Origin of the sequence: Gilliamella sp. Nev5-1 (genome assembly GCF_001690895.1) — a bacterium.
In the GTDB taxonomy this organism is placed as follows: Bacteria; Pseudomonadota; Gammaproteobacteria; order Enterobacterales; family Orbaceae; genus Gilliamella; species Gilliamella apicola_C.
The window spans coordinates 1-42,261 of record NZ_LZHO01000083.1 but is presented as its reverse complement, the minus strand read 5'-3'; the positions used below and the strand labels follow the sequence as shown (position 1 = coordinate 42,261).

At 36.4% G+C, this 42,261-nt stretch carries 50 protein-coding genes and 1 CRISPR repeat array; of the genes, 12 read left to right on the top strand and 38 right to left on the bottom strand.

Features of this window, described 5'->3' with window-relative positions; all coding sequences use genetic code 11:
* Positions 1 to 776 precede the first annotated feature (776 nt).
* From plsY to uvrA, 9 genes are all read left to right on the top strand, one after another.
* Complete coding sequence (gene plsY / locus A9G41_RS11610) at positions 777 to 1,361, top strand: glycerol-3-phosphate 1-O-acyltransferase PlsY (protein WP_065581769.1); 585 nt, start codon at positions 777 to 779, stop codon at positions 1,359 to 1,361.
* A 203-nt stretch (positions 1,362 to 1,564) separates the two neighbouring features.
* A complete protein-coding gene (recR, locus tag A9G41_RS11605) occupies positions 1,565 to 2,170 on the top strand; it encodes a recombination mediator RecR (protein ID WP_065581768.1) in 606 nt (201 codons plus the stop codon).
* 123 nt (positions 2,171 to 2,293) lie between these two features.
* Positions 2,294 to 3,112, top strand: coding sequence for a pyridoxal phosphatase (locus A9G41_RS11600; protein ID WP_065580303.1), 819 nt, complete (start codon positions 2,294 to 2,296; stop codon positions 3,110 to 3,112).
* A gap of 24 nt (positions 3,113 to 3,136) precedes the next feature.
* Entirely contained in the window at positions 3,137 to 3,844 is a 708-nt protein-coding gene (gene truC, locus A9G41_RS11595) for a tRNA pseudouridine(65) synthase TruC (RefSeq protein ID WP_065581767.1), read from the top strand.
* A 156-nt stretch (positions 3,845 to 4,000) separates the two neighbouring features.
* The gene (locus A9G41_RS11590) at positions 4,001 to 4,417 is read left to right on the top strand and encodes a DUF4878 domain-containing protein (protein WP_065581766.1); all 417 of its coding nucleotides are present in this window, start codon (positions 4,001 to 4,003) and stop codon (positions 4,415 to 4,417) included.
* 115 nt (positions 4,418 to 4,532) lie between these two features.
* Entirely contained in the window at positions 4,533 to 5,099 is a 567-nt protein-coding gene (locus A9G41_RS11585) for a hypothetical protein (protein ID WP_141675170.1), read from the top strand.
* A 463-nt stretch (positions 5,100 to 5,562) separates the two neighbouring features.
* Positions 5,563 to 6,042, top strand: a complete 480-nt coding sequence (locus A9G41_RS11580) for a YhcH/YjgK/YiaL family protein (RefSeq protein WP_065581764.1) — start codon at positions 5,563 to 5,565, stop codon at positions 6,040 to 6,042.
* 15 nt (positions 6,043 to 6,057) lie between these two features.
* Entirely contained in the window at positions 6,058 to 6,996 is a 939-nt protein-coding gene (locus A9G41_RS11575; RefSeq protein ID WP_442902702.1) for a sugar kinase, read from the top strand.
* Positions 6,997 to 7,224: 228 nt separating this feature from the next.
* Positions 7,225 to 10,065: an excinuclease ABC subunit UvrA gene (gene uvrA / locus A9G41_RS11570; protein ID WP_141675174.1), complete on the top strand. Its 2,841-nt coding sequence runs from the start codon at positions 7,225 to 7,227 to the stop codon at positions 10,063 to 10,065.
* Positions 10,066 to 10,129: 64 nt separating this feature from the next.
* Here uvrA and A9G41_RS11565 read toward each other — a convergent pair whose 3' ends face one another.
* The 8 genes from A9G41_RS11565 to A9G41_RS11530 all read right to left on the bottom strand — a co-directional run bounded on the left by A9G41_RS11565 (position 10,130) and on the right by A9G41_RS11530 (position 18,646).
* Positions 10,130 to 10,324 carry a thermostable hemolysin delta-VPH gene (locus A9G41_RS11565; protein WP_065581761.1) on the bottom strand — a complete coding sequence of 65 codons (195 nt, stop codon included), beginning with the start codon at positions 10,322 to 10,324 and terminating at the stop codon, positions 10,130 to 10,132.
* A 548-nt stretch (positions 10,325 to 10,872) separates the two neighbouring features.
* Complete coding sequence (locus tag A9G41_RS11560) at positions 10,873 to 12,261, bottom strand: phage tail fiber protein (RefSeq protein ID WP_065582256.1); 1,389 nt, start codon at positions 12,259 to 12,261, stop codon at positions 10,873 to 10,875.
* Positions 12,262 to 12,490: 229 nt separating this feature from the next.
* On the bottom strand, positions 12,491 to 13,540 hold the full coding sequence (locus A9G41_RS11555) for a hypothetical protein (RefSeq protein ID WP_065582255.1): 1,050 nt from the start codon (positions 13,538 to 13,540) through the stop codon (positions 12,491 to 12,493).
* On the bottom strand, positions 13,540 to 16,380 hold the full coding sequence (locus A9G41_RS11550) for a host specificity protein J (RefSeq protein ID WP_065582254.1): 2,841 nt from the start codon (positions 16,378 to 16,380) through the stop codon (positions 13,540 to 13,542). Before A9G41_RS11550 ends, A9G41_RS11555 begins: the two co-directional genes overlap by 1 nt.
* A complete protein-coding gene (locus A9G41_RS11545; RefSeq protein ID WP_065582253.1) occupies positions 16,381 to 16,935 on the bottom strand; it encodes a tail assembly protein in 555 nt (184 codons plus the stop codon). It abuts the gene before it with no gap.
* Positions 16,878 to 17,597, bottom strand: a complete 720-nt coding sequence (locus tag A9G41_RS11540) for a C40 family peptidase (RefSeq protein WP_065582252.1) — start codon at positions 17,595 to 17,597, stop codon at positions 16,878 to 16,880. The genes A9G41_RS11545 and A9G41_RS11540 overlap by 58 nt, the downstream gene beginning before the upstream one ends.
* A gap of 6 nt (positions 17,598 to 17,603) precedes the next feature.
* Positions 17,604 to 18,320 carry a phage minor tail protein L gene (locus tag A9G41_RS11535; RefSeq protein ID WP_065582251.1) on the bottom strand — a complete coding sequence of 239 codons (717 nt, stop codon included), beginning with the start codon at positions 18,318 to 18,320 and terminating at the stop codon, positions 17,604 to 17,606.
* Entirely contained in the window at positions 18,317 to 18,646 is a 330-nt protein-coding gene (locus tag A9G41_RS11530) for a phage tail protein (RefSeq protein WP_065582250.1), read from the bottom strand. Before A9G41_RS11530 ends, A9G41_RS11535 begins: the two co-directional genes overlap by 4 nt.
* A gap of 111 nt (positions 18,647 to 18,757) precedes the next feature.
* Between A9G41_RS11530 and A9G41_RS11525 the strand changes: the two genes are divergently transcribed.
* On the top strand, positions 18,758 to 19,006 hold the full coding sequence (locus A9G41_RS11525) for a type II toxin-antitoxin system RelE family toxin (RefSeq protein ID WP_065568161.1): 249 nt from the start codon (positions 18,758 to 18,760) through the stop codon (positions 19,004 to 19,006).
* Positions 18,990 to 19,331 (top strand): helix-turn-helix domain-containing protein, encoded by a 342-nt coding sequence (locus A9G41_RS11520; protein WP_065582249.1) that lies wholly within the window; start codon positions 18,990 to 18,992, stop codon positions 19,329 to 19,331. The genes A9G41_RS11525 and A9G41_RS11520 overlap by 17 nt, the downstream gene beginning before the upstream one ends.
* 315 nt (positions 19,332 to 19,646) lie before the next feature.
* Here the strand turns inward: A9G41_RS11520 and A9G41_RS11510 are convergent, their stop codons facing one another.
* From A9G41_RS11510 to A9G41_RS14085, 4 genes are all read right to left on the bottom strand, one after another.
* On the bottom strand, positions 19,647 to 20,663 hold the full coding sequence (locus tag A9G41_RS11510; protein ID WP_065582247.1) for a hypothetical protein: 1,017 nt from the start codon (positions 20,661 to 20,663) through the stop codon (positions 19,647 to 19,649).
* Between the two features lie 26 nt (positions 20,664 to 20,689).
* A CRISPR array of direct repeats spans positions 20,690 to 21,317; the repeat unit is 28 nt; unit sequence TTTCTAAACCGCCTACTCGGCGGTGAAC.
* Positions 21,318 to 21,461: 144 nt separating this feature from the next.
* A complete protein-coding gene (locus A9G41_RS11505) occupies positions 21,462 to 22,025 on the bottom strand; it encodes a BRO family protein (protein WP_075539707.1) in 564 nt (187 codons plus the stop codon).
* A 57-nt stretch (positions 22,026 to 22,082) separates the two neighbouring features.
* Positions 22,083 to 22,883 carry a phage antirepressor N-terminal domain-containing protein gene (locus A9G41_RS11500; protein ID WP_075539706.1) on the bottom strand — a complete coding sequence of 267 codons (801 nt, stop codon included), beginning with the start codon at positions 22,881 to 22,883 and terminating at the stop codon, positions 22,083 to 22,085.
* A 75-nt stretch (positions 22,884 to 22,958) separates the two neighbouring features.
* A complete protein-coding gene (locus A9G41_RS14085; protein ID WP_141675202.1) occupies positions 22,959 to 23,120 on the bottom strand; it encodes an Arc family DNA-binding protein in 162 nt (53 codons plus the stop codon).
* Positions 23,121 to 23,220: 100 nt separating this feature from the next.
* On the opposite strand from A9G41_RS14085, the gene A9G41_RS11495 reads away from it, so the two are divergent.
* On the top strand, positions 23,221 to 23,628 hold the full coding sequence (locus tag A9G41_RS11495) for a helix-turn-helix domain-containing protein (protein ID WP_065582244.1): 408 nt from the start codon (positions 23,221 to 23,223) through the stop codon (positions 23,626 to 23,628).
* A 29-nt stretch (positions 23,629 to 23,657) separates the two neighbouring features.
* Here A9G41_RS11495 and A9G41_RS11490 read toward each other — a convergent pair whose 3' ends face one another.
* The 26 genes from A9G41_RS11490 to A9G41_RS11375 all read right to left on the bottom strand — a co-directional run bounded on the left by A9G41_RS11490 (position 23,658) and on the right by A9G41_RS11375 (position 42,174).
* On the bottom strand, positions 23,658 to 24,227 hold the full coding sequence (locus A9G41_RS11490; RefSeq protein ID WP_065582243.1) for a hypothetical protein: 570 nt from the start codon (positions 24,225 to 24,227) through the stop codon (positions 23,658 to 23,660).
* Positions 24,228 to 24,255: 28 nt separating this feature from the next.
* The gene (locus tag A9G41_RS11485) at positions 24,256 to 24,672 is read right to left on the bottom strand and encodes a hypothetical protein (RefSeq protein ID WP_065582242.1); all 417 of its coding nucleotides are present in this window, start codon (positions 24,670 to 24,672) and stop codon (positions 24,256 to 24,258) included.
* Positions 24,673 to 24,727: 55 nt separating this feature from the next.
* Positions 24,728 to 27,730: a tape measure protein gene (locus A9G41_RS11480; protein ID WP_075539705.1), complete on the bottom strand. Its 3,003-nt coding sequence runs from the start codon at positions 27,728 to 27,730 to the stop codon at positions 24,728 to 24,730.
* A 78-nt stretch (positions 27,731 to 27,808) separates the two neighbouring features.
* Positions 27,809 to 28,534: a hypothetical protein gene (locus A9G41_RS11475; RefSeq protein WP_065582240.1), complete on the bottom strand. Its 726-nt coding sequence runs from the start codon at positions 28,532 to 28,534 to the stop codon at positions 27,809 to 27,811.
* A 3-nt stretch (positions 28,535 to 28,537) separates the two neighbouring features.
* Positions 28,538 to 29,698, bottom strand: a complete 1,161-nt coding sequence (locus A9G41_RS11470) for an AAA family ATPase (protein ID WP_075539708.1) — start codon at positions 29,696 to 29,698, stop codon at positions 28,538 to 28,540.
* 119 nt (positions 29,699 to 29,817) lie between these two features.
* Entirely contained in the window at positions 29,818 to 30,399 is a 582-nt protein-coding gene (locus A9G41_RS11465) for a DUF6246 family protein (RefSeq protein ID WP_065582239.1), read from the bottom strand.
* 1 nt (position 30,400) lies between these two features.
* The gene (locus tag A9G41_RS11460; protein WP_065582238.1) at positions 30,401 to 30,880 is read right to left on the bottom strand and encodes a phage tail tube protein; all 480 of its coding nucleotides are present in this window, start codon (positions 30,878 to 30,880) and stop codon (positions 30,401 to 30,403) included.
* Between the two features lie 10 nt (positions 30,881 to 30,890).
* Positions 30,891 to 31,274, bottom strand: coding sequence for a phage tail termination protein (locus A9G41_RS11455; protein WP_065582237.1), 384 nt, complete (start codon positions 31,272 to 31,274; stop codon positions 30,891 to 30,893).
* Positions 31,271 to 31,669 (bottom strand): hypothetical protein, encoded by a 399-nt coding sequence (locus A9G41_RS11450; RefSeq protein WP_065582236.1) that lies wholly within the window; start codon positions 31,667 to 31,669, stop codon positions 31,271 to 31,273. Before A9G41_RS11450 ends, A9G41_RS11455 begins: the two co-directional genes overlap by 4 nt.
* A complete protein-coding gene (locus A9G41_RS11445) occupies positions 31,669 to 32,022 on the bottom strand; it encodes a hypothetical protein (protein ID WP_065588980.1) in 354 nt (117 codons plus the stop codon). The genes A9G41_RS11450 and A9G41_RS11445 overlap by 1 nt, the downstream gene beginning before the upstream one ends.
* Positions 32,015 to 32,398 (bottom strand): DUF7370 family protein, encoded by a 384-nt coding sequence (locus A9G41_RS11440; RefSeq protein ID WP_065582234.1) that lies wholly within the window; start codon positions 32,396 to 32,398, stop codon positions 32,015 to 32,017. Before A9G41_RS11440 ends, A9G41_RS11445 begins: the two co-directional genes overlap by 8 nt.
* Before the next feature lie 2 nt (positions 32,399 to 32,400).
* Positions 32,401 to 32,733, bottom strand: coding sequence for a hypothetical protein (locus tag A9G41_RS11435; RefSeq protein WP_065582233.1), 333 nt, complete (start codon positions 32,731 to 32,733; stop codon positions 32,401 to 32,403).
* A gap of 3 nt (positions 32,734 to 32,736) precedes the next feature.
* Positions 32,737 to 33,807: a major capsid protein gene (locus A9G41_RS11430; RefSeq protein WP_065582232.1), complete on the bottom strand. Its 1,071-nt coding sequence runs from the start codon at positions 33,805 to 33,807 to the stop codon at positions 32,737 to 32,739.
* 9 nt (positions 33,808 to 33,816) lie between these two features.
* A complete protein-coding gene (locus A9G41_RS11425) occupies positions 33,817 to 34,245 on the bottom strand; it encodes a hypothetical protein (protein ID WP_065582231.1) in 429 nt (142 codons plus the stop codon).
* Positions 34,245 to 35,414 carry a DUF2213 domain-containing protein gene (locus A9G41_RS11420; RefSeq protein WP_065582230.1) on the bottom strand — a complete coding sequence of 390 codons (1,170 nt, stop codon included), beginning with the start codon at positions 35,412 to 35,414 and terminating at the stop codon, positions 34,245 to 34,247. The genes A9G41_RS11425 and A9G41_RS11420 overlap by 1 nt, the downstream gene beginning before the upstream one ends.
* A gap of 61 nt (positions 35,415 to 35,475) precedes the next feature.
* On the bottom strand, positions 35,476 to 35,649 hold the full coding sequence (locus A9G41_RS14345; RefSeq protein ID WP_174798208.1) for a hypothetical protein: 174 nt from the start codon (positions 35,647 to 35,649) through the stop codon (positions 35,476 to 35,478).
* On the bottom strand, positions 35,646 to 37,292 hold the full coding sequence (locus A9G41_RS11415) for a phage minor head protein (RefSeq protein ID WP_143425469.1): 1,647 nt from the start codon (positions 37,290 to 37,292) through the stop codon (positions 35,646 to 35,648). Before A9G41_RS11415 ends, A9G41_RS14345 begins: the two co-directional genes overlap by 4 nt.
* Complete coding sequence (locus A9G41_RS11410) at positions 37,234 to 38,682, bottom strand: anti-CBASS protein Acb1 family protein (RefSeq protein ID WP_081302163.1); 1,449 nt, start codon at positions 38,680 to 38,682, stop codon at positions 37,234 to 37,236. The genes A9G41_RS11415 and A9G41_RS11410 overlap by 59 nt, the downstream gene beginning before the upstream one ends.
* A gap of 2 nt (positions 38,683 to 38,684) precedes the next feature.
* Positions 38,685 to 39,914 (bottom strand): PBSX family phage terminase large subunit, encoded by a 1,230-nt coding sequence (locus A9G41_RS11405; RefSeq protein ID WP_065582228.1) that lies wholly within the window; start codon positions 39,912 to 39,914, stop codon positions 38,685 to 38,687.
* Positions 39,915 to 39,919: 5 nt separating this feature from the next.
* A complete protein-coding gene (locus A9G41_RS11400; protein ID WP_065582227.1) occupies positions 39,920 to 40,315 on the bottom strand; it encodes a DNA-packaging protein in 396 nt (131 codons plus the stop codon).
* Positions 40,316 to 40,324: 9 nt separating this feature from the next.
* Positions 40,325 to 40,522, bottom strand: a complete 198-nt coding sequence (locus tag A9G41_RS11395; RefSeq protein ID WP_065582226.1) for a hypothetical protein — start codon at positions 40,520 to 40,522, stop codon at positions 40,325 to 40,327.
* Positions 40,523 to 40,555: 33 nt separating this feature from the next.
* The gene (locus tag A9G41_RS11390; RefSeq protein WP_065582225.1) at positions 40,556 to 40,891 is read right to left on the bottom strand and encodes a hypothetical protein; all 336 of its coding nucleotides are present in this window, start codon (positions 40,889 to 40,891) and stop codon (positions 40,556 to 40,558) included.
* A 58-nt stretch (positions 40,892 to 40,949) separates the two neighbouring features.
* Positions 40,950 to 41,180 carry an Rz1-like lysis system protein LysC gene (lysC, locus tag A9G41_RS15125; protein ID WP_143425468.1) on the bottom strand — a complete coding sequence of 77 codons (231 nt, stop codon included), beginning with the start codon at positions 41,178 to 41,180 and terminating at the stop codon, positions 40,950 to 40,952.
* Positions 41,089 to 41,436, bottom strand: coding sequence for a DUF2570 domain-containing protein (locus A9G41_RS11385; RefSeq protein WP_075539704.1), 348 nt, complete (start codon positions 41,434 to 41,436; stop codon positions 41,089 to 41,091). Before A9G41_RS11385 ends, lysC begins: the two co-directional genes overlap by 92 nt.
* Positions 41,433 to 41,876: a D-Ala-D-Ala carboxypeptidase family metallohydrolase gene (locus tag A9G41_RS11380; RefSeq protein WP_065582152.1), complete on the bottom strand. Its 444-nt coding sequence runs from the start codon at positions 41,874 to 41,876 to the stop codon at positions 41,433 to 41,435. Before A9G41_RS11380 ends, A9G41_RS11385 begins: the two co-directional genes overlap by 4 nt.
* The gene (locus A9G41_RS11375) at positions 41,869 to 42,174 is read right to left on the bottom strand and encodes a phage holin, lambda family (RefSeq protein ID WP_081302152.1); all 306 of its coding nucleotides are present in this window, start codon (positions 42,172 to 42,174) and stop codon (positions 41,869 to 41,871) included. Before A9G41_RS11375 ends, A9G41_RS11380 begins: the two co-directional genes overlap by 8 nt.
* Positions 42,175 to 42,261: the final 87 nt, after the last annotated feature.

Here is a 42,261-nt window from a genome sequence, read left to right as displayed (position 1 = left end):
CCTTTCGGCTAGCTGTCCTAAAAACCCATAAAACCATTACAAATAGGCCTTATATTGATAAATAATTTATATTAGTTCATTAAAAAACAAGGAATAAGCAAAAATAAAAAATGAGTGTTAAAGTATAGTAAAAATTAATATTGCGCTAAAAATTACCTAAATGCTGTTTTCTATAATGCGTTATTCGTTATAAAAAAACACACCTATCATAGTTAATAATTTGATTTAATTTATTTATATAGAATTGTTGCTGTAAAGCTTTATTGTTGATATTTATATAATGACAATGAACAAAGAAACAATATAAGGTAAATTTTGTTTCGAAAAAATCAATTAATGACTAACATAATGTAAATCATTTGTTCGCTATTGTAAAATGAGTAATGCTATTTTGCGCTAATCTTAAATCAAAAATGCCCTTGACAAACTATAAAAAACGTTTATTTATTTGCCTATATATTTACCAATTTTTGAATTAAGCTATTTACTAAACTATAAGAAGATCATTTTTTCGACGAATAAGATCACAACCTTGCTCATACAGTTTTTTGAAGCGATAATCGCTATCATAGGAATACCCCATTGCTTTATAGACATGTTAAACTGTTTTTTTATTGTTTAGCTAGCTGTAAAAGCTTTAATTTGGGGTTGATGATTTGTAGTTTAATTTGTTTCTGACTCCTGTATTTAGGTTATAAAACAACTTAAATGCTAGATTAAATAAAGACTATTATAAGAAGTAAAGGAGTTGTATTTTGATATTACAAATTATATTGATGATTATCATTGCCTATCTTGAGGGATCACTTTCTGGTGCCATGATTATCAGCCGAATCATGCATTTGCCTGATCCTTCTGAACATGGCTCACATAACCCCGGTGCGACCAATATTTTACGATTAAATGGCAAATTACCCGCTATTTTTGTTTTAATTTTTGATATGTTAAAAGGTGCTATTCCCGTTTATATAGCTTATCGGCTTGGAGTGACACCTTTCTTTTTAGGGATTATTGGTATTTTTGCTTGTTTAGGACATATCTTTCCCTGTTTTTTTCATTTTCGTGGTGGCAAAGGAGTTGCAACTGCCTTAGGTATGATGATTCCAATAGGTTTTGATTTTACAGGTTGTTTTATTCTGACTTGGCTACTGGCGCTATTCATTACTGGTTATTCATCCGTGGCTGCGATTGTTGGCTTTCTTATGGCGCCTTTTTATGTTTGGCTATTTAAACCTGAGCTCACTTTACCTGTTTCTATGCTTTCATGTTTGATTATTATTCGCCACAATAGTAACATTGCACGCCTTTTGAAAGGTGATGAATTAAAAAGTTACCATCGTACAAAAATAAAAAATGACTAAAATCTATCAATAATAAGTATAGATTTAACAATTTATTATGTAAATTGTTGTCTGCTAAGTACTATTGTGCCTACGAATTTGCCTACAATTTTTCAATTTTCATCAACATTAAATAAACCTTTAAAATAATTCTTATTTAATAGATTATTGAAAAAAGGTATTATTAACCTAATAATTTAAAACTGCGAGAAATAAATTAATTCATGCAAATAAGTCCATTACTAGAATCTCTTATGGAAGCACTGCGTTGTTTACCTGGTGTTGGTCCAAAATCGGCACAACGAATGGCCTTTCATTTATTACAACGAAATCGACAAGGTGGTATTAAATTGGCTCATGAATTGCATGAGGCAATGATAAATATAGGCCATTGTAAAGAGTGTCGAACATTCACCGAGCAAAATATTTGTTCTATTTGTAAAAATGCTCGCCGTCAAAGTAGCGGACAGCTTTGTGTGGTCGAAACACCAGCTGATATCGTTGCCATTGAACAAACTGGGCAGTATAGTGGTCGTTATTTTGTATTATTAGGTCACTTATCGCCATTAGATGGTATCGGCCCTAGCGACATTGGTCTTGATTTATTAAAAATCAAACTAGCATCAGAACCAATCAATGAAGTTATTTTAGCCACTAATCCAACCGTTGAAGGCGATGCGACAGCTAATTACATTGCGCAAATGTGCGCAGAGTTTAATGTAACAGCAACTCGAATTGCTCATGGTGTACCAGTTGGTGGTGAACTTGAAATGGTTGATGGTACAACACTTTCTCATTCATTTATTGGTCGTCAAAAAATAGAGTTTTAGTGTGACTTGATCTCGTGGTCTAGTTTATCATATAGCATATTAGTTATGTGATTAGTTAGTTATATGATTAGTTAGTTATGCGATGGTTAGCTAGACCATAATAATTACGCAAAGAGGATAAATATGAAATATAAAGCCGTTGCCTTTGATATGGATGGTACATTACTTACCAGTAATCGTTTAGTTCTGCCAGAAACAGCCAATATGATCAAAAAAATAAGCGATCAAGGTGTAAAAGTGATTTTAGTTTCAGGGCGCCATCATTCTGTAATTTACCCTTATTATTACCAACTTAACTTATCAACGCCAGCAATTTGCTGTAATGGCTCTTATCTTTACAATTTTGAAAATGAGCAATTGTTTGCGGGAAAACCAATGACAAAAGATCAAGCAAAAACATTATTGGAGTTAGTTAATCAGTATAAGATACATACTTTAATTTATACTGATCAATCGATGACTTATGAAGTTCTTGATGATCATCTTGAAAGTTTTTTTAAGTGGGTTAATACACTACCCACCTTTTTACAACCAGAAATCAAAAAAGTGAATAGCTTTGAAAAACTGATAGATGAATCTGCCTCAATTTTCAAATTTGCCACAAGTAGCCATAATATATCTGCATTGCAACAGTTTTCAAATGCAGTAGAGGCATTAGATATGTTTTCATGTGAATGGTCTTGGTCAAATAGAGCGGATGTTGCAGTGAAAGGCAATACCAAGGGCAATGGTTTAACTCATTGGGCAGAACACGAAAATATTGATCTAAGTGAAATAATTGCTTTTGGCGATAGTTATAATGACATCAGTATGCTATCTGTTGCTGGATTAGGAATTGCAATGGGGAATGCTGATGATGAAGTGAAAGCTAAAGCAAGTTATGCCATTGGCGATAATAATAGCCCAAGCATCGCAATAGAACTAGAAAAACTCTTTTTATAATTGATTAGTTAGTAATAATAAAATATGTTTGAAATTATTTACCAAGATGACAATCTAATCGCTATTAACAAGCCATCTGGTTGGCTTGTACATCGCAGTTGGCTAGATAAACATGAAACGGTTGTTGTTATGCAAACTTTGCGAGATCAGATAGGTCAACATGTGTTTCCCGTTCATCGGCTTGATCGACCAACATCAGGAGTACTATTATTTGCGCTCTCTAGTGATATAGCACGAATAATGTCTGAACAATTTGCAACGAAGCAAATTGAAAAAACTTATTATGCCATTGTGCGAGGTTACGTGGAAGGTGAAGCTATAATCGATTATCCTTTAGTTGAGGAATTAGATAAAATCGCCGATAAATTTTCTGATAAAAACAAGCCAGCACAAAATGCAGTGACTTTTTACCGAGGTATTAGCAAAATTGAAATACCCATTAAAGTGAGGAAATTTGATAGCGTAAGATACAGTTTTGTCGAATTAAAACCACAAACAGGCCGTAAACATCAATTAAGACGCCATATGAAACATATTTTTCACCCTATTTTAGGGGACAGTAAACACGGCGACCTTCATCAAAACCGAGCATTTGCTGATTATTTCGGTATTAAACGATTAATGCTTCATGCCCATACACTGAAAATCACACACCCTATTGAACAAAAGCAAATAATATTAAAAGCTGCGCTCGATCCTAATTGGCAAAATATCTTATTAAATTTCAAATAACCATTTTTGTGCTTTAATGAAATTGCTTTTTTTTTAGATAATTACATAGTATCATTTTTGGCGCTTTCCTTGGATGCCATTTTTTATTTTATCTACATTTTTTATTTATCTAAGAAAGCGCTTATAAATTTGAATAAATCTATAATAGGAATGAAAATGAAAACAATTATCAAATTTTTTAGTGTGTTTTTACTAGCCCTGATGGTGACAGCTTGTTCATCAGAAAAAACACCAGAACAAGTAGCAGAAAAATTTATCACAGCAATCTACAAAGGTGATTCAGATACCGTTATGGATCTGATCTATTTTCCTAAAGAAGATAGCAAAGATATCGATATGACAACGTTTATGAAAAGTAAAATGCAAGAAGCGCTTAAAAGAGGGAAAGCGTTTGCCGATAAACATGGTGGTTTTGATAAAGTCGAAGCAGCACCTGCAGAATATACCAATGATGAAAAAACAATGGCTAAAGTGCAAGTTAGCGCTTCTTTCAAAGATAATACTAAAAAAGATGAAAAAAACATCTCATTAATCAAAGTTGATGGTAAATGGTTAATTCGTATGAAAATATAAATTATAGCTAATGTTAATTGTTATATTAGAAATGATAAAAGGGTAAAATTTTACCCTTTTTAATTGCGAAACAATTTTGATGAAACATTACCGTTTTTTTCCTATTATTTTTCTCATGCTGATAAATTTTGCATTTGCTAATCAGCTTGCTTCTTCTTCCAATCAAACCATTGAATTGCCTTATTCTATAAAGGTAGGAGACTGGGTTTTTAGGAAAGGTATACAAACCGATAGTTTTATTGTCAATCAGTTAGGTGGCGGTGATTTCTCACATATTGGTATGATTATATCAATTCAACCAGAGATTAAAATTATCCACGCTACAACAAGTGATGATAATAATCGCCTCAATCAAGTAATTGTGTCAACCTTAAACGAATTTATTACTCCTAAATTAGCTGAAAAATATGCTATAGCAAGACCTAATTTTTTGTCTGATGTGCAGCGATCGCAAATTGTCAATGACCTTTTAATCAAACAAGGTGAAGCTTTTATATTAGCACCAAGAGAACAACCCCATCTTTATTGCACAACATTACTTTTTGATTCTATTATTAAATTCCAACCTGATTTTAATGTTGAATGGAAGTATACTCATTTTCCAACATTAAGTGGTTTTTATCTCTTTCCCCAAGCATTTGCAAATTATCCCAATATTACTTGGATCTATAAATATCCATAAAACGCATGGTGGTTTATGGCTCTCTGCGCCAGAGTTTGCGCATTTACCCGTTAAAAGCGGCAAGAAATACTATCGCCACACTCTACAATAAACTAGTTCGTTATTATCTTTTCCAATTTAGAATTGGCGTAACCCATTTTTCAATGGTTAAACAACTAATGTTAACACGTTGATAATGGTGGTGATTTTCTTTATGGTGTAGCCGCTATATTTCTTGACCGCAATAAAGTATTCGTTTTGTTTTTTGTAGATTACTCTACATTAGTATCTCATATAACCGTAAACAAGTGATGGCTAAACTATAAAAGGCTATAAAAACTTATTAGCAATATGATCTACAAAAACAGGCGACTTAAGTATATACTCTTTATTAATTTAATTAGCTTTATCATAGTGTAAGTTAGTTGCAATTAATGCCATTATCAGTATTAATCTTCATCAATATTTTTAAGGATCATTTAGCATGATTATAGGTAATATCAATCATTTAAGGTTAGTCCCTTACCTTCCAGAAAAAATAAAACAGTCAATTGAATATATTAAAGATAACGTGAATAGGAATACTCCTATAGGGCGTTATGATATTGATGGCGATAAAATGTTTTTTATGGTATCGGATAATTCTCCACGTCACATCAACGAGGCTAATCCAGAATATCATGAAAAATATATTGACGTTCAGATTGTTTTAGAAGGGCAAGAAGGAATGGCAGTGTGCACGTTACCGCCTCACACAACAATTTTGGATGATAAATTAACAGAAAATGATATTGCTTTCATTGAAACACCGAGAGAAGAAACCATATTAGTTTTACAACCAAACGATTTTATTGTATTTTTTCCTCATGAAGTGCATAAACCACTTTGCGCAATTGATGGCAAAATGGTGGCTGTTCGTAAAGTTGTGGTAAAAATTGCATTTGATTATTTAAATTTAGAATAAGGATCTTAGGTAAATATTATGGCAACAAAAATTGCGGTTATTGGCGAATGCATGATCGAACTTTCAATGAGACAAGATTCGACTACACGAGGCTTTGGTGGTGATACACTTAATACATCTGTTTATTTGTCACGTTTATTAAAAGATAATGTTTTTTCAATTTATTATGTCACAGCGCTTGGCACTGATCCTTTTAGTCAAGAGATGTTAAATTGTTGGCAAAAAGAAAATATTCAAACGGAATTAGTACAAAAAATGCCTAACAAACTGCCTGGGCTTTATTCTATTGTTACTGATGAACAGGGCGAAAGATCATTTTATTACTGGCGCAATGATGCTGCCGCTAAATTTTGGTTAAAATCATCTAAGGCAGATAAAATCATTCAACAAATTGCTCTGTGTGATTATGTCTATTTGAGTGGTATTAGTATTGCCATTTTAGATGCTGAAAGTATTGTTAAATTATTAGCACTTTTAAAACGTGTTAAATCTCATGGCGGTAAAGTCATCTTTGATAATAATTTCCGTCCACATTTATGGAGTAGCCTTGAATTAGCTCGTAGTGTTTATGCCGATATTTTATCCTATACAGATATTGCATTTTTAACGTTAGATGATGAAGATTTGTTATGGGGCAAGTTGCCTTATGAGCAAGTCATTGAACGTACAAAGCAGTTTGGCGTTACTGAAATTGTAATCAAACGTGGCAGTGATAGTTGTATTATTGATTCTGCTGAAGGTCGTTTCGAAGTTCCAGCTAATAAAATAGCAAAGGAAAATGTAATTGATACCACAGCAGCTGGTGATTCGTTTAGTGCTGGTTATCTTGCTGCCCGTTTAAACGGAAAGAATCCAACACAATCAGCATTGCAAGGTCATTTAGTTGCTGGTACAGTTATACAATATCGAGGGGCAATTATTCCCGTTGATGCCACACCTAAATTAATCAATTAAATTTGCAAAAAAGCGGTCATTAATGACCGTTTTTATTCATGTTATAACAAATAAGTGCAACAAATATTTTATTAAAATTTTCAGAAAAATTAGTGTTTGAGTATAAAAACACTTAATTAATGCATTTCTCTATATAGTAGTATATTTAATTAAATGCCACTGGTATAATATACAGTTGGTTTTCTATTCATTTAGTTTAAAAACACATATAAGAAGAGATCTATGTCAATCAAAGATATCGATATTCGTGGTGCGCGAACGCATAATTTAAAAAACATTAATGTAACCATTCCAAGAGATAAGCTAGTTGTAATTACTGGTCTTTCGGGATCGGGCAAATCTTCGTTAGCATTTGATACTCTATATGCGGAAGGTCAACGACGTTATGTTGAATCTTTATCGGCATATGCTCGTCAGTTTTTGTCACTAATGGAAAAACCTGATGTAGATCATATTGAAGGCTTATCCCCTGCTATTTCAATAGAACAAAAATCAACTTCGCATAATCCCCGTTCGACAGTTGGAACTATCACTGAAATTTATGATTATTTACGATTGCTTTTTGCCAGAATTGGGGAGCCTCGTTGTCCAAATCATCACTTGCCATTAGCGGCTCAAACAGTATCACAGATGGTTGATAGTATTATGGCGTTGCCTGCTGAAAATCGTTATATGTTACTTGCACCCGTTGTCACAGAGCGCAAAGGTGAGTTTGTTAAATTATTTGAACAACTTGCTGCCAGTGGATATATTCGAGTAAGAGTAGATGGTGATGTCTATGATCTTTCAGATCCCCCTTTACTTGAATTACAAAAGAAACATACCATTGAGGTTGTGGTAGATCGTTTTCGTATTCGTGATGATTTAAAACCTCGCCTTGCTGAGTCAATTGAGACAGTGCTTTCAATCACTAATGGCATTGTTAAAGTAGCAAATTTGGATGATCCGCAAGCCCAAGAACATTTGTTCTCGGCTAATTTTGCTTGCCCTATTTGCGGTTATAGTATTTCGGAGCTAGAGCCACGATTATTTTCATTTAATAACCCCGCGGGTGCATGTCCTGAGTGTGATGGATTGGGTGTGCAACAATATTTTGATTCAAAACGGATTGTGCAGATGCCAGAAGTTTCATTAGCGGCTGGTGCAATTAAAGGTTGGGATCGTCGCAACTTTTATTATTTTCAGATGCTAAAATCATTAGCTGAGCATTATAATTTTGATATTGATAAACCATATGAAAAGCTACCACAAAAAATAAAAGATATCTTATTGAATGGCTCAGGTAGCACTGAAATCCAATTTGTGTATACAAATGACCGTGGTGATGTGGTTAAGCGTAAACACCCGTTTGAAGGTATTCTTAATAATTTGGCACGTCGCTATAAAGAAACAGAATCGCAAACTATCCGCGAAGAGCTAGCAAAATATATTAGTCATCGACCTTGCCCTTGCTGTGATGGTTCAAGATTATGTACAGCAGCAAGAAATGTTTTTATAAATGATACTAATTTACCGACAATTAGCGATTTAAGTACGCAACAAGCTAAAAACTTTTTTGATAAATTGTCATTGACTGGGCAACGAGCACAAATAGCCGAGAAAATATTAAAAGAGATCAACGATCGTTTACAATTCCTGATTAATGTTGGCCTCAACTATTTAACGCTTTCACGTTCAGCAGAAACTTTATCAGGTGGTGAAGCCCAACGTATTCGATTGGCTAGTCAAATTGGAGCTGGGCTTGTTGGGGTGATGTATGTACTTGATGAGCCATCTATCGGTTTGCATCAACGCGATAATACCCGCTTGATTGACACATTAACGCATTTACGTGATTTAGGTAATACGGTTATTGTGGTTGAGCATGATGAAGAAGCTATTATGGCTGCTGATTATGTCATTGATATTGGACCTGGTGCTGGTGTACATGGCGGTGAAGTTGTAGCACAAGGTACGCCAAAACAAATTATGGCATGTAAAACCTCTTTAACAGGACAATATTTATCTGGAAAAGAACAAATTGAAATTCCAGCTGATCGCACTAAAGTTGATAAGAAAAAAATGTTATCGCTTATTGGTGCAACGGGAAATAATCTCAAAGATGTTACATTAAATATTCCTGTTGGATTATTTACCTGTATTACTGGGGTATCAGGATCGGGAAAATCAACTTTAATTAATGACACCTTATATCCATTAGCTCAAAATGAACTTAATGGTGCAGAAAAAAGCGATATAGCACCGTATAAAGCGATTAAAGGGCTTGATTATTTTGATAAAGTCATTGCCATTGATCAAAGCCCAATTGGTCGTACACCTCGTTCTAATCCTGCAACATATACTGGATTTTTTACATCGATCCGTGAACTTTATGCTGGTGTACCAGAATCGCGTGCTAGGGGCTATACACCTGGTCGATTTAGCTTTAATGTTAAAGGTGGACGTTGTGAGGCTTGTCAAGGTGATGGATTAATTAAAGTTGAAATGCACTTTTTACCCGATATTTATGTGCCTTGTGATCAGTGTCATGGTGCCCGTTATAATCGTGAAACCTTAGAAATCAAATATAAAGGTAAGTCGATTAACGAAATTTTAAATATGACCGTCGAAGAAGGTCGTGAATTTTTTGATGCAGTACCGATGGTATCACGCAAGCTACAAACATTGATTGATGTTGGATTGTCTTATATTACTATTGGGCAATCAGCGACCACATTATCGGGCGGTGAAGCACAACGTGTAAAGCTTGCAAAAGAGTTATCTAAACGAGATACAGGTCGAACTTTATATATATTAGACGAGCCAACAACTGGTTTACATTTTGCTGATGTGAAGCAATTGCTAGCACAATTACATTCATTGCGAGATAAAGGAAATACCATTGTTGTTATCGAGCATAACTTGGATGTGGTTAAAACTGCTGATTGGATTGTTGATTTGGGTCCTGAAGGAGGTAATGGTGGCGGTGAAATTATCGCTGAAGGCACACCAGAAGAAGTGGCAAAATCTAAACAGTCCTATACGGGAAAATATTTAAAACCATTGTTAGAAAAACAAAAAGTCAAATAGCCAAGTGCTATTACTTCTACTCAAAACATATAAGATGGGCGAAATATAACGCCCATTCTTTGCATTATTCAAATGAAGAGTTCAACAATGGCAAATATTCATCCCACCGATATTCTCTAATCGGCATAGGATTAGCATTTTTTAAATATAAAACTAACGCAGGTTTAATACCATTCCAATCATCAACAAATTCATACCTAACAAGATCGCCATTCTTGATTAACTTCTTCGCTTTCGCATGATAATTAAAGTAGCTCATAGTTAATATTGATAATATTATGATCGCCAAATTGAAAAATAAATGAAACCCAATAAAATAGAAAAATGATTAATTTAAATGGAGGCGCGTCCCGGAGTCGAACCGAGGTAGACGGATTTGCAATCCGAAAATATATTTTTATAAATCAATCACTTATAAAAATAACTTAGAATATACAGTACTTTTTATCGAGTTTTTCATCGTTAAATATCAATAAGTTATTCAATTATATTCTCACATATTCTAACACTTTTTGCGACCATTTTCTCAAAAGTTCACATCAAAAAGTATTTATCTATAATAAATAAAACTCATCAATTTTTCACAGTATGATAACAATAAACTACACGCTACCAATTTACATACGCATGACGCCCGACGATTACGATTATGAGATCGTCGGCGAGTGCTACATTATCAACAGCTATGACGATCACAATTATGTGTTCTATCAAACACCAAAAACATTATTTGATATAGCTGATTTTGTGATGCTAGATGACGCTGTTGAGTATTGTAAGTTGAAGATTGATAGTGTGTTTTGTTAGTTAGTTTTCATCATTGTTAATAATGACTGGATTTAGTGTGCTCGGTATCGGCTCTTCATTCTCAATTACCTCAACAACTGGCATTTCTAATCGAATGTCTATCCAGCGTCCCTCAGTTATGTCAATTGGCTCACCAGCAACGATTTGACAGCTCTCAAAATCGAATTTTCGTGTGTATGTTTTAACTGTGATGATGTTGTTTTCATCAGTTGAGTACTCAGCAAAAAATTTTTTATTGCCGTTAGCGTCCTCGGGTAGCGTTATATACCACCCCTCTTTTGCAAAACCTAAACTACCGCTGATTTCGTAATGACCAATATCAATTCGTTTAGCTGTCACGCCAGCGGCCAAATCATTCACTAAACTACAGCCCGATTTTTTAAAATCATCAACATCATCAATATTTTCAGTCGCAAACAACCGCAAAATTGGCGACGCTTTTTTCAGAAAACCATTGCTATCTACAGTTGAATTCGCTGTTGTGATCGCTTCGTACCATTTCTGTTTGCCATCTCGCGTATCGCAACGATAATAGATTTTCGGCGTTTTACTACTAACTACTGATAACTGCTCAACTTTCCACGATTTGCTATTGCTCGGATACGTTAATAGTGTCGCTGCACTATCGCCCGCAAATTGCAAATCAGAGAAATCAGATGTGCTACATTGATAAAAACCGCCTGCAAGATGACCATCAAAATTTTCAGCTATCGCACCAACAACAGCCCCAACACCATAATCACCACTTTTTAACACAGACTTATTATTAATTGTGACATCATCAATATTTTCAAATTTCCATGAATTCTCAGGCTCTACGTACCTCAAAAACCTAATCCACTGATTTAAAACAGAATTATATCGCTCAAGACAAAAACTGCCGTCCGCAAATGTGCGCTGTTGCCAGATTTGCCCAGCAGCGTTTTGTAATTGTATTGCTGATTTATCTCCGTCGTTGATTCGCAATGTTCCAGTCATTTCATCGCCTGATTTTTTAACTAATGTTGCGGTATCAATTGTCGATGCGAATTTTTTAGCATCATCTGCTGATTTTTTTGCCGCATTGCGAGCATTAACAACCTGTTGTAGTATCGCTGGTGTAATTTCGCTTTCAACTGGATTTAATAAAAAATCATTTAATGTACCGTCTTTTGAGTCAGAAAATACTTGAATAGTGCCCAGCTTTTTCGGCGGAAACCCATTTATAATTAGTTTTACTTCATAGTCACAAGGTAGCACGTTCATTGTGTAACTACCGTTTTCTGCAACTTCGAATGCCTGTGTTTGAGCCAGAACTTTGTTTGTTGTTCTTTTTGCGTATAACTCGATAGTACAGTTGTTGATAATTTTACCCGCACCATCTGTTAAAATTCCTGATATTTTTGCCATAATTTTCCTTAAATTTTAGACATGAAAAAACCGCTCATGTAGCGGTTTTATTGAATAAATTAAATTATAATTTTAATAATTTTTTTAGCTCATGCTCTTTGTTAATATCCGCGCATTTGACATCAATTAGAGCATCCAATTTTGTAGGGAAGTTATCCAATTTTTGTCGTATGCTGCCAGTGCCTTTCAGTTTTAGGTTGTAATGGTTTTCATGGATACGCTTCTTATATTAGAATTTGAAATAATTTTCAGCGTCTAAAATCATAACCGGTTGCTCAGAAACAAATGACGAGAACGGTAATTCAGATTCTAACCACCACGCTTTAAATGTTTTTTGTACTGTTGTTGATAGTTGATATCCGTTTGATCGTAAACCTATATCGCAAAACCACCCGCCGTTGCTCTGTATAATATATTGAGCACCAACACATACACGTGCAAACATCGGACGCTTAATTCCTTGTATTGATTTCATATGCCCAACTTCATATTGATCAAAGCGAGCAAAAACAGGATTTATTAACACCTCATTGCATGAATCATATACAACACGTTTATTTTTGTATATTCTCAACCCGTATTGAGATGTTTTGATTTGACTAACTCCAAAAACTACGGCTTTAGCTTTTATTGTTTTGTTGCTCACGCCACCATTATGATCATACGGGATGTAAATTATATCGTCCCTATCGCCCAGTTTCCAGCTTCTGCCAATCGAGATTGTTGGATCTTCACAATAAAAAAATATAAACGAATTATGATGAGTTAACGACGGGTTTATATTTTGAATTCGCCAACCCCTATTAGTAATTTCAACATCGCCCTTCCATATCACATTGCTAAAGTTAGTATTTTGATTAATTTGAAAAAAAGAATTAACACCATTAAACAAAATACCATATCCATTTGCGTGTGCAGGCTTGGGCCATGTTAATAAAACAAGTTGTTGTCTGGGGTTAAGATTAACATCAGATGGGAAATGCTCCGTCTGCCCTATTGCATTTTTCCCATTTCTAAAACACAATTGCCGATGTTCATCTAAATATGCTATCGGATCAGCCGATGCGACAATAACATTTGCATCTGTTTCATCAAATTCATCTGCGAAACCGCAGGCGTGCGAAAGATGAGCATAATAATCATAACCCTCGGGCACATACAGACCTGTTTTTGGATAGACATATGAGCCTAACGCCCCAGAAATAAACATAGATGTACAATTTCCATCTAGATTATATGCCGGACCTGTTTTTGTAAAAACCTTAATACCGAATGACATTAAACCTCCAGATTACCGATTTGGACGACTAAAGCGCCTGTTTCATCAAAGATTTTTATTGTTCCATCCTTCATTACTGTACCTGCGTTTCCATTTAGATATTTGATGGTAGCTGAGCCGTCTGGTTCAACAACAAATCGATCATTAATGTTGATGCTGCCACCTCGAATAATAGGCGCTTTGATCTCTGTATATGCAACTAACCTATCGCCACTAATTGTACCCGTCGCAATCAAATTGCCATCCAAAAATAATGCCGGCGATACCCATTTTGCACCATCATACATTTTTGCCTCTGTTTTAGTTACATCCCTGTTGTCGTCCTCGGCATAGACTATTAGCACTGTATCTCGTGATGGCCACATGCCTAGCACGTCATGAAAAAGTTGCGTGGCATTATCATTATTTTCAGGGAAAACCCCATCGGCAGTTTTTATTCTAAAAATACCTCCTGCGGTGCCAACCGTATCATCTGCTGTGGTGGCCGAGCCAGTGCACATTCCCGAGCGCCCAGCGGCATTAACCGCAATTACACCATAATAATAGGTTGTAGATGCTTGGACATCAGCATCAATCAACTTATTTGATGTTCTGCCAAGGTAATTAGCCATAGCCCTCACCTCATCAAGCGTTGCCCCCTTGTAATATTCGAAAACCGTTCCCAAACCAACATTCGATGGCATAATAGGTTTAATAGCCACGGTGTTACTAGATGTTGCAAAAACTAATTGAGTTGGCGTCTCCGGTGGCGCAATAGTAAACGTTACTGTAGATTCATCCCCCAGCCTGCCATCCTCTGTCGATATCCCGCGCACAGATGCCATGTATTTACCATCATCCAGATTGCTCATTGTTACGCTCATGTCCGGCACAGTCTGACGTGATACTAATTTACCATTCCGCAAAATAGTAACCTGAAATTCCAGATGTTTTATTGTTCTTGGGGTTGTCCATGACAGAACGGCTTGATACTCATCACTATCAGGCGTGACTGAAACTGAAAGATCGTCAATTGGCGGGATTCCCCAGCTAATTGATTGCGCGTTGTTAGGGGTAAAAACAGCGCCTTTATCAACAATTGCCTCTTTTTTAGGCTCGTGCTCTATTGCTGTTATAGAATACGTGCCGTCGTCGTTTTCACTGATAGTAATGGCTTTAAATAGTCGCGATGATACATTAACATTCGTTAAAATCCACGTTGACCATTGATCGGCATTTATAGTGTGCTCTAAAATTAGCATGTTCGGAGATTTTTGAGATAACACCTTAACTTTTATCAGTTTTGTATTAACATCTTGATATGTAAAATATGAGTTTTCATCAATTTCCACATTACGATCTAATGTGACGACATTATCAGCCACGGAAACAATTCTACCGCCTGCTTGTGACATAACATATTCATTATCTAAAATCTCAATCACATCACCTGGTAAGTGCCTCAATCCCTCTCGTCCAACAATAAACGTGACTGTTTGACGTTCATATTTTTCTGTAGTTATAATCCATTTTCCTGTACGGTGCGCCTGACCTCGTGATGTGCAACCAAACGCTTCAACGTCTAACACATTTAGTCCAAACCGCTTGATTGCCTCATCATCTGCAACATATTCTGTAACTGGTTCCCATCCGTAATTTGGATCAATATATTTAACTCGAACCGCTGTGTGCCTGTCTTTCATTGCCGATGATGAGTAACTAAATTTGCCCTCAATAACATTTGCATTAGTGTAAATAGCGACGGTATCGCTAGGTCTATCAATAATAGCGGTGAGTTGCGTCCCGTCCCATATCGGCATTGCTCGAAATATTGAAAAGAAATTGTTTAGTAAATCATACGCCTGAGCGCGTTCTGTTATATAACAATTGCACGTAAATCTCGGCTCTTTGCCACCGAAACCATCATCGACTAGCTCATCGCAATATTGCGCAATCGAGTACAGCATAAATTTGTCAATTGCAAATTTTCCGAATCGGTATCCCATTCCATAGCGAGTGTTTGTTATCAGATCGTAAACTATCCACGCGGGATTATTTGTCCATTCGGTTTTAAACTCGCCCAACCAAATGCCGTGATATGTCCTGGATATGGGATCGTAATTGTCGGGAATTTTGCATCTAATGCCTCTAATCCGATATGTTCTAGCTGGTACGCCATTGAATTGAGACGAATCAAATCGTAACCCCACTAGCGCAGTGTTTGGGTATGATAGTTTGGTGTCGTAAATTTCGGTATATGATGACCAAATTGTATTGTTAACCAGCAGATCGGAGCCATCAGGATCTAAACGCATAACGCGAATATTAAACGGCTTCGGCGGTAAATCATCTAAAATTACAGATGTTAAATATTGAGAGCGTGTTTTTTTATTTTTCAATTCAACAATTTTTTTTGTAACCCATCCCGCGCCGGTTCCGATTTGAACTGCCATGCTAACAGAGGCTCTTGTTATATCACCGCTGTTAGTCTGGTTATATAGTGCAGATACACCGACTGTTACTCTCACACGGTCAACATAGGGGTCGGTAATAGTTCTAACTATAGGTGTTTTTTGTTTCACTTCTAAGCTAACTGGAATTTCATTTTGTGTTTCCGCAAATCCAGATAACGGCAATTGCGCCTGCGTCCCTGCGGTCCACTCAACTTCAACGCCGTTAAAATTATATGTCCCATTGTCCGCTTGGATTGGCGTTTTATTTAAAAAAACACCTTTTAGCCCCCCGACAGGGCCCTCAATTTGTCCCTCTCCGATAACATCAATAATAGATAATTGCTGTTTGGATTCTAGATTATCCGCCTCAATCCGCGGCGTTTTTGTTTTCCCAGAACTTTTCCCCATTTATTCCTCCACATCCATCGTTTCAACCCCCTGTGATTCAACCCTAGACCCAACCATTATTTCTCCGTACGGCAATGGAACAGGCGCCCCCTGCGCCGCGGTATTCCCTAGATTTGAAAATGAGGTGCTTTTTTTACCGTCATCATTAGTTGCGTCTGGCATTTTTGGGGTTTTCGTCATCATCATTGCGACGCCACCAACCATCATTCCCACCCCCATTCCAACTAACCAATATTGCCCAGTCCACGCTCCAACGACAACCATAACTGCGCCAGCTATAAAACCAAGGATTCCACCATTTTTCGCGCCAGTAACACGTGGTACAATATGAATTACGGCGTTATGAGAAATTCGATTGTGAAGCCCAAATTGTAGATTGTTCTCATTCATATCTATGCCATTAATTCGTACACGAAAATAACCGTCTAAAATCCGCTTTTTTAAGCCTTTTATTTGAAAATATAGGCAATTCAACGCTTCAGCAGCAGTATCTGCATTTATTTTGTACTTATCGCCATATTGTTTAAGATCGCCGTAAAATTTAACGGTTGCCATTTTTTATGCCTCCAAATTGAATGATAATTTTTGAGCCAATATCCACTAAACAAATCACGTTTTGATAGTCGATTTGGCAAATGATGAATGATTAAGTTGTCGTCAATGTAAATTGCAGCATGATTGACGGCATTACTGTTCAGTGAAAACAGAATAACATCGCCATTTTTCAGGCAAGAAGCACTTACTTGATAGAACCCATTAGATTCCATATTATCCAAATACAAGTTTTGCCCGTTGTGCCACCAATCGTCGTCGCGGTGAAAGTTTGGAAAATCAAAACCACATAGATGGTATGCATCCCGAAATAGCGTATAACAATCCACTGCCCCGTGTTTAAATTCACGCCCAAGAAGTGGCGGTATAAATCTATATTTATGAATTTCGTCATTACAAACCAACCACCAAGGCAAACCCGTCTGCTGTTGATAAAATTGGTCTGCTTCACTCAGAATGGGTAAACCATTAGGGTGTGAATGTACGATTGCTGTTATCTCACCAAGTTGCTCTGCTCTAATCCAGTCGTCAGGCGAAATTTCAAATGTTTCTGCCGTTGTGGATGAGATGTTATTGCACGGTAGATATGTTTTGTTATCAATAACAAATCCGCAGCACTCAGCCTCACCGCATTGTTTAGCGTGATTAAGTATTTTATTTTTCATGATTATTTAAGAAAGTTTTGCAGAGGCTGGAAAACCGCCAAAGGGCAGAATGCCGTTTTTACCAAATCGAAGCTTGCAACCAGTTAACGTTCCAGAGCATTTGTCTTTTGTGATATCGTTTGTTGGAGTATCTCTTTCATCTGCAACCGCGCTGCCCGTATAACTACACTCAGAGCTGCGATATCGCCAACAACATGTATGCGCAATTATTACCCGAGCAGGTAATATCACTCCGTCACTCTCGCATGGCAATGCAAGTTCAAATGTTGCTGATTCTGATGGTATTAAATTTGTTAATCGTTCCACTAAATATTGTGAAACAAGCTCTTGGGTAGGATCTGCTCTACTATTTCCACCCTCAAAGTTTTCCGCATCCAAGAATTCCGCGAGCACTTGACGCCTAGTAACTATCGCTCCAAGCAGATCATCAAAGCTATTCACTAATCCCGTTATTAGACCAAAGGCGTTGGAAACTGTCATTGTTGGACGGTTACTAGTTCCCTGTCCATTTTTTTGAAAGCCCGTTACCTGAATTGGATAGGGCTCATATGTTTTGCCCTGCCAAACAACGGCTTTTCGCAAATGATTTAACCCTGCATGAAATCTAAAAATTAATTTTTCACCAGCAATTTTTGAAAGATCTACATCATACAAGTCAATCATCGCTCCTTGTTCGAATTTTGTTAGCAATTTAAGTGAATCACTAGGTACATGTAAAGTCATGCGACCACCTCTTCAAATGTTGCGGAAATTGTTTTAGCTGCGCCGTTGGGCGTTGATGTCCAAGAACGACAAACAACTTTGATCGTTTTGTGAGTATTAGGCTCTCGCCATAAAAAGGCTTTAATCGCATTATGTCGGCTAAGAAAATCATCAATCAAGCTGATATCTTCTGATAATCCAACAAATGTTACGTTGTATGAGCGCAGATCGTTGTTAATACCGTCCCGAATGCGTTGCTCATAGCCATCACCAAACTTAATTATCTTAACTTTCGGTGATACTGAAATCGTGGAGCTGTTTTGAGGTCTCCAATGAAATGTTTCCATAGTTTTCTCCAGATGATTAAACTAATTTATTTGTGTTTTGCTTATATTTTTATTTACAAAAACTTATATGACTTATATAATACTTATATCAAGATTAGTTAGAACAACAAAATGAATAAAATTATTTATCAAATTAAAGCCTTAAAGCAGTTACGTAAAATTCAAGGCAATGCTTTAATCCGTAATAAAATTGATGAACTGGCTAACATGCCGAATTGTATTAATGTAAAGTCTTTAACTAATCATAAATATCAGTACAGATTACGAGTGGGTAACTATCGAGTGTTTTTTAATTTTGATGGTGCTATTCATATTGTTTCTATTGAAGAGGTGAAAAAACGCGATGAACGCACTTACTAATATACAGTTTATTAATAATGAACAAGGACAGCCACAATTTGTGGTTATGCCTTACAATCAATATTTAGAGCTATCAAACGCAAAAGCAATTGATGTGGAAACAGGTGTACCAAGCGAAGTTGTCAACATGGTTTTTGATAATAATTATTCTCCAGCACAAGCATGGCGTGAATATTTAAAGCTATCTCAAGTTGACGTTGCGAATAAAATAGGTATTAGTCAATCGGCTTATTCTCAATATGAAAAAAGCCAAAAACTAAGAAAAGCAACGCGGATTAAAATTGCCGAAGCGTTGCAAATTAAGCCTGAACAGTTAGATTTTTAATGAAAACCACCTATGCGGCGGTAATCTGTAGACGCCACAAAACACTTGGTATTGAAACTATTAGACTTGGGTCTATCTCGGACTCCTGACGTAATTCGACTAATTTCATCATGCTTCCAGCCTTAATAAATTCATTATGGTCTCTAACCTTGGTTAAGCGACCATAATACTCCCCAAATAACCTTATCCAACAATCTTCATGCCGATCTGTAGCGAGTATTACGCCATTTTTATCATGAAAAACTATTGAAAAAACTTTCATATGGATACCTTATTTTAGATAATAAAAAACCCTCTAAGAGGGTTTGAATTGCTTTAAATGGTGTAATATTTCGTCAACATATCATATAGCGCAATAATTTCTTTTATTTTTTTGATACTTTCTTTATCGATCTGTTTATCTTTATTGTGATTAGAACCATAGAATCTTACAGTCGCCTCTTCATTTTCATCTAACAATCTAATGCTATCCAAATCTTCTTTGGGACATGCGAAGTTATACCATTCAACAACGACTGATCTACTATCTCTTTTAAATTGAACATTATTGCGAGATAGTTTTTTTCCATTTTGAAAAACAACAAAACTATCTGCAAAAACCCAGTTTGAGCCACCATACGTCACCTTAGCAACTGGCATTATTTTTTTTGTGCCAAAAATTTTTAAAAACAGTTCTAGCGGTGAGTTACCACCTACGGAAATTTGATAAAAGTCATCTATATCATCGTAATAGAGATAAATGCCGCCTCCCTTTAATGTGTTTATTAAGAGTTTTACATCAGTTTCATCAGTTATATTTTTAATAAAGTTTTGTAATACTTTAAAATCATTCCATCTTAAAGTTAATCCATTAGATAATGTAACATTATAAATACCGTCTTTGCCTGCTGTTACTGTTTTGATAGAAATATCACTTATATTATAAAGTTTTATTTTTTTTGTTTCTTCAATATTATTTTTTACTTTTTCATATTCCCCCATACTAATTAAATATTCTTCTGATTCATACTTTGGTTCAGATGTTCCGAATGAAGTTTTATCTAAATAAAAAACATCTCCATTTTTCAAAACAATCTTTTTATAAGAATCGTAATTAGTTTTAATTATTTTATCAACATACCCAACCATGCCTTTATATTTTTCGATGGGTAAAAATTTGGATGTTCCAACCTCTGGGGCTGTATGTACTTGTATACGAGCTACTGGAGCATATTCGTTAATAATAAATAATTCTTTCCCATCGGGCTTAAATTTTTCTTTTTTCCCAGCAGCCTCTGAGATAAATGAAATAAAACACAGAAAAAAAATTAAATAACATAAAATCTTTTTCATACCATCTCCTTAATAATTTCGGTAATTTTCTAAACCGCTTATGCAGCGGTAAACATGTTGGGAAAGCTTATAGAGTAAATGAAAGTTTTCTAAACCGCTTACGCAGCGGTGAACGCACAAGCAGCGCTACAGCAAGCACAAGCGGATTTCTAAACCGCTTACGCAGCGGTGAACAGTACAGGGCTTACTTTTTTGTCTGATGATATTTTCTAAACCGCTTACGCAGCGGTGAACATGATAACGCATGATATCGATATGCTAATTTTTTTCTAAACCGCTTATGCAGCGGTGAACCAGTCCCTACTTTTCTCTTTGGGTCAAAATTATTTCTAAACCGCCTACTCGGCGGTGAACTACGGTATTGCAATATTTGGTGTAGTTATAATTTTCTAAACCGCCTACTCGGCGGTGAACCAAGCCCTGCCGCCATCAACGGATAGCCGAACTTTCTAAACCGCCTACTCGGCGGTGAACGGTATCCCTGCCAGACCGAGATATCAAAGATATTTCTAAACCGCCTACTCGGCGGTGAACGCTTCAAAAATGGCGTTAGTGATATAAGCGAATTTCTAAACCGCCTACTCGGCGGTGAACTAACACTGAAATCGCAAAAGAATTCAGAAAATTTTCTAAACCGCCTACTCGGCGGTGAACTAGATTATATCAAACATAGCCTTTTGTTTTAACTAAAATTTAACCATTTTTTCGAAAATAACCCTTTTTTCTAGCTCTTAAATTAATCTATATTTTTCAATAGATTATAAAAGCGATTAAAAAAAGGGTTGTACATTCCTTAACTTATACTTGCCGTAATTGTTTCTTTTCTAGCTGTTGTTTAAACATCGAAGCAACAAAAGCACCGTCGCCAAAATGATCGTGAAGTCTTACACCGAAATTAGACCCCAGCATTTTAAAAACATCATATAAACGATTATCTATGTAGAAATCGTTCAACCAAAGCATGTGATGAACTAAACAAATTAGGTTGGTTCTACTTACCTCAATCATATCTTTTCTTGTTTGTGAATGACCTGCCTCTTTATCAGCTAAATCTAACAACCATTTACGCACTTCTTTTGCTACATTTGTACTAGCAAACATTGCGATTAGATGCGCTCCTCGAAGTGAGAAAATTCGTACTGATTTCTTGCGTAGACTGTTGTTTATTCCATTGGTAGTCAATTTGACCACCATTGTCATTTTATCGGTGAACTCATCCTTGTTCCGACTATAAATCTTTGTTACTGATTTAGAATCTGCATATTGTAAAAGCTTAGATAGCTCGGTGGACGTGATCCAAATTTGATTATTACGTTTAACTGGTTGCACGACTGTGCTGTGAAACATTAATTGATTTGACATACTATATCCTCGTAATTGCCCCCTTTTTTAGAGGGCTTATAATTTGTTGTTAATTGATTAAGCGATTTCTTTATTAATAAGATGATTTTTGATTACATCTATTGCTTTTTCGTTATATCTAAAAGTTTCAACTTGTTTATCAGAAGAACGTGACTTATCGAGTACGAAAATTCCGTAGTCTTCTGTTTTTAAGTTGAGCTTATTAGCTATACGACCAATTTTATTTGAGGATACGCCAAGTAAATCTCCTACTTCGCTAGCTGAAAATGTTTTGTTTTCTAATATAGGTAAGGGAATTAACTCCTCATTTACAGAACTATTAACCATTTTTGCAAAGATAACTTGCTGAGACGGCTTGCTAAGATTATCAAATCGATTACAAATAACTTCTGCTGATTTAGTTGCCATTGATATTGCTCTGGCTTTTCTATATTCAGCCAAGCCAATGTGTTTTGGTAAAACTGTTTTTACACTTTCTTTTGTTACTTGCCCTTTAGTCCAATACTGCCATAAAACTTCATCACATTCTTCTTGATATTTTATAACAGCATCTCTTAATTCAGGTTTAACTTTATTTGGTTGTATTGAGTATAACCAAGCAGGTAGTTTTCTAAGAGACAAGCAACTCACTAAACGATTTTGAATATCATTAGGTAGCTGAATGGTGATTTCCACCATGCAGGTGTTAAACTTTTGTTTTAATTTGGAATATTGTGATTTCCAATCTAACCCCATACCTTCAACTATTGGCTTCATTGGAACAAAAGGTTCGTTATTGTTATTTACCAAATATAAGTTATTACCGTTAAATGGCACTATTACTGGACAATTAGAGTTGTTTATATTACTATTATTCATGAGTTTTCCTTATTTAGTGTGTGGTCAACTTGATTTTGGGCTTTAGCTGGTGGTGCAGTTAAAGCCTTTAGTTTTTTAGATACCTGCAATTTTCTTTTCCTCCTCTGTTAATGACTGTCTAACTCTATTTACAAGCTCTTGGCTCATTGTTCTATCATTCATTGCTGCTAATACCTCAAGCGCAGCTTTAAGGCTTACAGGCATTCTTGCTGATAACGTTACTTTATTTTCTTTCAATGTTTTCTCCTTGTTAATAATAAAATGTCTTAAAGTGTCATGGAATGTATAGTATACTAATTCTAATAATTAACCATGTCAATACATTTCAATACTATTTATGATAAATAATGACACTTTTGCAAAACGATTAATACAAAGAAGAGCTCAACTTGAATATTCTCAAGAAGACTTATCCAAACGAACTGGTATTGCTGCTGCTCAAATATCTAGATATGAAGCAGGCAAAAATAAACCGAGAGCTAATATAATTTCAAAACTTGCATACCATTTAGGTGTACCTTTTTCTTGGCTGGCGTACGGAGAAGAAACAGATTTATCTGATGAAGATAAAGGAAAAAAAGAAATTGGTGTCTATTTAAATTTACCAAAAGAAAAATACGATTTAATGATGGAGCATGCCAATAAACTTAATATGGATATTCAAACTTATCTATTTAGAGTTGTTATACCCGATTATCTCGCCCAAAAAGAAGCTGATTCCGATAAAGCAAAAAATAACCAGTAAAAAACCCTCTAAGAGGGTTGATTAAATTGCTATTCTGCAATTGAAAAGTTCTTTTTATTAAATAAATAATTTAACTTTTCCCAAAAGCTAAATTTATTTAATCCTGATGTATTTATAGAACCAGGAAACAATAAAAACATCTCGCCCTTAGTATATCGCTCATAACCGGCGGTTATGGCTTCTAAGTTTGGAGATAAGAATCCCCGATTCTTGATGTTAAAAACTCTAAATTCACATAGCGCATTATTCCGTAAATCAAAAGATTTTTTGGCGCCATACTTTATAAGTATATTAAAGTTGTATAAACTTAAGTTTCCTCGTTCATATTCTAATTGATACAACTTGATATTTTTTTGGGAAACAAATTCTTTTAACTCATCTTCAGAAGCTTTCTCAGGAATTACAAAAACTTCCTGCTCTTGATAAGACTCTGGTGATTTCAAATTTCGCTGTAGTAGAGATGAGCAGAATTCAGAAGATTTGTAATATAGCATTTCTTCATCTGTGATTCTGTTGGAAACATGATTATAAACAGCAATAACCACCATAATAATTATTATAAAAAAAATAATAACGCAAGCCTGTAAAGCCTTTTTCATACCATTCTCCTATAAATGATTAGTCTATTTAGAACGCCGTTCTATAAATACCATATCCACCATTTAAGGAATGAGCAATCCTATATGTTAAAACTTGACTTTTCTCAACATCCCCTTCAACTTCAACCATCCCTCCACCACAAACTCCATTTGCCACCATGCTAAAAATTCGTTTCCCTAATAGCGGGTAGATAACAACTTTTTCCGCAGTATTTAAATCAGCAATCTTAACTCCGTCAACAAAAAGAGAATCAGAGCAAGCGCTACTTACAAATCCTTTATCTCTTTTTATAATAACCATTCCTGAATTTTCTTTTTTTACAAAAATATCTTGGTTATATATCCGCTGCACAGGAACGTTTACTGCCGCGTCATTTGACACTGGTGACGATGAGCACCCTATCAACGTAAAACCAATTAACCCCAAAAATACAATTTTTTTCATACCATTCTCCTTAAATAATTATTTAAGTTAATGGTATGAAATTTTGTCCATTAGATCAACGATGATTTAGCAGCCCTCCTGGTCTTTGTTCTTCTTGAATTACACTTCTGAGCGCTTGTTTCAGCATTCTAGCTGTCTCGTTAGCTGCTTCTTTATTGTCTTGCCCGTCACCAAAAGAGATGTTTTGAGTGATATTATTTATAATAGTTTTACCAGCCGATCCTCGTGATAACTTGTTGGACGGGATAACTTCACCATTTTTATTTGGTATCATGTATTGCTTTCCGTGTGCGACAAACAATTCAGGTTCTCCGCTTTCGTTAACCCTATAAGCTTTCCCAACATCAACACCACCACCTCGAAGTCTTCCCCCTCCGTATGTAATACCTTTTAACGTAGACAAAACTTGTCCACCCGCGCTTGCTACTGCTGCCATGTTTGCCATTTTTGCAGCAGTGGTCGTTGCTGTCTGATCGTTCATCGCTTTCATGATTGCAGAGTTTAAATTAAGCATCGCATCAGCTATCGCAAAGCCTTTGCTGATTGCAAAAAGCGCTTTATATGCTGAGCTTGATTCACCAGCAAAAGCTCCTAGCATATCAGCCATTCCACCGAATAAGTCAGATGATGATTTTAGTATTGCTCTTGTAGACTGTAGCTTAGCTTCTGCTGCTTCATCTTCAAGTTTTTTTCGTTTATCAACAGCATCTTGAGTTATCGCAGTTAAAGCATCTTGATAAGTTTGCTCATTTGCAAGTCCTGTTTCTCGCCATTTGCTTAATTTATCTAACTTCTCTTGCTCGTCAATGTCGATTTGCTCAAGAGGTGATTTTTTATTGTAGATTTCTTGTTTTGCAAAATCTTCACCCGCTTGCGAATTTTGCAAGTTTTCTTGCTCTTGAATTAATCGCTTAAGTTCTTCTGTTTGTGCCGCTGTCGCTTTTGTGCCGATTTGCTGGCTAATTGCAAGTGCTTTCGCTTCAACCGTCATTCCTTTGGCTTCAAGCTTAGCAACTTCTAGCTGATTTTTAAGATTTTTTATTTCTTCTGCATAAGTTCTTGTTGTGCCTCGTCCGCTTTTTTTACTAGCGTTTAGTTTTTCGTTTGCGTCAAACATTTTACCTAACGCGTTAAGTAAAGGCTCTAATGTTTTTCTTACTTCATCTGACATGTCAGCCCATTCGGCGGTTCCATTGATAAGTCCAAGTAAGGCAACTTTATACTTATCGGATTCATCTCCCAGTTCACTTAAAGCATTTTCATAAATATAAGCAGCTTTTTTAGCACCGCTAAGCTTCATTTCTGAAATTTCAAGCTCAGTTGAAAGAGATTTTATTTTTTCATCAATTTTTGTCTTTGTGGCTTTATCGAGTGAATCGATAAATTTATCCGTTTTTTGTGTTGCCTGCTGTGTAGGTCCTGTTATTGCGCCTAAAGCATTTTTATAATGTTGTAACTTAGCTGTCAATTTTTGAGTTGATTGAGAAAAAGTATCAATATCAGCCTTTAATCTTGCAATCTCTTTTTCTAGCCGATCAAGTCCTTTTTCACCAACATATCCCTTAACAATGGCTTCGTTTCTATCTTTTTTATAACTTTCAAGTTTTTTCAGCTCTGCTTGAGCTTTTTTTGTTTGCTTTTCAACTAAGCTTAAGTCATCGTTAATTTCATCTATTTTAGCTGCAAGCTGGTTAGCAGTTAAACTGCTAAGTGATTCATTTACATCATCTACAGCTCCAGCAAAATCCAATGCTTTCTGTTTAGCATCAGCGGCTTTATTTGACCACATTGTCAATGCACCTGCGGCTAAGAACAACATACCCGCTGGGCCACCAAGTAAAGCCATAGCACTTTTTAAACCGTTAGCTGCAAGAGTAGATAATTTCGTTGCAGATGCTAATCTTGTTTGTGCTAAAGCTTCTTTGTCTATTAATAAAGTTCGCTGTTTATCGATATTATTTAGTTGTTTTTCAATTGCTGCTAATTGAATCTTTGACGTTGTGACAGCTTTTAAAGCAACTAGTTCATTGCGTCTAGCTGTTAATTTTTTGCCTTCCACCTCAAGCGATCTAAGCTCTTCTTTTGCTAGATTTCGTTCAGATGTTGCTAGTTTGATATTTTCAATCACTTTCTCAGCACTTTGCTTGGTCGCATTAGCTAGTGATGTGATATATTTACCCGCATAAATAGCGGCAAGCGCACCAACACCCGTCATTAAAATATCGACATGCTGAGACATTAGAATCAGCGAATCAACTAAAACTTTGGTTGCGCCAGTTGAATTATTGAGTTCACCGAGGTATTTTTTTAGGTTATTCGTAACACGATTGATACCATCAGTTACAGTATTACGCATATTATCAGCAAGTGCCGCAGTTTCATCTTGTGCTGCTATCATCGCATCGGTAAAGTCCGACATAGATAACTTGCCATCAGACGCCATTTTCCGAACTTCTGCCTCAGTTTTCTTTAACTGCTTTCCGAGGGTTTTAAGAACGCTTGGCATTGCATTAAAAACAGACATTGCATCGATACCAGCAAGCTTACCTTTCATCTGCGCTTTGGTAAGGGCGTTGATAGCTGATTCTGCGCTTAACGCGTTAGTTTTATTAATTGTCATCAAGTTAGATAACGTATCGATGTAAGACAATGTACTCTGAGTGCTATAACCCAGCTCGCCCATCGAGTTTGAAAGACGGATATATAATTCCGATGATTCCTCAATTGTACGACCGTTTCGGTCAGATGTAGCTAATAGCTGGTCTAAAATATCTTTAGTTTGCGATGCTGTCGCACCAGTATTTTGTATGCGGTCTTCTAGCTCGTTCCAACTTTGAGCATATGCAATGATTTGGCTAGAAACCAAAGCAGCAGATACAGCTTTAGCAATAGTAGTAAGTTTACTCATTGAGCCGCTCAGAGAATTAACGGATTTATCCGTTTTATTGAAGCCGTCTTGTGCTCGTTGATTAAAACTTGATATCTGTTTATCAGCTGTCAATAAATCGCCCGTTTTGGCTTCAATTGTGTAATATATACTTCCTGCTTCAAATGACATAAAAACCTCTTATAGAAATTTAGGTAATAAAAAACCACCCGAAGGTGGTTTAATTGAATTTGGTTGGTTAACGATAAGTTATCTAGAGTCTAGGGCTATTTTTTTGCAGGTTTCATACATTTCATTAAGATCATCATCCCATAAGTCATTATCGATTAAAACTTGTTTGATTATTTTTGTATCTTTGTTATTAAGCAAAGTAAAAGCGAGAAAAGCAGAAAAAGCTTTATCTGGTTGGCACAGTTCCAGTGTTGTGATCATATTATTTCTAACATAATCAATATTACTTTTATTATTAACTAAATCGTCTATATATTTATTTATACGATTTGAAGCCTCGAATCTTGATTGCAACAATCGTTCATAGTCATTTAAAGCCAATTTTTTAATAGTATTGTCACCTTTTGAGCCTGCATTTTCTTTTGGATACAAACGACAAGCTTGAATAGATAAATGTAATTTAGGATCATCCTCATAAGGATTTATAATAGGTGTTATAACAACATCCAAACTCCCCTTTCTGAGATTACACCTTTTACATGAAGGTAACAAATTATCCCAATTTACGACTTCATCAGGATATCGTTTTTTACATTTAAAATGCTCAACTTCAACGTATGAATCTTCAATCTGTAATTGACATTCACAATAAGCGCATTTAGAGTTGCTGCTTTCTAATAATCGCTCCTTTATTTTTTCGTGATTCCATACAGTATCAGAATTAGACTTATACCTTTCTATTAGTTCTTGAACTTTATCATCGCTTAAGTAATCGGGTTTTTTCCCTTTTTCTAACTTAATCATGGATTAACCCTTAAGCCCATCCAATTGCATTTTAAAAAGTGCTCTTAAAGGGTATGTAGGATGAAGTAATTTATCTAATTCGTTATGAGCTTCAGTAGCAGCTTTTATATCATTATCATCTAGCGCCCTACTAAATTTTGTGTAAACTTCCCTATATTTTTCTGTTCGAACATCTCTCATACCCATTACATCAGTAAGAATTTCCTCAACTGTCCATCCTTTAAAGCCATGTGGGGCGATATCTAAGGTTCTTTTTTCTAAATGACCATTCTGCCCAGATAAAGCTATAACTTCGTTCGCCTCGGCGGTTTGAATAACGTGAGGGCTATGCGTACTGATGATAAATTGGGCTTTCGGAAATGTTTTTGTAAGAACGCTGCAAATTTTACCTTGCCATTCAGGATGAAGATGTAACTCTATCTCATCAATTAGAATAATTCCATTAAAGTCTGATGCTAAAACATTGTTGTTTTGGAATCGATATTCAATTTCTTTAATTATGCCCAATAAAATAAATAAAATAGACCTAAATCCAGAAGATAAAAGCTCAAAATATATTTCTCCTGTAGGTGTTTTTACAATTATCTCATTTTGAGTAGTGGTTTTATAAAATGTAACCTTATTATCAAGTAACGAAAAACAGCTTATTGCTAATTTAATGTTTTCTTGTTGAACATCAGTTAAATTATTAGCATGCGCGCCATGCAAATATCTAGAAACAAACCATTGTTTTATATCATTATTATCTAAACCTTCAGCGTTTTCCGATGTTCTATTGGTAACGTCTGGGTCTGAATTAATACTACTTTCTCGCCTATATTTAAAAACGCGATTAACTTTTAAATATAGTAAATTGAAATTTGCATTTTCATCATCATTAACACATTCCCATTTTGTATAGGTAAGATTTGTATATTTTTTCTTTATTGGTCGCGAAATTACTTTTCCATCTACTGAGCTTTTTATGCATCCTTGCTCAAAACCTGATTTAACACTAATAGATATCGGTTCATAACCTGAAAACAATGATGCAATTGAATCCAAAATATTTGTTTTACCTATCCCGTTTTCACCGCAAATAATATTTAAGTTGGGGTCAAAACTATCTAACGACAAGCTAGATATACCGCCAACATTTTCTATTTTTAGTGATTCAATTTTCATTGCATTATCCTGTTTATTTTTATCGTCAGAATAATAGCATAATATTTCGATAAGTTGATCATTAAATGATCTCTTAAAGGTGATGGATTTTTTCATATTATTAATAAACCAAGAAGAAATTAGAGGGTTAATCCGACAATAGAATCCGCATAAGACATAGCTGAGTCATAGTCATCTTGTGAAATGATATCTTTATCGTTAGTAGGAAATTTCGCTTCCATGGCTTCTTGAAAAGCGGTCATTGACATGTTCCATGCGTCAAATTCACTCATCCCCAAATGAGCAACTGCCATATAAACAAATTTTTTGGCATGAAATTCATTGCTATAGCTTGCATCTTCGCTAGTTTTTTTAGGCGAAACATCACCGATTAAGCCGTGCTTTAACAAATGCTGAGATAGAATCAATTTATCTTCAACAGGTATTGCCGCCTCAATATTAACCAACTTGTCTTCGCCTTTGAGATAACCAGTAATAACAGAACAATCCGTTGTACAACAAGCCTCAAGTATTTTGTCAGCGCATTCTATAACGGATGTGAAATTGTCATTATTTATTTCGCCAAAAATTATAGAAAAAATCTCAACTATTTCATCTGGTTTACCAATCTTTGTCATGTTAAAAAAAGACGGGATAAATAAATAATCAGTTTCTTTATGATGAATTATAAATTCCCCAATGTCCTTTATTACTGGTTTCATTCTACGTCCTTTTTGGTGGAATAACTGTTCTAGTCACGTTATTTGCGCTAGTACCCTCAATAGACCATGTGCATACATCATCATACGGGTATTCTTCGGTTAATGAGGACAACAAATAGCACCCCTCGATCACTCTGTTAATAGTTGGATTGACAATTTTAATCCAAGCATATGGTTGCCCGTCAGTGTCCTGTGATGGGCTTTCAATGTGATCTAATAAGGCACTTTGATTCTGGATGTCATCACCTCGAGAAATACCGTCAAATGACACTGTCTTTTCCTTGGTTGTAACCATTGATTCAGTTGTACCATCTTCGGATGTATCGGCTGTAACATCAATTGTGTTCCAATTCACGCCTCGTGACTTACCCCGAATCATTCCCAACCGCTTATAATCCGCATCATTTGGTTTTTTGTCTGGATTACCGATTGAATAATAAACACCGACCTTTCGACCAGTTCCTGCATTGCTTTTAGCCATAATGTACCTCTTATCTTGATATAATCATTTGAGCAGTAAATTCGAAAATAAACCGCCCTTCTTCTGTGTTTGATTGCGTTATTCCGCCGATTGGGTTCATTGAAATAACATTATTAGATTCAAAATCATCTAGCATAAACTGCCTGATTTCATCCGCTCTATCATTAACTGCTACAATATTCGAATCATTAATCGCTGAAATAATTACAATCCTAAAATAATCTCGTGTTACTGCTTCGCTGGCATTACCTCCGCCAGCAGGGACGATCACAATATATCTATTGGATTTTGTATTTTTTACTTCAACCCACTTCCGAAATTGTAAGATGTAATCATCAAGTAAATTATGTGAATTTAGCCAGTCTTTGATTGAGTTATATGTATCAGAAATCATATTTTGTAACCATCTTTAATAACTTGCTCAATAGCCTGCTTTCCGTCCCTTTCAAAACCCTTTTCAACAAAGTGAGGTTCTGCGTTGGGAGACCAATAATCCCCCTGAGATTTCTTACCGGTACGCTTACCTTTTGCTGTACCTTTGGCATTGTTAACAAATGCTGCGTAATTAGCAGTATAACCAACTCGACCAGTCCAGCCTTTTGGTATTGGTTTTAGTTCTCTATACTGCGAATTAATTAGCGTTGAAGTGTCTCTAGGTGTGATTGGAGCTACAAAAGACATACCAACAATCATAATTTGCTGGATAATTCTTTGAGTTCTGATGTTGGCAATTTCATTAGTTATCTTTTGAATATTTCTGTTCACCTTTGAAACGCCTTTAACTACCATTATGTAACTACCTCGTAATCTGGGATTTCACCAAAAACGCTCATGTCATATTCAAGCACAAACTTCACTTGTTCAGCGTTTGAGGCTTCTAACTGTAATGAAGTTTTATCGCCTTTTACTATGAAGTCACCCTGCTTAATTCGATTGTCTTCGGTGTAAAAAGTTGTTTTTCTTACCCTTTCAACCCCTAAGGAATCAATGTAAGCACCTAATGCGTTTGGCGCTTCATCTTTCCATGTGCATTTCACCAAATAAGGTTGACCATAAGTATCAACATTGTTTTCTCCGTCGTATCCCATGTGAGGATATACGGTTGCAACATTTGTATAGCTCCAATTCGCTGTATTACTCATCCCTACCTCCAACAACTAAAAAAAATGATTTTTTTGAGCAAGAAATATCTAGACAATCAGTACAGCCGTGGACATCAAGATTTTTTAGCAATGAGTACATGGATTTAAAACCCACATCATCATATTTAAATGACCTTGACGCACCGCTTGGTGCTGATTGTGATGCGATTTTTCTTGCTCCTTGCATTTGAGCCAGTAAGCAAGCGGAATAAATCAATATTAAAAGCTGATCGGCTTCTGAATAACCATGAGCTACCAAGCAATCACTGATTGAGTTGACTTTTTTAAGGATTGCATCAATAACTAAGCTCGGTACAGAATAACCAAGCTCTGATAACATTTGATTAACGTCTTCTGCGGTTACCTGTACCGTCATCTTTATTCTCCTAATTTAGCAAGAGCCACGCTATAAATACGCTTAGCAAAATCAGCTTTCACCTCGCCTTTCTCTTGAGTTACATCCAAATTATTTGCTTCGACAAACTCTTTTAGTCCATCAACAGTCAACTTGCTAAGGTCAACATCTTTATCTTCTATTTTTAGAATTAAAAGAGTTTCTGGGGGTGTGATTTTAATATCCTCAATAACAATTACACACCCAACAAACGCTGGCGGTATATCCTTGACCTTAAACTCATGCCCGATAGGTAGTTCAGCCACTGCACCATCAATGCGGCCGAAACAGCCGCGTTTAGTTACTCGCAATTTCATTGATTACCCCCTTGCATTAAACACTTTGCTTTTGCCGTTAAAGTCTCGTTTGATTTGTAAACCAAATGCCGACCAAACCAATGTTTGATAATTATCATGTGGGTTGATTCGCTGCTTCATGAATGAACCGATTGGTGCTGCAATACGTGTTTTGATGTATTGAGCGTTACGAACGTAACCAATAAAGTGATTGCCTTTTAACTCAAATGTTTTGGTGAATGAACCAATGTGCGCTGAGTAACGTAAAATATAGTCTTTTACTGTCCCCTCTTTAAATCCATTTGAATTAGAGTAAGGAAGATTTAAACGGCGCTCAATTTCAGGAGAGATAAAGACTTTTAATTGTTCTGACACTAAATTGGCATCAAGAATGACTACAAAGTCTTTTGTGAAGAAATTAATAATATCGTCGTTACTTGTTGAGGTAGAAGTTAAATCAATATTTAAACCAGACGCACTTAAATCCACTTGATTTGTATGTGGATGATTAGTGATACCTTTACCCTCAAAGTTTTGTACTTTGATTTTTTCATCACCCGTTAAAATGTATTGCGCCATATCTTGGCGTAATGCTGCAACTGCCGCTTCTTGGTCATCTGACATTGCGTCGATGTTTTCAGTTTGCAAGCCTAACCATTCACGCCATTCACGAGCATAGCCTGTTTTAAAAATTGGCACAGGGTCGCCGTAATGGTCATAAACAACCTTATCTAGCGTTTCTGGCTCTTGTCCTGACATTGAGCGATTAACATATCCTGCATCGCTTGAAACGCGATATAGTGCCGCTGTTTTACCAATAGAGATAGGCGTACCTAACGATAATAAATCATCAAGTAATGGCGCGCCCTCGTCATCACGAATAACACGGGTAGTCACGTTATCCACTTCACGCCAGTAATCTTGGGTTAAGATTGCGGCTTGATTAACTTCAATAGCATTGCCGTGTGTTGCGCTCATTTGGTTTTGAGCGTTATTAAAGATTTGACGGCTTGCTTTTAACTGATTCCAAGCCTGTGCTACTTGAGCGGAATTGGTAATTAATTTTTTATTAAAAATAATCTTTTCGTTCTTCATTATTGCTCCTTAAGCTTTACGAACTCGAACTTGTTCAGCGGTTGCGCCAACGGTATAGGTTTCAAATGCATAGAACAGCACCGCATCAGTACCACTTGCTTTTTTTAGTGTACCGTCACCGTTAGATGTTAATTTGTCGCCAACTGTTAACGCTTCATCTGCTTTTACTAAAACATGGTAAGTAACATCATCTTCACAAATAATGGCGATGCCTGATGTGTCATTAGGTACATTGTCACGGATATCATGGCCACCCAGATAATCATTTGTGATGACTAATGCTTGGGTTTGCTCACCTGCTGCCGAATGTTTCATTAACTTATTGTTAACCACAGCAACCAAAGAGCATGGCGCAATCGCTTCACCTGTTTTTAAGTCAATTGTTTGTGGGTCGTTTTTGCGTGCTGGACCACCAATCACGGTTTTAAATCGAATCATTACTCTGGAGCCTCCATATTTAATAGTGAATTATCTGAATTATTAGCAAAACCACCGCTAATAGGCGCTGTTTTAACGCACTGTGCGTATAAGGCATCTAACGGCTCACCAGATAGCGCATTTACCGCAGTTTGTGTCATGTTGAACTTGTTTTTTACTGCTTCTCGCTTAACTGAGAGTTCTTTTTCTGTGTTGGCATTTACTGCTAATTCCAGACTTGAAACCTTATTCATCAATGCTTTTGCCCATGCTGGCGCATCTTCGGCATTAGTTGCATTTTTCTTTTCCTGTTCAGCTTTTTTCTTTTCTTCTTCCTCAGAAGTTTTCTTTTTCTCAATCGCTTCTTTGGTTGTTTGCTCGTTATAAGCCTTTAACAGTTGCTCATCTGATAAGCCATCGGTCTTAATACCTGCAGCATTTAGAGCTAGTAAGATTTTTTCTTTCATTAAGTCTTCTTCCTCTTTTTGATTAAATTTAAATACGCTTAAAACCTCTTTAATGGTTTTACTAATTACATTGCTTATTGAATCTTCTGAACACTCAATAAGGCTTACATTTTCAATTGGCGATTTTTCACCGTTGGAGTTAACAAAAATACCCACTCCGTCATCTGGCGTGGCAGCACCTTGTTTGTCAGGTAATATTGCGACATGATCGAACTTCATGTTTCGAGCTATTGACTTGTACCGTTTACCTTTTGATGTGCCTGATTGATTATCTGGCGTGTAAGTTAGCCCAGTTGACACGTGAATCGGTGTGGTATTTTTTCCGCTCATCATGTCATCAAGTCGATTTACAAGCATTCGCCCCTTTTCAGTGCTTTCAGCAAATTTTCTATCGATATAGGCATCCATTAAGACTTTATCGTTAGATTTACGAACATTTCTGCCCCAAGCACCAATATAGAAGTTATTAATAGCTTGAGGGTTTAATGCAGAAACGTGCTCGTTATTTATTCGTGGATGGTCAAGTGGCATTAAATTATCATTTAATGTCATGTACGATTTGTTAATTTCATCTGCCGGATAGAAAATTCCGTTCATGACAATATCATCCACGATAGGGACCACATCATTGATAACAATGTGCTCTTTCCCGTCAATGATTTGCGTTGATATTTTGGATTTACTATTAACGACAGATAAAACATTTACACTTTTAAGTGTCATGCTTTACCTCGTGTGGATTTTAGATATAAAAAAACCGCCAGAGGGCGGTTCAGTGAATTAATTACTCATTCCTTATAACAAACAGAGATTCAGCAAAACTCGCTAACATGCGCCTTTCCGTTTTGTCGGCAGCTTGGTCGATAATTTGTTGCAATTGTTCCTCTGCGTCATCAGGAAGTGGCTCGGTGTTAATCAGTTTAGTTGCTTGCTCAACTAATAAATCAAACTTATTCATTTAATGCCCTTATCTAACGATTGGAAAAATTTAAATAGTTCTGCATGTAGTCTTTTTTTAGCTTCTATGCGATTTTCAATATACAACGAAAACGCCTCAGCGACAAATTCTCGTTTGTTACGTTGAGCATACTTACTAATTGCGTGTGCCCAACCTCGTCCCCACAATTTCTTAATGATATTATCAATTTCTTCCTGGTGTTGATAATGTAATGCGTGTCCCATCTCATGAGCATAAACGCCTCTTGGAGTTGATACCGCTATCCACGGGATGTAATCCATTTCATGAATTATTTTAGCTAATTCTTCGTTATTAGTCTGACCAATCATATTTATAGAGCTTCGTTTATATCCATTTGCTTTACTTTTTAAATCCTCTTCTAACAACGCTTTTTTATCAACGCTATCAGATGTAATAAGCAATGCATTAGCTTTATGTGAATACGCAGCCAACATCTCTTTTGGAGGTTCTGGGTATTTATAAATATCACCTGTTATTGTTCCAGCATACCTAAATTTAGGTAGGTTAAATCGTTCTTGAATTTCCGATACCAATTTCAGGCATGGTGCTAACTCTTTAGTATCAATATCTGGCGGTAGGTTTGAGGTTTCAGTAATGTGTTTTCTTGCCCATTCATTAGCGTCTTCAACAGAATTTAAGCTTTGCTGTTTCGGTTTGTTTTGTTCACGCCATTCATCAGATTCTTTCAATAATCTGTCAATACTTGCTTGATTATATGGATCACCTTTTTCATTAAGCAGCACCGCAACTTGAGCGCAATAACAATTGTATCGATTACCGCTTTCTTCATACCAATCAGCTACTTGTTCAACAGTATAAACCTTGCCGTGTCTATCGACATGTGTAGATCTAGAAGTAGGCTTTAAAGCAGACATATGTAATAAGCCTGTTTTTAACCCTAACTCCTCTTGAGTGCGTTTAGTTTCGTCCCATGTTGCTTGACGAAGTGCGCCTACTTGTTCAGTTTGCGCCAAGGCTTTAGCTCTGCTATATGAAACATCAATACGCTTACTGATAATATCGGCTGTTTCTCTCGGATTAATCCCTCGGGCTACAGCGCTACTTAAAACCGTACCTAAATCACTTTTTAGATTATCCGCAAGCCCTTTCCAGTCGTTGAATGTTGCTGTATATGCAAGCCCGATTCGGCGAATGTAAGCATCACTAAATAACAGTGATTCCAGTGATGTAGCTTGTGAATAAAGTGGTGATTGAGTGGATAGATTATGAAAAGTGCGATTAGTCCCCATTTGATACATATCAGCAACAAACTTACCTGCCCAAAACTTCTCAATACCGCCATCAATTAAGTTTTCATCAACAATTTCTTGAATGCGAGTTAACACCCTAGCAAGTTGATTGCCGTCAATAGTGTAATTAACACTAGCATTAACGACATAGAGTGTATTATCAACGAATATCGCTGTTTTAATCGGCTCTTTAGCATAGTGGCCTAAGCTTAATTCGATATGCTCAATAATTGATTGTTTGATTGTTTTGTAGCGTTTTTGTATTTCGCTACGCATTTGAAGAATTTGTTTATTTGATAGGGTGGGATTGGTTTTACTTCTCGGTAGTATCGGATTTTTCGGAATCGGTTTTATCAGTCTCGGCTTCTTCAATATCAATATCCTCTAAATCAGGATCAGGCTCATAACCGCCTGCATCTCGTATTTCATTCGGCGTGAACACTGGAATGCCCATCGATTGCTGCGCTTTTACATTAACATCAGACATTTTTAGCATAACCTCGATTCGATCGGCTTGGCTTGGAGCTAATAAATCTGACCATTTCAATGTCAATACGCCGTTTTTTAGCGGCTCAATAACTCTCAATTTGATTAAATGGTTAATCAGATTTTTAATTAATGCTGTTAAAAAACCGTTACGTCGTGACATGCCGCGTTTTGCGTAATCGGCCTTATCCTCATCAGATGCTAATCGCCCGGTTTGTTGACCAAAAATGATTGTAAATGGCATTCTCACCGACGCAGCAAAACTATTTGCTGAAACTGTCCAACCCGAACTCGGGTCAGCTGGTGAAACCGATAATATGTTAGCTGTAGCACCTGATGTGATTAGCGCGCTATCAGTGCCTGAATTTAGCAATGATATTTGTTTATTTAACGCATCAGCTGGTTGTTCAAATCCTCGTCTGCGCAACTCTCGCTCTAGCTCGTCCATATCGGTGTCTGCATCATAATTAACATGGACTTGACGACTAGCGTTTTTGAGGAATCCCTCAGCACTACCGCCAGAGTATTTCATCATGTCGATTAAATCGTTATAACCAACCTCTAGCTGTGATTCACCATCATCTATTGAGTTAATAACAGATGTTTCATTGAGGATAATTACGCGATCTGGATGTATCCTGCGCGATAAATTAGGTTTACCAGAGTTATTGCCGATAGACGCTTCATTAAATTGATACATCGTAACCTGCCCGTAGTTTTCGTCAGATTCATCATTATTCCACTCGCACGCAGTGAGTTGCTCCTCCCATGCGGGAATAATTTTAACGATAGCATCAACAGGATTTAATCTATTCATTACATTAACATCAACTGGCTCATCCCATTTTTTACCATCGCGCAGTTGAATAATTAACCCAGCGTAACGCCCTACAATTCCGCGTTTGTCCGCCTCAATAATTGACGGCCACAATTTGTCATTAAATAAATCAGTTACAATTTTTTCCCACGCAGTTAGTTTTGTATCCTGCTCTCGAATATCACCGTCAATGAATTTTGGATAATCCATCCAGCAAATATCACTCAATCGCTCAACAAAACCACGCGCCGCACTATTTCTTTTGTAGAGTTTATAATAATCATTAAAAGAGAGGTTTTCAGGATAGCCAAATTCGCGATCGATGTATGCCCGTTTGCTGTTATTCATCAACCCGTGTGACGCATATGCTAACCGTTGCCGTTGCACATCTAGGTTACTGTTAATCGCCATTTGCGCGCTATTTAACAGTTGTTCATCCGTTAATTTTGTATAACTCATTATTACCTCATGAATAGCCCTGCTGTTCGTTTATGTTTAATGTAACCATCCAGCGAATAACGTATCGCATCCCAACAATGATTGTTTTTATCCTCAATGATTGGTAGCACTTCATTAGTTACGCGGTCAGTTTTATAGCTGTATAACCGCGCCTCAGTTGCTGTGTGTTTACAGCGAGGATGGATAATGATTTTTTTAAACCCTCGCAGATATGCGATACCGTCCTCGACGCTACCCTGCCATTTTTTCGCTGCTGAGATATTGAAACCCTTGCGCTTGATGTGGCTAATAGTTTCAGGTCGTGAGCAGTCGCCTTTTATCGGCCATTTTCGAGACTCTGGCACTGAATCGTAAAAAGAACCCATCTCGTCTAGTTCGATATTCACGCCGTATGCTTCGTATTCGATGTATAGGCAATCATTGAGAATAAATGAGCGGATTAATGTGTTCGGGTCATTAGCAAAGCCAAAATCCGCACCAAATAGTAAGCGGTCGGATTTTTTATGTAGATTGTCATCAAACTCTTCAACAACATATCGCCCACTTAAAACCTGTTTATCTGAATTTTCGAGATATGCCCCTTCCCAAATCCACGCATATGATGCGTAATCTAGTCTGGCGAGGTCGTTCAACCGCTCTTGCTCTAACACATCAGGAAAAAACGGATTATCGTTATAATTCATCTCAACGATAACCGCATTTTCCGGCGGTGTTTGCCTGAATCTTATATCTGTTGGGCTTCCCTCTGTTTCGGGGTTCCACGTTACCCATATTTCGGAGTTAGTCTCACGAACCGTAGGGGTTAACTTTCGCCATGCGATTTCTGATGCGTTTTCCGCTTCATCAACCCAGCATAATAAAATTCTAGCTTTTGATTTAATACTGTCTAGATTATGACGTAAACCACAAAACACATAACTAACTAACCCGTTCTTTGTTCTGATATAGTTTTGCCCGATATCGTAATAATCAGCTAACCAATCAACCGAGCGAATGGCCTGTTTCACTTCTTCCATGCTTGAATCAGCTAGCGAGTTCATAAACTCACGGGCGCACAGTATTACACCACTTACCCCTGCTTCTGCAAATTGATAACCTTTAATCGCTGTCATTAAAGCAAATGAACGAGTTTTAGCACTACCTCGACCGCCATATGCGCCGCGATACCTAACATTTTCGGCTACAAACACAGATATCAATTTTTTAGGTAACTGTATTTGTGCTGTGGTCATAGTGTTTACTCTTTGGGTGTTACTAACTCTATTCGTGTTGGTTTTGGTGACATCGAGCCGTCGGATGATTGATGGTCTATTTCTTGTTTTTCGCTATAGCCATGATTAGATAGCATCAGCTTTGTAATAGTTGGATTGAATGAGCTAGTTAGCCCACCATTTATTAGTTTATTCTCTTGTAGTGTTTTAATTGCTTCTAGCGTGTCGGAAAACTCTTTGTTTTGTTTTGCGTATTCATACATTGATGACTTGTGCTTACCGAGATAACAAGCTAAGCCTGCAACACTTGGCACTACATCCCCAAATGTTTCGTAGCCCCCAAGTAAGTATTCTTTAGCCTTAATTAAACACTCGGCTAGTTCACTTGGGCGACCTACTTTTTTCTTTTCGCCCTTTTTCATAATCTTTCCTTAAATTAATAATTGAATTTGTGATTGCTCTTGTAGTTTTTGTATCCTATTTGTTAACTCTGGCTTTTTCTCTTTACCCCATCGCCTTAATAAGCGACCTGACATACTAGCCACATCTTTTTCTTTCATGTACTCAAGCATCAAATCGTTATGTTGCTTTATGTAGCTATTTTGCATTTTAATAAGCTGTTCATCCATCCAGTTAAGCGGTTTGATTGATAATGTATTCTATCATTTTTTATTTTTATCTTTATTAATACCCTTTGCTATAGCTAGGCTCACGACCGCAGTCGATACTATTTTGAGAGCACCTTTTAATATACCAGTTGTTGACCTACTGATGTCTTCACTACACCTAGGGCATAATTCATCATCATAAAAATCCCCAACAACAGTATAATTATAACAACCAGGCCAACGGCAAACATAGATAATCTTATAGCAAGAAGGGCATTGGCACTTATCTCTTCTTAATGTATTTTCCTCAATAACTATTGCTGAAACACTCTTTTCACAATAAGGGCACTTCCCACTTGCTTTCCTCTTAGTTTTGTTTTTTAGTTCCATAATTTAACTCCTTTCTAAGTAAATTTGTTAAATTATTATATTTTATTTCCACAAAAAGTTAATGGTTATTTTTGTTACTAATCTCCTTTATCGCCCTTTTATCTGCATTACACTTTTCAATAACATTTAATAAATGTTCGTTATATTTCAAACTATCGCCGAATGTCATTGATTTCGGAGGTAAATTTGGCAGACAATCACTGAGCAAGTTTGCTGGTATCGGTCGATTGACGTAGATTTTTCGCTCTGTTGTACAGGCTGTTAGAGATAACCCTAGGAACACGCTCATTAGCACAGTCATTATTTTTAAGTTGCTCATTGATTCGCTCCTGACGTTCTAGCGATTGGTTTTCTAGCTCGCGTTTGCTTTGCTCATTATCTGCTATGATTTGATTGTTTTTAGCGATGTTCTGATTTAACTGTTCGATTTTTCCGAGCAGTTCATCGTTTGTTTTTTGAATTGCTTCTTTGTCTTTACACAAATTAACAATAACATAAATCATAAATGTAAAAATAATCGCTATTGCCGTGTATGTTTTATTCATTTTAAACCACTCAAATAAACCGTTTTACCGCCCTGCTTGGCTGCTGTTAACACTATTTGGCGATTATGTGTCGGACTAAAACCAATGTGCACCCATTGATTATGCTCTTGAATTAATTTATCGAACTGCACCCCAGCATCAACCAACTGTTGACAAATCTCTTTAGGCGTACCGAATGACGATTTAAAGTCTACCGCTAATCCCTTTGTGTGAGCGCTTGTTGCTACACCGCCAACTTTAGCATTTAGCGCAGGACAGCGATATCCAGACGTGATAATAATTGGCTTACCTAAAGCTTTTCTTACCAACTCCAGCTTAATAGCTGTTAATTGCACGTTGGGCATTAAATCAGCAGGCACAGAGTTATCAATTTTTAATCTACTAGCTGTTGTCGAGCGAGTAAACTCTTCTAGCGTAAAATGTTCAGTTAGCTTAGTCATCGTTGTTGTCAACCCTTTTTCTTAACATTGAATTTGATACTTGACGTAATTTATCAACACCTAAAAATCCAATTGCGCCACCAATAAACGGATTCATACTAACTGGTAAGCCAAAATAGTCTAGCCCACTGCTAGCAGCTAATGACAACGCACCACACAATAACGCTTCAACCCATTTACGGCGTCCGCCTACCCCGTCATATGTTAAACGACCGTAGGCTATAATGATGGATAGAATGACACCGTAAATTAATGGCGCATTCGATTGCAACCATTCCATGATTGATGATTTATACATGTTATTATTCTTCATATGAGTTAATAAGGTGACAGCGTACTAGCTATATTGAGTGGTGTGCGTGTCTAGCTTTGCTGTCGATTCTGT

What these genes read in the sequence shown, in the direction of transcription:
- A9G41_RS11580 (WP_065581764.1), top strand. Translation starts at nt 5,563, where the DNA reads ATGATTATAGGTAATATCAATCATTTAAGGTTAGTCCCTTACCTTCCA.
- A9G41_RS11545 (WP_065582253.1), bottom strand. Translation starts at nt 16,935, where the DNA reads ATGGCAACCGTTAAATTTTACGGCGATCTTAAACAATATGGCGATAAG.
- A9G41_RS11520 (WP_065582249.1), top strand. Translation starts at nt 18,990, where the DNA reads ATGAACGCACTTACTAATATACAGTTTATTAATAATGAACAAGGACAG.
- A9G41_RS11550 (WP_065582254.1), bottom strand. Translation starts at nt 16,380, where the DNA reads ATGGGGAAAAGTTCTGGGAAAACAAAAACGCCGCGGATTGAGGCGGAT.
- A9G41_RS11505 (WP_075539707.1), bottom strand. Translation starts at nt 22,025, where the DNA reads ATGTCAAATCAATTAATGTTTCACAGCACAGTCGTGCAACCAGTTAAA.
- A9G41_RS11410 (WP_081302163.1), bottom strand. Translation starts at nt 38,682, where the DNA reads ATGAGTTATACAAAATTAACGGATGAACAACTGTTAAATAGCGCGCAA.
- A9G41_RS11470 (WP_075539708.1), bottom strand. Translation starts at nt 29,698, where the DNA reads ATGAAAATTGAATCACTAAAAATAGAAAATGTTGGCGGTATATCTAGC.
- A9G41_RS11435 (WP_065582233.1), bottom strand. Translation starts at nt 32,733, where the DNA reads ATGAAATTGCGAGTAACTAAACGCGGCTGTTTCGGCCGCATTGATGGT.
- A9G41_RS11460 (WP_065582238.1), bottom strand. Translation starts at nt 30,880, where the DNA reads ATGGCTAAAAGCAATGCAGGAACTGGTCGAAAGGTCGGTGTTTATTAT.
- A9G41_RS11440 (WP_065582234.1), bottom strand. Translation starts at nt 32,398, where the DNA reads ATGACGGTACAGGTAACCGCAGAAGACGTTAATCAAATGTTATCAGAG.
- truC (WP_065581767.1), top strand. Translation starts at nt 3,137, where the DNA reads ATGTTTGAAATTATTTACCAAGATGACAATCTAATCGCTATTAACAAG.
- A9G41_RS11400 (WP_065582227.1), bottom strand. Translation starts at nt 40,315, where the DNA reads ATGAAAAAGGGCGAAAAGAAAAAAGTAGGTCGCCCAAGTGAACTAGCC.
- A9G41_RS11555 (WP_065582255.1), bottom strand. Translation starts at nt 13,540, where the DNA reads ATGTCATTCGGTATTAAGGTTTTTACAAAAACAGGTCCGGCATATAAT.
- A9G41_RS11430 (WP_065582232.1), bottom strand. Translation starts at nt 33,807, where the DNA reads ATGAAGAACGAAAAGATTATTTTTAATAAAAAATTAATTACCAATTCC.
- A9G41_RS11375 (WP_081302152.1), bottom strand. Translation starts at nt 42,174, where the DNA reads ATGTATAAATCATCAATCATGGAATGGTTGCAATCGAATGCGCCATTA.
- A9G41_RS11495 (WP_065582244.1), top strand. Translation starts at nt 23,221, where the DNA reads ATGATAAATAATGACACTTTTGCAAAACGATTAATACAAAGAAGAGCT.
- A9G41_RS11510 (WP_065582247.1), bottom strand. Translation starts at nt 20,663, where the DNA reads ATGAAAAAGATTTTATGTTATTTAATTTTTTTTCTGTGTTTTATTTCA.
- A9G41_RS11525 (WP_065568161.1), top strand. Translation starts at nt 18,758, where the DNA reads ATGAATAAAATTATTTATCAAATTAAAGCCTTAAAGCAGTTACGTAAA.
- A9G41_RS11480 (WP_075539705.1), bottom strand. Translation starts at nt 27,730, where the DNA reads ATGTCATTTGAAGCAGGAAGTATATATTACACAATTGAAGCCAAAACG.
- A9G41_RS11405 (WP_065582228.1), bottom strand. Translation starts at nt 39,914, where the DNA reads ATGACCACAGCACAAATACAGTTACCTAAAAAATTGATATCTGTGTTT.
- plsY (WP_065581769.1), top strand. Translation starts at nt 777, where the DNA reads ATGATTATCATTGCCTATCTTGAGGGATCACTTTCTGGTGCCATGATT.
- A9G41_RS11585 (WP_141675170.1), top strand. Translation starts at nt 4,533, where the DNA reads ATGCTGATAAATTTTGCATTTGCTAATCAGCTTGCTTCTTCTTCCAAT.
- A9G41_RS11425 (WP_065582231.1), bottom strand. Translation starts at nt 34,245, where the DNA reads ATGATTCGATTTAAAACCGTGATTGGTGGTCCAGCACGCAAAAACGAC.
- A9G41_RS11530 (WP_065582250.1), bottom strand. Translation starts at nt 18,646, where the DNA reads ATGGAAACATTTCATTGGAGACCTCAAAACAGCTCCACGATTTCAGTA.
- A9G41_RS11590 (WP_065581766.1), top strand. Translation starts at nt 4,001, where the DNA reads ATGAAAACAATTATCAAATTTTTTAGTGTGTTTTTACTAGCCCTGATG.
- A9G41_RS11535 (WP_065582251.1), bottom strand. Translation starts at nt 18,320, where the DNA reads ATGACTTTACATGTACCTAGTGATTCACTTAAATTGCTAACAAAATTC.
- A9G41_RS11465 (WP_065582239.1), bottom strand. Translation starts at nt 30,399, where the DNA reads ATGAAACCAGTAATAAAGGACATTGGGGAATTTATAATTCATCATAAA.
- A9G41_RS11455 (WP_065582237.1), bottom strand. Translation starts at nt 31,274, where the DNA reads ATGATTTCTGATACATATAACTCAATCAAAGACTGGCTAAATTCACAT.
- A9G41_RS11420 (WP_065582230.1), bottom strand. Translation starts at nt 35,414, where the DNA reads ATGACACTTAAAAGTGTAAATGTTTTATCTGTCGTTAATAGTAAATCC.
- A9G41_RS11565 (WP_065581761.1), bottom strand. Translation starts at nt 10,324, where the DNA reads ATGAGCTACTTTAATTATCATGCGAAAGCGAAGAAGTTAATCAAGAAT.
- A9G41_RS11395 (WP_065582226.1), bottom strand. Translation starts at nt 40,522, where the DNA reads ATGGATGAACAGCTTATTAAAATGCAAAATAGCTACATAAAGCAACAT.
- A9G41_RS11385 (WP_075539704.1), bottom strand. Translation starts at nt 41,436, where the DNA reads ATGAATAAAACATACACGGCAATAGCGATTATTTTTACATTTATGATT.
- A9G41_RS11450 (WP_065582236.1), bottom strand. Translation starts at nt 31,669, where the DNA reads ATGGTAGTTAAAGGCGTTTCAAAGGTGAACAGAAATATTCAAAAGATA.
- A9G41_RS14345 (WP_174798208.1), bottom strand. Translation starts at nt 35,649, where the DNA reads ATGAATAAGTTTGATTTATTAGTTGAGCAAGCAACTAAACTGATTAAC.
- lysC (WP_143425468.1), bottom strand. Translation starts at nt 41,180, where the DNA reads ATGAGCGTGTTCCTAGGGTTATCTCTAACAGCCTGTACAACAGAGCGA.
- A9G41_RS11560 (WP_065582256.1), bottom strand. Translation starts at nt 12,261, where the DNA reads ATGGCAAAAATATCAGGAATTTTAACAGATGGTGCGGGTAAAATTATC.
- A9G41_RS11485 (WP_065582242.1), bottom strand. Translation starts at nt 24,672, where the DNA reads ATGAAAAAAATTGTATTTTTGGGGTTAATTGGTTTTACGTTGATAGGG.
- A9G41_RS11500 (WP_075539706.1), bottom strand. Translation starts at nt 22,883, where the DNA reads ATGAATAATAGTAATATAAACAACTCTAATTGTCCAGTAATAGTGCCA.
- A9G41_RS11540 (WP_065582252.1), bottom strand. Translation starts at nt 17,597, where the DNA reads ATGAAAAATAAAATACTTAATCACGCTAAACAATGCGGTGAGGCTGAG.
- A9G41_RS11445 (WP_065588980.1), bottom strand. Translation starts at nt 32,022, where the DNA reads ATGAGTAATACAGCGAATTGGAGCTATACAAATGTTGCAACCGTATAT.
- A9G41_RS11390 (WP_065582225.1), bottom strand. Translation starts at nt 40,891, where the DNA reads ATGGAACTAAAAAACAAAACTAAGAGGAAAGCAAGTGGGAAGTGCCCT.
- A9G41_RS11600 (WP_065580303.1), top strand. Translation starts at nt 2,294, where the DNA reads ATGAAATATAAAGCCGTTGCCTTTGATATGGATGGTACATTACTTACC.
- A9G41_RS11380 (WP_065582152.1), bottom strand. Translation starts at nt 41,876, where the DNA reads ATGACTAAGCTAACTGAACATTTTACGCTAGAAGAGTTTACTCGCTCG.
- A9G41_RS11490 (WP_065582243.1), bottom strand. Translation starts at nt 24,227, where the DNA reads ATGAAAAAGGCTTTACAGGCTTGCGTTATTATTTTTTTTATAATAATT.
- recR (WP_065581768.1), top strand. Translation starts at nt 1,565, where the DNA reads ATGCAAATAAGTCCATTACTAGAATCTCTTATGGAAGCACTGCGTTGT.
- A9G41_RS11475 (WP_065582240.1), bottom strand. Translation starts at nt 28,534, where the DNA reads ATGATTAAGTTAGAAAAAGGGAAAAAACCCGATTACTTAAGCGATGAT.